Annotated in this window: 50 protein-coding genes (2 of these 50 cut by a window edge); 36 read left to right on the top strand and 14 right to left on the bottom strand. The window is 44.0% G+C overall.

Annotation, left to right across the window (positions count from 1 at the left end; genetic code table 11):
- Positions 1 to 807, bottom strand: the beginning of a protein-coding gene (locus DFP80_RS07865; RefSeq protein ID WP_113916250.1) for an oleate hydratase. 1,191 nt of this gene lie to the left of the window's left edge; 807 of the gene's 1,998 nt are visible here — the first part of the coding sequence; it begins with the start codon at positions 805 to 807; its stop codon lies off the left edge, out of view.
- 275 nt (positions 808 to 1,082) lie between these two features.
- On the opposite strand from DFP80_RS07865, the gene DFP80_RS07860 reads away from it, so the two are divergent.
- Positions 1,083 to 1,535, top strand: coding sequence for a PA2169 family four-helix-bundle protein (locus DFP80_RS07860; RefSeq protein WP_113916249.1), 453 nt, complete (start codon positions 1,083 to 1,085; stop codon positions 1,533 to 1,535).
- A 264-nt stretch (positions 1,536 to 1,799) separates the two neighbouring features.
- A complete protein-coding gene (locus DFP80_RS07855; protein WP_113916248.1) occupies positions 1,800 to 3,788 on the top strand; it encodes a BCCT family transporter in 1,989 nt (662 codons plus the stop codon).
- 623 nt (positions 3,789 to 4,411) lie between these two features.
- Here the strand turns inward: DFP80_RS07855 and DFP80_RS07845 are convergent.
- The 4 genes from DFP80_RS07845 to mtgA all read right to left on the bottom strand — a co-directional run bounded on the left by DFP80_RS07845 (position 4,412) and on the right by mtgA (position 10,032).
- The gene (locus DFP80_RS07845) at positions 4,412 to 4,999 is read right to left on the bottom strand and encodes a cytochrome b (RefSeq protein ID WP_113916246.1); all 588 of its coding nucleotides are present in this window, start codon (positions 4,997 to 4,999) and stop codon (positions 4,412 to 4,414) included.
- A 204-nt stretch (positions 5,000 to 5,203) separates the two neighbouring features.
- The gene (locus DFP80_RS07840; RefSeq protein ID WP_113916341.1) at positions 5,204 to 6,862 is read right to left on the bottom strand and encodes a diacylglycerol kinase family protein; all 1,659 of its coding nucleotides are present in this window, start codon (positions 6,860 to 6,862) and stop codon (positions 5,204 to 5,206) included.
- Between the two features lie 466 nt (positions 6,863 to 7,328).
- Positions 7,329 to 9,257 carry a B12-binding domain-containing radical SAM protein gene (locus tag DFP80_RS07835; protein WP_113916245.1) on the bottom strand — a complete coding sequence of 643 codons (1,929 nt, stop codon included), beginning with the start codon at positions 9,255 to 9,257 and terminating at the stop codon, positions 7,329 to 7,331.
- A gap of 97 nt (positions 9,258 to 9,354) precedes the next feature.
- Entirely contained in the window at positions 9,355 to 10,032 is a 678-nt protein-coding gene (gene mtgA / locus DFP80_RS07830) for a monofunctional biosynthetic peptidoglycan transglycosylase (protein WP_113916244.1), read from the bottom strand.
- 203 nt (positions 10,033 to 10,235) lie between these two features.
- Here mtgA and DFP80_RS07825 point away from each other — a divergent pair, with 203 nt between their 5' ends.
- Positions 10,236 to 10,958: a metal-dependent hydrolase gene (locus tag DFP80_RS07825; RefSeq protein WP_113916243.1), complete on the top strand. Its 723-nt coding sequence runs from the start codon at positions 10,236 to 10,238 to the stop codon at positions 10,956 to 10,958.
- Between the two features lie 32 nt (positions 10,959 to 10,990).
- Here DFP80_RS07825 and DFP80_RS07820 read toward each other — a convergent pair whose 3' ends face one another.
- The 4 genes from DFP80_RS07820 to DFP80_RS07805 all read right to left on the bottom strand — a co-directional run bounded on the left by DFP80_RS07820 (position 10,991) and on the right by DFP80_RS07805 (position 12,314).
- Complete coding sequence (locus tag DFP80_RS07820) at positions 10,991 to 11,374, bottom strand: SpoIIAA family protein (protein WP_113916242.1); 384 nt, start codon at positions 11,372 to 11,374, stop codon at positions 10,991 to 10,993.
- A 200-nt stretch (positions 11,375 to 11,574) separates the two neighbouring features.
- On the bottom strand, positions 11,575 to 11,730 hold the full coding sequence (locus DFP80_RS07815) for a DUF2256 domain-containing protein (RefSeq protein ID WP_113916241.1): 156 nt from the start codon (positions 11,728 to 11,730) through the stop codon (positions 11,575 to 11,577).
- Between the two features lie 180 nt (positions 11,731 to 11,910).
- Positions 11,911 to 12,054 (bottom strand): type B 50S ribosomal protein L36, encoded by a 144-nt coding sequence (ykgO, locus tag DFP80_RS07810; protein ID WP_113916240.1) that lies wholly within the window; start codon positions 12,052 to 12,054, stop codon positions 11,911 to 11,913.
- Complete coding sequence (locus tag DFP80_RS07805; RefSeq protein ID WP_113916239.1) at positions 12,054 to 12,314, bottom strand: type B 50S ribosomal protein L31; 261 nt, start codon at positions 12,312 to 12,314, stop codon at positions 12,054 to 12,056. Before DFP80_RS07805 ends, ykgO begins: the two co-directional genes overlap by 1 nt.
- Before the next feature lie 455 nt (positions 12,315 to 12,769).
- Here DFP80_RS07805 and DFP80_RS07800 point away from each other — a divergent pair, with 455 nt between their 5' ends.
- The 3 genes from DFP80_RS07800 (at position 12,770) to DFP80_RS07790 (ending at position 16,135) form a co-directional block, all read left to right on the top strand.
- Complete coding sequence (locus DFP80_RS07800; protein ID WP_113916238.1) at positions 12,770 to 14,296, top strand: histidine-type phosphatase; 1,527 nt, start codon at positions 12,770 to 12,772, stop codon at positions 14,294 to 14,296.
- A gap of 116 nt (positions 14,297 to 14,412) precedes the next feature.
- A complete protein-coding gene (locus DFP80_RS07795; protein ID WP_158601357.1) occupies positions 14,413 to 15,342 on the top strand; it encodes a porin in 930 nt (309 codons plus the stop codon).
- A gap of 385 nt (positions 15,343 to 15,727) precedes the next feature.
- Positions 15,728 to 16,135 carry a hypothetical protein gene (locus tag DFP80_RS07790; protein ID WP_113916236.1) on the top strand — a complete coding sequence of 136 codons (408 nt, stop codon included), beginning with the start codon at positions 15,728 to 15,730 and terminating at the stop codon, positions 16,133 to 16,135.
- Between the two features lie 57 nt (positions 16,136 to 16,192).
- Here the strand turns inward: DFP80_RS07790 and DFP80_RS07785 are convergent, their stop codons facing one another.
- From DFP80_RS07785 to DFP80_RS07775, 3 genes are all read right to left on the bottom strand, one after another.
- Complete coding sequence (locus DFP80_RS07785) at positions 16,193 to 18,481, bottom strand: glycoside hydrolase family 3 N-terminal domain-containing protein (protein ID WP_113916235.1); 2,289 nt, start codon at positions 18,479 to 18,481, stop codon at positions 16,193 to 16,195.
- Positions 18,482 to 18,569: 88 nt separating this feature from the next.
- Complete coding sequence (gene polA / locus DFP80_RS07780; RefSeq protein WP_113916340.1) at positions 18,570 to 21,305, bottom strand: DNA polymerase I; 2,736 nt, start codon at positions 21,303 to 21,305, stop codon at positions 18,570 to 18,572.
- A 139-nt stretch (positions 21,306 to 21,444) separates the two neighbouring features.
- Complete coding sequence (locus DFP80_RS07775) at positions 21,445 to 22,539, bottom strand: GGDEF domain-containing protein (protein WP_241560235.1); 1,095 nt, start codon at positions 22,537 to 22,539, stop codon at positions 21,445 to 21,447.
- Positions 22,540 to 22,784: 245 nt separating this feature from the next.
- Here DFP80_RS07775 and DFP80_RS07770 point away from each other — a divergent pair, with 245 nt between their 5' ends.
- The 17 genes from DFP80_RS07770 to DFP80_RS07700 all read left to right on the top strand — a co-directional run bounded on the left by DFP80_RS07770 (position 22,785) and on the right by DFP80_RS07700 (position 44,543).
- Positions 22,785 to 23,747, top strand: coding sequence for a homoserine kinase (locus DFP80_RS07770; RefSeq protein WP_113916234.1), 963 nt, complete (start codon positions 22,785 to 22,787; stop codon positions 23,745 to 23,747).
- 74 nt (positions 23,748 to 23,821) lie between these two features.
- Positions 23,822 to 24,385, top strand: coding sequence for a DUF1007 family protein (locus DFP80_RS07765; protein ID WP_113916233.1), 564 nt, complete (start codon positions 23,822 to 23,824; stop codon positions 24,383 to 24,385).
- Between the two features lie 93 nt (positions 24,386 to 24,478).
- The gene (locus tag DFP80_RS07760) at positions 24,479 to 25,114 is read left to right on the top strand and encodes a LysE family translocator (protein ID WP_113916232.1); all 636 of its coding nucleotides are present in this window, start codon (positions 24,479 to 24,481) and stop codon (positions 25,112 to 25,114) included.
- Positions 25,115 to 25,150: 36 nt separating this feature from the next.
- Complete coding sequence (locus tag DFP80_RS07755) at positions 25,151 to 25,762, top strand: MarC family protein (protein ID WP_113916231.1); 612 nt, start codon at positions 25,151 to 25,153, stop codon at positions 25,760 to 25,762.
- A gap of 117 nt (positions 25,763 to 25,879) precedes the next feature.
- Complete coding sequence (locus DFP80_RS07750; protein ID WP_113916230.1) at positions 25,880 to 26,836, top strand: nickel/cobalt transporter; 957 nt, start codon at positions 25,880 to 25,882, stop codon at positions 26,834 to 26,836.
- Complete coding sequence (locus DFP80_RS07745; protein ID WP_113916229.1) at positions 26,836 to 27,333, top strand: Fur family transcriptional regulator; 498 nt, start codon at positions 26,836 to 26,838, stop codon at positions 27,331 to 27,333. Before DFP80_RS07750 ends, DFP80_RS07745 begins: the two co-directional genes overlap by 1 nt.
- Positions 27,330 to 28,109 carry a zinc ABC transporter ATP-binding protein ZnuC gene (gene znuC / locus DFP80_RS07740; protein ID WP_113916228.1) on the top strand — a complete coding sequence of 260 codons (780 nt, stop codon included), beginning with the start codon at positions 27,330 to 27,332 and terminating at the stop codon, positions 28,107 to 28,109. The genes DFP80_RS07745 and znuC overlap by 4 nt, the downstream gene beginning before the upstream one ends.
- A 36-nt stretch (positions 28,110 to 28,145) precedes the next feature.
- On the top strand, positions 28,146 to 28,937 hold the full coding sequence (gene znuB / locus DFP80_RS07735; protein ID WP_113916227.1) for a zinc ABC transporter permease subunit ZnuB: 792 nt from the start codon (positions 28,146 to 28,148) through the stop codon (positions 28,935 to 28,937).
- Positions 28,938 to 29,204: 267 nt separating this feature from the next.
- On the top strand, positions 29,205 to 29,363 hold the full coding sequence (locus DFP80_RS20640) for a hypothetical protein (protein ID WP_158601358.1): 159 nt from the start codon (positions 29,205 to 29,207) through the stop codon (positions 29,361 to 29,363).
- A 14-nt stretch (positions 29,364 to 29,377) separates the two neighbouring features.
- Positions 29,378 to 29,518 carry a hypothetical protein gene (locus DFP80_RS20815; protein ID WP_220150916.1) on the top strand — a complete coding sequence of 47 codons (141 nt, stop codon included), beginning with the start codon at positions 29,378 to 29,380 and terminating at the stop codon, positions 29,516 to 29,518.
- A gap of 275 nt (positions 29,519 to 29,793) precedes the next feature.
- On the top strand, positions 29,794 to 31,683 hold the full coding sequence (locus tag DFP80_RS07730; protein ID WP_113916226.1) for a methyl-accepting chemotaxis protein: 1,890 nt from the start codon (positions 29,794 to 29,796) through the stop codon (positions 31,681 to 31,683).
- A gap of 203 nt (positions 31,684 to 31,886) precedes the next feature.
- The gene (locus DFP80_RS07725; protein WP_113916225.1) at positions 31,887 to 33,470 is read left to right on the top strand and encodes a TadE/TadG family type IV pilus assembly protein; all 1,584 of its coding nucleotides are present in this window, start codon (positions 31,887 to 31,889) and stop codon (positions 33,468 to 33,470) included.
- A 40-nt stretch (positions 33,471 to 33,510) separates the two neighbouring features.
- Positions 33,511 to 38,529, top strand: a complete 5,019-nt coding sequence (locus DFP80_RS07720) for a beta-propeller fold lactonase family protein (RefSeq protein ID WP_113916224.1) — start codon at positions 33,511 to 33,513, stop codon at positions 38,527 to 38,529.
- Positions 38,530 to 38,563: 34 nt separating this feature from the next.
- Positions 38,564 to 40,258, top strand: coding sequence for a TolC family protein (locus DFP80_RS07715; RefSeq protein ID WP_113916223.1), 1,695 nt, complete (start codon positions 38,564 to 38,566; stop codon positions 40,256 to 40,258).
- Complete coding sequence (locus tag DFP80_RS07710) at positions 40,255 to 41,070, top strand: efflux RND transporter periplasmic adaptor subunit (protein ID WP_113916222.1); 816 nt, start codon at positions 40,255 to 40,257, stop codon at positions 41,068 to 41,070. The genes DFP80_RS07715 and DFP80_RS07710 overlap by 4 nt, the downstream gene beginning before the upstream one ends.
- The gene (locus tag DFP80_RS07705) at positions 41,067 to 42,416 is read left to right on the top strand and encodes an efflux RND transporter periplasmic adaptor subunit (protein WP_113916221.1); all 1,350 of its coding nucleotides are present in this window, start codon (positions 41,067 to 41,069) and stop codon (positions 42,414 to 42,416) included. The genes DFP80_RS07710 and DFP80_RS07705 overlap by 4 nt, the downstream gene beginning before the upstream one ends.
- Positions 42,417 to 42,422: 6 nt before the next feature.
- Entirely contained in the window at positions 42,423 to 44,543 is a 2,121-nt protein-coding gene (locus DFP80_RS07700) for an efflux RND transporter periplasmic adaptor subunit (protein WP_113916220.1), read from the top strand.
- Here DFP80_RS07700 and DFP80_RS07695 read toward each other — a convergent pair.
- Both DFP80_RS07695 and DFP80_RS07690 read right to left on the bottom strand, forming a co-directional pair.
- Positions 44,540 to 45,916, bottom strand: a complete 1,377-nt coding sequence (locus DFP80_RS07695; RefSeq protein WP_113916219.1) for a sensor histidine kinase — start codon at positions 45,914 to 45,916, stop codon at positions 44,540 to 44,542. The two genes, DFP80_RS07700 and DFP80_RS07695, sit on opposite strands and share 4 nt — an antisense overlap.
- A gap of 3 nt (positions 45,917 to 45,919) precedes the next feature.
- On the bottom strand, positions 45,920 to 46,585 hold the full coding sequence (locus DFP80_RS07690) for a response regulator transcription factor (protein ID WP_113916218.1): 666 nt from the start codon (positions 46,583 to 46,585) through the stop codon (positions 45,920 to 45,922).
- A 363-nt stretch (positions 46,586 to 46,948) separates the two neighbouring features.
- On the opposite strand from DFP80_RS07690, the gene DFP80_RS07685 reads away from it, so the two are divergent.
- The 13 genes in view from DFP80_RS07685 to DFP80_RS07625 are tightly spaced (at most 47 nt apart) and all read left to right on the top strand, a layout consistent with a single transcriptional unit that may run on beyond the window.
- Positions 46,949 to 47,146, top strand: a complete 198-nt coding sequence (locus DFP80_RS07685) for a Flp family type IVb pilin (protein ID WP_013663210.1) — start codon at positions 46,949 to 46,951, stop codon at positions 47,144 to 47,146.
- A gap of 16 nt (positions 47,147 to 47,162) precedes the next feature.
- Positions 47,163 to 47,711, top strand: a complete 549-nt coding sequence (locus DFP80_RS07680; RefSeq protein WP_113916217.1) for an A24 family peptidase — start codon at positions 47,163 to 47,165, stop codon at positions 47,709 to 47,711.
- A gap of 18 nt (positions 47,712 to 47,729) precedes the next feature.
- Positions 47,730 to 48,677 carry a Flp pilus assembly protein CpaB gene (gene cpaB, locus DFP80_RS07675; RefSeq protein ID WP_113916216.1) on the top strand — a complete coding sequence of 316 codons (948 nt, stop codon included), beginning with the start codon at positions 47,730 to 47,732 and terminating at the stop codon, positions 48,675 to 48,677.
- 47 nt (positions 48,678 to 48,724) lie between these two features.
- A complete protein-coding gene (locus DFP80_RS07670) occupies positions 48,725 to 50,110 on the top strand; it encodes a type II and III secretion system protein family protein (RefSeq protein ID WP_113916215.1) in 1,386 nt (461 codons plus the stop codon).
- Positions 50,111 to 50,126: 16 nt separating this feature from the next.
- A complete protein-coding gene (locus tag DFP80_RS07665; RefSeq protein WP_113916214.1) occupies positions 50,127 to 50,801 on the top strand; it encodes a CpaD family pilus assembly protein in 675 nt (224 codons plus the stop codon).
- A 15-nt stretch (positions 50,802 to 50,816) separates the two neighbouring features.
- Positions 50,817 to 52,061, top strand: a complete 1,245-nt coding sequence (locus DFP80_RS07660; protein ID WP_113916213.1) for a CpaE/TadZ family protein — start codon at positions 50,817 to 50,819, stop codon at positions 52,059 to 52,061.
- Positions 52,058 to 53,425, top strand: a complete 1,368-nt coding sequence (locus DFP80_RS07655) for a TadA family conjugal transfer-associated ATPase (protein WP_113916212.1) — start codon at positions 52,058 to 52,060, stop codon at positions 53,423 to 53,425. The genes DFP80_RS07660 and DFP80_RS07655 overlap by 4 nt, the downstream gene beginning before the upstream one ends.
- Positions 53,426 to 54,409: a type II secretion system F family protein gene (locus tag DFP80_RS07650; protein WP_013663217.1), complete on the top strand. Its 984-nt coding sequence runs from the start codon at positions 53,426 to 53,428 to the stop codon at positions 54,407 to 54,409.
- The gene (locus DFP80_RS07645; RefSeq protein ID WP_113916211.1) at positions 54,406 to 55,356 is read left to right on the top strand and encodes a type II secretion system F family protein; all 951 of its coding nucleotides are present in this window, start codon (positions 54,406 to 54,408) and stop codon (positions 55,354 to 55,356) included. The genes DFP80_RS07650 and DFP80_RS07645 overlap by 4 nt, the downstream gene beginning before the upstream one ends.
- Positions 55,357 to 55,358: 2 nt before the next feature.
- Positions 55,359 to 56,246, top strand: coding sequence for a tetratricopeptide repeat protein (locus tag DFP80_RS07640; protein ID WP_113916210.1), 888 nt, complete (start codon positions 55,359 to 55,361; stop codon positions 56,244 to 56,246).
- Positions 56,246 to 56,731, top strand: coding sequence for a TadE/TadG family type IV pilus assembly protein (locus DFP80_RS07635; RefSeq protein ID WP_013663220.1), 486 nt, complete (start codon positions 56,246 to 56,248; stop codon positions 56,729 to 56,731). The genes DFP80_RS07640 and DFP80_RS07635 overlap by 1 nt, the downstream gene beginning before the upstream one ends.
- Positions 56,731 to 57,294: a TadE/TadG family type IV pilus assembly protein gene (locus DFP80_RS07630; RefSeq protein WP_113916209.1), complete on the top strand. Its 564-nt coding sequence runs from the start codon at positions 56,731 to 56,733 to the stop codon at positions 57,292 to 57,294. Before DFP80_RS07635 ends, DFP80_RS07630 begins: the two co-directional genes overlap by 1 nt.
- A gap of 39 nt (positions 57,295 to 57,333) precedes the next feature.
- A protein-coding gene (locus DFP80_RS07625) for a YbaN family protein (RefSeq protein ID WP_241560237.1) crosses the window boundary here: on the top strand, positions 57,334 to 57,671 show its 5' portion. The gene runs 28 nt beyond the window's last position; 338 of the gene's 366 nt are visible here — the first part of the coding sequence; the start codon lies at positions 57,334 to 57,336; its stop codon lies off the right edge, out of view.

Genomic DNA, 57,671 nt, shown 5'->3' with positions numbered 1-57,671 from the left:
TTTAATAAAAGTATCGTATTGATTGTACTTAGGAAAAACCAACGCCGACATATCGGCAAAGCCATCGATGGAGTCGAGGAAGCGATGCAAATAAAGTTTAGTTTCTAATAGACTATGACAATTTTTGAAGGCAAACATGGAACGGAAAAGAAACCAAAAATTTGTGTTTAAAAAGCCCTCACTAAAATAATCTTCGATACTGATGTCGTCTAATTCTTCCTTACGTTTTAGCATCAAACGGATCAATTCCCATTGCTGAGATTTACTCAAACCAAAATCTTTAGCGTCTAATAATTCGCCACATTTGTGCATTAAGCGTGCTTCGGAATAGTTGGGATCGTTGTCATTAATAATGCGGTATTCATCAAGAATGGAATAGCCTTCTGGTAACTCAGCTGCAGGTACATCCTGAAATAAATCCCACAACGTATCGTAGTTCCAATTCATCTCTCGACCGCCACGGATGATGTAGCCTTCTTCAGGGTTGCCGGCACCATCCATAGAACCGCCTTCAACCGTCATTTCTTCTAAGATGGTGATGTTTTCAGCTGGCATGTGAGCGTCACGAAGCAGGTAAAAAGCCGCTGCAAGGCCGCCGATGCCACTGCCAACAATCCAGGCTTTACGGTTTTGAATGCCGGGTGTTGGCAAGGTCTTATGACGAGCATAAGGTGCAATAAAATCGTGAGGTGGTAGCGTGTTTAACGCTTGGTGATGCCAATAATCGCGAGAGCCATCAGGTTCATGTTCGAATCCTTCTGGGGCCGTGGTCGAAATAGTAAATGTTGAAATGTCTTTATGACTCATTACCGGTCTCCCTTCTCTAAGGTGCATTAGTCGTAATGCTACCTAGTTATAGTGGCACAGAAGAAAGGGATAGAAATTGCGTTAGATCAAGGGTTACTCCTTCATTATTTATGAAAAAAGGCTTTGTCAGCGACCTACTGTTTTTGCAAAAAACATGCAGTCTAAGTGCATTTCTTGAAATGCGGTTGTTTTTGATCCTGCCATCGCTAAGTATGTATGTGGAAACACGAAATAAAAGAAACGCTAATTAGGAGCTATTGAGCTTAGGAGGAAAGATGCAAAATCAAACTGCACATGCCCACCACATTACAGACATTATTAAAGTGATGAACGGCGGTATTGAATTCTACCAAGAAGCGAAAACCAAATTAGATGACAGCACTTATAACGCTTTTTTTGATCGCATGATTGGCGCTAAAACAGAAGCCGTTGCAGAGCTGCAGCCCTTTGCGGTTGAGCAGCAAGGTGAAGTAGAAGAAGACACGAATAACTTGGTGAAAACGCGTCAGGCTTATACCAAATTGATGTCCAAAATTTCCAGCGAATCTACCGCTTTTACTTATGTTGACCAGCTAGAAGAAGTGGAAGACAAGGTACTTGAAGAACTTGACCTCGCGTTAGAAAGAAACCAACCTCAGAACTGTGAAGTTACTTTGCGCCGCGTAAAAGTCAGAATGAAAGAGTGCCATGACGAAATGAAAGCGCTGCAAGTGGCGGCTCAGCACTAATAACTAAGCCGTAATTGAAATAGATTGAATCTTATTGTGCTGATTAGTGACATTTCTTTTTATCGGGATCAGGGTAAAGCTAAGAAAAATAGTTGCTAAATACGATTTTAATACCAAAGCCAGTATTGACAGATTAGGGGTCGGTACTGGCTTTTTTGTGTCTATTTAAAGGGGTCATTCATTGCGATTAATGCTTAGATGTCTAAGTAGTTTATTGCTATTACCGTCATCTTTTGTCAAAGTGTGCATAGAGGAGGAACCTTTATGACCAATTCACAAAAGACGGCCACGGGCGCAATTTTGCTACCAGTATTTATTCCAACCGTTATCGTTACCCTATTTCTTATCGTTGGAACTCTAAGTAATCCAGAGCTTGCAGGGGAGGTGTTTCAAAGTGCATTGGCTTGGGTGACTCAGACTTTTGGCTGGTTTTATATGCTGGCTACCGCTATTTTTCTCGTTTTCTTGGTCTGTATTGGGTTTAGTAGTTGGGGCAATATTCGCTTAGGTCCAGATCATGGAGACCCTGAGTACAGTTTCCCAGCTTGGTTCGCCATGCTTTTTTCCGCTGGTTACGGGATTGCCTTATTGTTCTTCGGTGTAGCGGAGCCTGTCTTACATTTCTCCCAACCGCCTAATGCCAGTGCAGAAACCATCAGCGCTGCTCGTGACGCGATGCAAATTGCCTACTTCCATTGGGGGCTACATATTTGGGGTATTTATGGCCTGATGGGACTGGTGCTCGCCTATTTTGCGTTTCGTCATGGTTTACCTCTGTCGGTGCGTTCGGCGCTTTATCCGCTGATTGGTGATCGTATTTATGGTCCTATTGGTCATATTGTCGATGTGTTTGCCATTCTCGGTACCTTATTTGGTTTGGCAACCACGCTTGGGTTATCGGTTACACAGATTAATGCGGGTTTGCATTATCTTTGGGAAGGCATTCCGATTAACACCACGGTGCAAATCACCGCCATTGGCTTAATCACGTTAGCCGCGATTGCTTCTGTGGTTGCGGGTATGGATAAGGGTGTGAAAAACCTTTCGATTTTGAATATGGGACTGGCTGTATTCATTATGGTGATTGTGTTTTTCGTTGGCCCAAGTATTCACATTCTTGATGCCTTCGTACAAAACACCGGCTCGTATCTGAGTAACATTGTTGAGCGTACCTTCAATCTACAGGCTTATACGCAAAGTGATTGGATTGGTAACTGGACGCTGTTCATCTTCGCGTGGACGATCGCTTGGGCGCCGTTCGTCGGTTTGTTTATTGCCAAGATCAGCCGTGGTCGTACTATCCGTCAGTTTATTTTTGGCGTGCTTGCCGTTCCGACATTATTTACCTTTCTATGGTTTGCCATTTTTGGTGATACCGCTCTGTATTTGATTATGGAGCAGGGCAAGGATGTATTGATTGGCGAAGTGCAAGCCGATCATTCGGTGGCACTATTTCAGTTCTATGATTTATTGCCTTGGTCTACTTTTTTATCAGTGATCACGGTATTTTTGATTATTACTTTCTTTGTTACCTCTTCGGATTCCGGGTCCTTAGTCGTTGATTCATTGGCTTCTGGTGGCGCGCTAGAAACGCCAGTTTGGCAGCGTGTCTTTTGGGCGTCTCTTGAAGGTATCATTGCCGCAACCTTATTGTTGGCTGGTGGCTTAGGCGCACTGCAAACCATGAGTATTTTGGCTGCTTTGCCTTTTGCCATCATTATGTTGTTGGCGGCGATGGGCTTATGGCGAGCCTTGGTGATCGAAGGGCATCGTGGTGCTGCCGTGGAAGCTGCAGCAACACCTGGCCGAGCATTCAGTAATGAAGGCAACTGGCGCAAACGCTTAAGCACCTTGTTTAAGTTTCCTGGCGAAGCCAAGGTGACACACTTTATTAAAGATGTGGTGGAACCGGCGATGGAAGAAGTACAAAAAGAGCTAGCAACTCATGGGTGGAAAGCCAATATCACCCGAGAGGAAAATGGCGTGACGTTCCAGCTAGAGCGTGACGAAAAATTGGACTTCTATTACCAAGTCGTGGCGACAGAGCATGAAATACCAGAAGCGCACAGTGATAGCTCGCAATACGATACCCATTGGCAAGCAGATGTGTATATTCGCAATGGTGCGTTGGGTTATGAACTATATGGCTGTAGTCAAGATGAAGTAATACGAGACTTGATCGATCAGCTAGAGCAGTACTTCAACTTCGTTGATGCCGCACCTGGGCAATTACCTTGGAATACGGTGTCTTAGCTTAATTTCTTAAAACGCTAAGCAAAAAAGCCAGCATTGACTCAAAAAGAGTAAATGCTGGCTTTTTGGTTTATTAGGGCCGATTTTTGCTCTGGATTTGACACATACAAAAGGTGAGGATATATTATTTTTTTATTAATAATGGAAATCATTTGCATTAAAAGGGGTAATAAAATGAGAAATATTGATACTGTTATGCTGCCTGAGATAATTTTCATTCCAGCTGAAAAATCCCATGATTTTTTTGATAGTTAGTTTTTTAAATATATGGATGTATGGAGAAGAGCTAGATGGCTTTTTTAGCAATTAAAATAGTAAAGGTAATTATATTTTATATAGTCGTATTTATACTTGGGTATTATTTTATTTTTGATAAAAATATATCAAAAACGTTACGATATTCTATTTTGACTAGTGTGGCTCTACTTGTTATTGACGTAGTATTCCCTACTTTTCTTTTGTATTTTTATCGTTATTGATTTGTATATTAAAAAGTATGGGTTTAGTTTCTGATCCATACTTTTACCATTACTTAAAATAGTATTATTTTTTAAATGTCAATGAATTGCAAAGCCAGCATTGACTCAAAAAGAGTGAATGCTGGCTTTTTCATTGGCTTCAATTTAGCCTGCCATACGAGCCAAAATGTTATCTTTGAACCAAAAGCGGTGAATCAGTGCCATTGTTATGTGGCCTATCATTAATCCTGCCAGTAGCCATGAAAGAGGGCTGTGTAATAGATCGGCAGGAGCCACCATCCACGCAATGTGACGTTCTGCTTCCGGTAGTATGGTCATGCCATATAAGCGTATTTCATAACCTTCACCATACTGACGAAGTAGTGCAAAGGCGGGTAGAAAAAGCAGTAACATATAAAAGGTAGCATGTACCAAGCTTGCCACACTTCCACCTAACCCTGGTGCTTTTGGTGGGCGTTGTTTTCTGTTTTGCCGTGTCCAGTATAGACGAACAAGTGTGACGACCAGAATCAGCAAACCTAATGACCCATGTGGGCCTATGCTATCTAAGAATAATGTGACAGCGTTTTTTCCTGTTTCCCGCCAAGCTAACACTACGAAGAACTGTAATATGACGAGGGCTGCGGTAAGCCAATGTAACGTACGGCTGACTCTTCCGTAGTAATTTTGACTGTCTCGCCATTTTGTATCACTTTGATTTATGATGCCTGTGCTTTCTATATGTAACGTCATTGAATCTAGAGCTCCCTAATTTTTTAACCTTGTCCTTAAATCAGTATTTGTACTGGCGGTTAAAATGGTTTTGTATGAAAGAGTGAGATTATATCGATAATCGTTACCATTTGAAGGTGTTTGTTATAGATAGGATGATAGTGAAACCAGCACCTAATTTATATTAGTCTCTGGTTTAAACTATATTGTGAAAGGAGAGTAGGACTAGCTAACCACTGACTCAGGCACGATGACGCTTAATGACTTAGGTCTGACGAGCACTTCTAGCTTCTCTGCTTTACGTTCTTCGCCATCCACTACATAGTGACCAACTTGGCTTATATCCACTGTGACACGCTGTGCAGAACGGTGAAAGATCCCATTGTTGCCTTCAGGGCTATTGCTGTCTTCTGGTAAGTCTCTGTCTTCGTTTCTGTCGCCCATGCCTAGCATGGCTAATTCCGCTAAGTTCAATATCTGCATACGTTCAGGGTCTAACCAAGTTAGATCCAATTCACCATCTATAATATTAGGCACACCTTTACCTTGTGCTAATAAAGTGGTGATAGGTGCGGCATTGGCAATGGTTAAGCTCGGCGTCTTAATGGTAAAAGGTTCCTCATCGTTTAGCTGCACAGTAAACTCATGGACATTGTTTTGTCCGATGGCTTCCCATAAACCTTTCAAATAGGCAAGTTGACCACTGGTGTTCTTTTTACTGCGATCGGCTTTTTCAATCATCTGTTGTTCAAAGCCAACGCCAGCCAGCAATAGCATTAATTCGCCATTGCAGGTTGCTGTGTCAATGCGTTGCTCGCAGCCATCGATCAGGTTTAAGCAGATGGTTTCCAGTGGGGCGATTTTAGACATGGTGCCGCACAACACATGGCTTAACGCATTGGCAGTTCCAAATGGAATAATGCCTAATCTTATATTTGTCCCAATCATTGCCGCGGCGACCTCAGTGACAGTGCCATCGCCACCACAAGCAATGATCATATCTGGCGACGCTTTGACTGCTTCTTTGGCGAGATCTGTACCGTTTATTTCTGGTGTTGTGGTTTTTACCGTGATATCAAAATAGGCAGATAAATAACGTAAGATCAGGTCTTGTTGTTCTTCCCATTGGCGAGTACCAGACACTGGGTTAGCGATCAACCAAGCGGAGTTTTGCACCACTAAAAGCTTATTATCCAAGGCGCGTTTTAAATACTTAAACTGGCGCTTATTTAAACGAGCTGTTTGGCGAATTCCACGAATTTTATCCATTATGTCACTGGGTGATGACTTTGGGTTCTGGCTGAGCAAATACGCCGCCATCATAAATACCGAGCGGCCACGCCCCAAAGCACAATGTACAACAACGGAACGTCCCGTTTTACGATGTGTGTGTATCCAGTTTAGTGCCCGATGTATTTGGGTGTCGGAAGGAACAGAGTGATCAAGAATAGGAACGTTCAAATAATCCACATCAGCTTGGTATGACATCCAATTCAAAGAACTGAACTCTGCCGTCACGTCCAATACGGCACTGATATTCTCACTTTTGATTTGATGGATATCAGAGGGAAACAAACGTCTCGCAAGGTATAAACCTTTGTCTATTTTTTGTAACGCGGGAACAGAGTCCGTGCTTCTCGCCCAACTGTTATAAAGTTGTGTACTCCACAAAAATGGCATAAAGACCCAACGAACATACACGGGGACAGTGCCATCGGAACGTTTACGAAAAATAGTCGGTTTATTAAGTAGGTAGGCAAGACTGACAGTAAAAAAAGACAGGGCAAACCATGCCCAAGCGAGCTGAAAATAGATATTGCTGGTCATAATCACCAACAACACGAAGATAGCAGTGACTAATAAATAATAGTTTGGTTTAAACAAGGCCGCTCTCCTAGCATCCATCTATAAGTTAAAAGAGTACCACACCGCCTTCCAAAATAAAGGCAAGAACAAGTGATGATGCTGTAAAAGATGAAAGCAAACTACCAGAGTTTATTTAAAGTCAGGCTTGATATTGAGCGTTTAAATTCATTTTGATTCACCTGAAATGCATCGTGATAAGGGTAGGTTGATTCCCATCAACTTAATTTTGCATGACCAGCGTATCGCACTCTTTAACTGTTTAATTTAATCGTCTTTGATGCATACGTTGTTTCAATATGGAGGTGGATATTTCCTGAGTTTTAGGGGCGTAGAGGACGCTGATTTGCATCGTCCATGCGAGCGAAACCCCATCACGACTCAAATTATACGGTTAGCACACAGTATAATAAATCTACTGATTGTATGACGAGTTTAGCAAAGAACAAACACTAAAAATGCCTAGAGCAGTGGTCTCTTGAACAATTTAACTACTAATAATAAAGTCGTTTAAGGCTTTAGAAATCAGATCTTTTTTCACCAAAGTACGCTTCACCGATTTATCAAACCAAAAGTCCATTGGCTGATCAAAGCCGATACCGTGCATGTAGTTGTAGAGCGCTTTACGCAGCCCGTCGCCTAGCATGTCATGATCTGTCCCTGTTGGATCGGTGAAATCCACGTCGTTTTCTGCGAACAAAATATCGGGGCGTTCCGCGAGAGTGATGCCGTATTCTTCCGGATTAATACCAATCGGGCTGTGTGCAGTAGCTGCGAATCTGTGCCAGAAGGCCGATTGGAAACATTCTTGAGCCATCATCTGACGCACCATTTCTAGGGCATCAATGGTTTCTTGCTCGGTTTGTGTCGGGAAACCGTACATCAGGTAGGAATGAACCAGAATATCCGCATCGCTGAAGGCTTTGGTTACACGTGCCACTTGCTCGACGCTGACGCCTTTTTTCATCAGTTTAAGTAATCGGTCAGATGCTACTTCAAGGCCACCACTGACGGCGATACAGCCAGAATCCGCTAAAAGCTGGCAACGCTCGGGCGTAAACGTCTTTTCAAAACGAATATTGCCCCACCAACTGATCACTACGCCGCGTTCGATTAAACGTTTTGCTAAAGCAAACAAGGCTTTTGGCGGTGCCGCTTCATCAACAAAGTGGAAACCGGTCTGTCCGGTTTCTTCGATTAGCTCTTCTATACGATCCACCAAAATGTCCGCACCAGCGGCATCGTAGCGATCAATGTAATCCAGTGTCACATCGCAAAAGCTGCATTTTCGCCAGTAACAACCGTGGGCAATGGTTAGCTTGTTCCAGCGTCCGTCGCTCCAGATGCGGTGCATGGGGTTAAGCATCTCGCACAAAGATAAGTATTCGGTTAATGGTAAGCCGTCGTAAATCGGTGTGCCGACATCGGTTTGGGGAATATCATGCAGCTCGGCGTTTTCATTGTAGTGAACGTATGATTCGCCATTGTCGTCTTCAACAAGAAAGTAAGTGCGCACTAACTCATCGATTTCACGCTGGCCGTCAAAGAATTCTAGCAAGGTCATAAACGGGCGCTCGCCATCATCAAGACAGATAAAATCGACAAATTCAAACACGCGAGGGTCTTTCAACGCACGCAGCTCAGTATTGATAAAACCACCGCCCAACACGACAGGTAAGTCAGGGTTTATAGCTTTACAAGTTTGTGCGATACGCAGGGCGCCTAGCATATTGCCAGGGAAAGGCACGGTTAACGCCACGACGCTAGGTTGCGTTTCTTCCAAATATTGCTCGACCAATTGTTCTAGAATTTCAGAGCTGAAGCTCGGTTCACCCATTAACGTATTGTAGAGATCGTCAAAACTGGGATTGGCTGCTGCTAGGCGTTCGCCGTAACGACTGACCTCAAAATATGGATCGACACCTTGAGTAATGACGGCCGACAAATCATTGATAAATAGAGTCGCTAGGTACTTGGCTTTGTCTTGCACGCCAAGCTGACCAAAGGCCGTTTTTAGAATATCACCTGACACAGCTTCCATTTGTTCGATGGCATCAAACGCAGGGCCTTCTGGCAGAAAACGACGGGAAGTAATACGCAGGGCAAGGCTGGAATCTTTGCCTTGTAAAAAACGAATAACAGGTTCAACACAAAGGCGATAACGATCAAATTCGGCTAAAAAGGTAAAGATAGCATCGGGCAATTCATCGTCTTCAAAAGATTCGAAATTGTCCTCTACATGTTGACGAATAATATCCAGCGCAGGGGCTGTCATCATCTCAAGGAAAAGCTCAATAGCAGGGTCTCGTTGCATCGCTTCATATCCCCGAGAGCGCAAAAATCCGGTCAAATACGCCGTTGCTGGATACGGCGTATTCAGTTGCGTCATGGGAGGGGTCATCAGAAGAACGGTCATAGCTTGCCTTGAAAGTAATACCTAATCGGAACAAGGTGCGATTCTAGCACTTAAAGAAGAGTAGAACCCTTAAAAAATGATGTGTTATTGGCGCTTTCTACTCAAGAATCGGCTTGAGATAGTCAGGACCAAGCTGCTGCATTTGCACTTCAACCCAGTCGACACGCTGACGAAGATAATAGCTTAAATCATTCGGATTTCGAGTACGTGGGCTTGGTAATAATACGGCCAGTCGCGCTGCTTGGTTCATAGTGAGTTTGCTGGCAGAGCGGCTAAAATAATGCTGACTGGCGGCTTCTACGCCGTAAATACCTTTGCCAAATTCGGCGATGTTTAAATACACTTCTAGAATGCGTTTCTTGCCCCAAAATGCTTCAAGGCTCACCGCAAAGCCAGCTTCCAGGCCTTTGCGAATAAAGCTACGACCAGACCAAAGAAAGAGGTTCTTCGCTGTTTGCTGTGTAATAGTACTCGCACCACGAAGACCGTCGCCATCATCGTATTGGCTTAAGGCTTTACTGATGGCTGTGAAATCGACACCGAAGTGATCTGGAAAACGTTGGTCTTCAGAAGCCACTACCGCCAGCGGCATGTAAGACGGCAACTCATCAATGTCGATCCAAGTTTGCTTGACGGGATAATCGCTCTGCAGCATAAACGCTGTTGTAGGTGGCGGTATAAAGCGAAACACCAATAAAACAAGAATCATCAATAGCAAAGCGCGCCAAAGAATCGTCCAAGCTTTTTTGAAAATACCGCGTTTACGCTTTGCCATTTACTCTCTCTTAATTATTCGAACGAGGCTTTCTAGCCCGCGACAACCAAGAGTATAAACAATAACAGTGGTAAATCTTTAATGAATCTTTAGTTTTTGCTGCGCAGACTCTATACATTGATTCCTGTAGCATTCGGCCACCAAAATTCTATCGTCCGCAACATCGGATTTCATGTTACATCATAGCAATAGGGCATTGCCAAATGGCCAACTTTAAAACTCATGTTACTGTCGCTGCCGTACTCAGTGCTCCATTGGCAGCAAGTACGTTTATTATGGGCTTTGCCAATATGAATGAAGCCATTCTGTATGCTTTGGCTGGCACCCTTGGTGGATTACTGCCTGATATAGACGCCGACGACTCCGCCGCGATTCGATTGGTGTTTCGCTTGTTTGGGGCATTGGTCGCGGGTCTCGCTATCGCCTTTGGAGTGGACAAACTTATTCATTGGCAGGTACTAGCCCTGGCAATAGTGAGTTATCTTGTTGTGCGTTTTCCGCTACAAAAAGTATTTGAAACATTCACCATACATAGAGGAACGTTACACAGTCTGCTTGCCAACCTCATGTTTAGCGCCCTTGCCGTGCCTATCGCTTACCACCTGTTTGCCTTGGAGGCGAAAACCGCTTGGGGTATTGGTGCTTTTATCTTTCTTGGCGCGACGATTCACCTCATATTAGACGAGTTATATAGCATCGAGCTGTCTGGCATGCGCATCAAACGCTCGTTTGGTTCCGCGATGAAACTCACCGACTGGGGCGAGCCACTGGCTTCAGCCCTGTTAGTCGTTGGTTGTGTTGTGGGGTACTGGCTCAGCCCAAGCGCAGAAGCTTGGCTTGATGCTTTTGCTTGGTGGCCGGCGAATGTACAGTTATCAGATTGGTTTGTACAAGAGCTAAACGAATTACGTCAGCTTTGGGGCTAGGGGGGAAATTGGTTCAGCGGATCAAGACTGGCTTATGAAGCCATAACCCAGTCTGTCGCTTCTTTCTTACGTTTGAATACCTTAATGTCTGCTGAGATAAACCAGCTAATCACCCGAATTAATCTATTCTGCCAACGGCTTTTTCCATAGATGGCGATGCGATTAAACTCACCGCCAAGTCGTTGGCTTAGTAAGAATTTCGACCAAGCGCTTTTTATACTCCAACCTTCAAATTCACTAATGTCGACTAGCAATACTGCGTATGGAGAATGGATAGAATAAAGCGCAGCTTCTAGCTTGGGCGTGATGTTTTCAAAATCCATATCACTTGGATGGCCCGATGTTTTAATGTTAAGTAACAGTTTGTCGTTATAGCGCTTTGCATTTAGTGATACATCGTTCTCGTAGACAGACATAACTTGCTCGCTCCTGAGGCGTTTTAATTGATACTCATACTGTAAAACAAAGTAGGCTATTTAAAAGTTGATTAACTCAGCATAGATAGTCAGCAAGCCGGGTGGAATTTACGCTTTTTGTCATGAGTGTCAGCAAAGACAATAGAAAAAGGGGGAATAATAAATCGTAGGAGGTTAAGCAAGCCTTGCTTCATGTGGCATCACGCCAAGACAAGCGACTTTTTGCCTTGGCGTTTGCAGCGTTCAGAGCAGTATTTTACCTGCTGCCAATCGCGTTCCCATTTCTTACGCCATGTAAATGAACGCTGGCAGATCAGGCAAGTTTTTTCGGGTAAATGCGGTTTTTTATGAGTCATAGGCACATTTACGTAAAGGACACTAGATTGGGATCAGTGGAAACCTCAATCAAGTTAAGCCGCTTGTTGAACAGAGCGCTAAAAGGCGAAGCCAAATCTGAGCTTAATCTCCATTTGGCTCAAATTATGCGCATATGCAGAGCCGTTGTTAGTATCAGCAAGCTCTTCCTTCAAGTTCGCTTATTTCTTCTTACCACCTTTTCCTTGTACGGCTTTAAATCTTGGGTTGGATTTGCAGATTACATAAATACGTCCTCGGCGTTTGACGACCTTACAATCCTTATGGCGCTTTTTCGCACTCTTCAACGAAGACAATACCTGCATTATTTGCCTCCTTTGTAACTACCGCCATAACGGCGTTTGAAGTTCTGAACTCGCCCTTCAAGCTGTGTCGAACGTTGTTGACCTGTATAAAAAGGATGCGATGCAGAGGACACATCAATGGCGTGATAAGGGTAGGTTTTGCCATCCTTCCATTCTATTGTCTGGTCGGTCTGAAATGTCGAACCGATTAAAAAGTAGGTGTCTACGCTAGTGTCGTGAAAGACTACCGTTCGGTAGTCGGGGTGAATGTTATTTCTCATTATTCTATTCCTTTGACTAATTTAGATATGTTATATCATAACAAAACAATAATGAGAATCAATACCATTCTTTTTTTGAAAATATAAGAAAACGGCGATGGCATAAGAAAACACTGAAAGCACTTAAAGGTAATCAATCCGATATGACATTGGGGAATGAAAGGTTTAAAGAAGAGCTTAATTTTATCTGCCTCTAATGGCTAATTGTTTCCTCTGAGATCCCATCATAGCTCTGACATTAGAGGCACTTGGTACGTCTCGTTTTTGTTGGCTTTAAGTCCCAATTTTAGCCCAGGCAATCATCTCAAATGGAATAAATGGACGTTAGAGTAATATTGCACCTATGTGCAATATTCATTTTTATGCAATCAGGTTGTCACATTTACTGGTTACTGTTCCGCTTGTTTTTTGGAAATCGCATCATACCTGTTTCACTGTCACTTTTAGGAAAACTCATGAATCGTTATTCTCTCATCACTTCAGCAACGATCGCCTTGTTGAGTGCGTCTAGTAGCTTTGCTCAGTCTGTTGAATATCAATACAGCAGCAAGGCAATTTACGTACCTAAACAAGATTTAAACAGCTACGAAGCCGCACCTGATGGCTATAACATTGCTTATACGCAATTGGTTGAACGTCACGGAGCACGTGCATTATCAAGTCCTAAATACGATATCTTGACTAAGCAAGTATGGACGTTGGCGAAACAACGCGGTCAATTAACAGAGCTAGGTGAAAAACTTGGACCGATCACAGATCAAGTAACCGCCGCAAACAAAACGTTAGGCTACGGCTTACTTACAAAAATTGGTGAAGAAGAGCCTTCAGGTATTGCTACACGCATGGCTGAGCGTTTGTCACCGCTCATGCGGAATACATCCCAACAGCCAGTCTGCATCCAAGTGCAAACATCAGGTAAAGCGCGGGCCAATCAAACGGCCCATTTCTTCATGCAGTCGCTTGCAAAAGACGTTAATTATGTAAGTGATGATGCGGCGCAGTGTTATCAAGCCCAAACACAAGCCAATAAAATTGATAAGAAGATGGTCAATAAATACGAGCTTTACTCCCACAAAACCAATCCAGCGAAAAACGCCAATTATCAAGAGTACAAAGGCAATTATGAAGCGTATAAAGCGTTTAAAAAATCAGACAAGCTAGAGGCGGTCTTTGATGAACTCGCAAGGCTGCCGCAAACCACATTATTGGCTCGTGAGATGCTAGAGCGCATTTATACCAAAGAGTTTGTCGATTTCCTTGAGTATCAAATTTCTGATGACAAAAACTGCGATGTGTCGGCTGCAAATTGCTTTAAAACCAATACTCGAAAACCAGATGAAACAGAAGACGATTGGAAGTACGTGCAAAACGAAGTTGATGCGGCATCCAAACTTTATAATATGTTTATTATCGCGCCTGGGATGTTGCGCGAGGCCCAAGCACAAGGTGGTGAATGGGATCTGAAACAGTTTATTACGCCAGAAGAGTCCGCTTGGTTCGCTTACCAGTCTGATGCGGAAGATTTCTATGAAAAAGGGCCAAGCTTTGCGGATGGCCATGGTGTGACTTACAACATTGCGAAGCCCCTGCTAAAAGACATGTTCCATGAAATGGACGCCGTTGCGAACGACCGCCAAGCGGTTAAGCATGTCGCCAAACTTCGTTTTGCCCACGCGGAGCAAATTATGCCCTTGGCGGCGCTTCTGCATGTCGAAGGCAGCCAGAAATCCGCGGCCCCTGATGAACTTTATAGCCAAGCAAATAATGCATGGCGTGGCGGTTGGGTAACGCCTTACTCTGCGAACATTCAATGGGATCTGTTTAAAAGCAAAAAACCGAATAGTGCCACTTTGGTGAAGATGCTCTACAACGAAAAAGAAATTGGCTTTAAAGACGATTGTAACGTCTTTCCAGGCACTCAGTATTTCTACAGTTTAAATGAACTAGAACGTTGTTACCGCGATGAATTAAGCCTTCACTAGCGGTACATCACCACTTTCAGTACTAAATGAACTCTTTAATAAATTATAAACACTTTTCAATAAGGTGGGGTTGCTGTTGTCTAGCGACACGGACAAACCTCACCGAGGAACTTAAAATGAAACAGACAATTCTAGCAACCGCGATGCTTTCTTCTCTCACGACCACTTCCGTTATGGCGGCCACCATGGTTGATCAAGACGGCTTTAAATATCAATTGAATGGAGACATCCAAATTCAATTGCAAAAAGACAATGGTGCAAATAAAAACCTTTACGTGAACTTTGATTCTTTGAAATTTGATAACAAAGTCTCTTATCAACTAAGCAAGGATCTGAGTGCGTTTGGTCGAATCAAATTCGACTTTGACGACGCGGCTAACGATGATGAAGATCAAAATAGCGCGGCACTCAAAGACGCTTATGTCGGTTTTGCTTACCGTGATACTGCGCTGTCGGTTGGTAAGCAAGATTATGCCACGGATGAGTTTGGTGTGGCGGAGGACTATGAGATGGACTCGGACGATGTGGCTTTTGATGAAACGGATGGCGACGACGTGATCTTAGTAAACTTCGACCTAGACAAAGTTAACCTTATGCTTTCGACGGAGTTAAGAGCAGAAGGTGAAGACAGTGAAGACGAGCAATCATTTGATGCGTTTGCATCGTTTAATGTTTCAGACTTGGAATTCGCCGTCGCCTACCAAAATCGTGAAGTGGCAATTCATGGCGAAAAGATGGACTCGTATGGTGTGAGTGCCAAATACGATGCCGGCTTTGCGACCTTCGCAGCAGACTACTCGGAAGCGGAAGACACGTTAAAAGTCTATAACCTAGTGACCATGTTTGACGTAACCGACTCGACTACCATGGTGCTTGGTTATGTGAATAATAAACCTGAATCGGATGAAGAAGTTCATGAGTGGTATACCAACGTGACGTACGCGTTTCCTGAGTTTAAAGACGTAAAAGTCTTTGCAGAGCTTTCTAACACCAACAAAGAAGGCGCAGAAATGGCCTACGTTGCAGGAACAGAAATCGAATTTTAAACTCGGACACATGCCCTACTTTTCGGTAGGGCATGTCTTTTTCTAAAAAACAACTAAAACACGGTTAAACCAAATTTAGATAATAAATGCGACAACCTGGTTTTGTGGATTAACTACCGTAAAATGTGGTGTAGCTAGAGAGTTTAATTTTCATATGACCCCAATTGCTTGTAGAAACGCTTACTTACACATAGTCTGTAATCTTTTTCTTGAAAAAATGGAGATTTGTAAAAAAAATCTTAACTCTGTAAACATTTTCTTAGACTAAATTGCAGTTATGCGTATCCAACACCAAGTAACAATGCTTAAAATGTAACTATTATCTTAGCGAACGAAGCAGATTTAACTAAAATCTTAGCTTTGTAAAAATTTTTTGGTACTGAATATGACAAATACATCCGTAGGCTACGCTCACTTACTAGAGCGCGCAGATATCAAAGCGCTGCCGTATATCGAACTGAATCCCGTTAGAGCTAATATGGTCGCTCATCCAGCTGACTACAAATGGTCGAGCTATCGCTTTCATGCCCAGGAGTCACTGGATCTACAAAGTGAGCTTTGGCAACCGCATGAACTTTATCTCAAGCTTAGCCGTCAGCAGGAAACGCGAGCGAAGCGTTATCAAGCTTTATTCAAATGCCACATCCCAGAAGAAGAACTCGGACGGATTCGATCCGCTACGCATTCAGATATGGCACTGGGAAACGAACGTTTTAAAGAGGAGATCGAGAAGCTAACGGGTAGGCGAGTGACGCCAAAAAAGCGCGGTAGGAAACCGAGTCAGATGGATTAAATTTTCATCTGACTCCAATTGTTCATGCCCTCAATTTTTATTGATTTTATCAATTCTTTATTGAGTAGTATTGGATCTAGATAAAAAGTAATTCATTGTTTCTGTAACAAGAAGACCACCAATAAAAGTTATCAAACCAGTAAACATAACCGTATCAGGATCTTGATTGAAAAAAACTATTCCAGCAGTCATAGCAAGCAAACAAAACTTAAGTAATTTTGGTATCGAGAATATTAATCTTCTCTTTGAGTAGAACTCCCATTTGTGTGTTCTACTAGTGGCTTTAAAGTATATAAAAATTAAAAGTATCGATGATATTGTTAAGGATGAATAAAGTAGACCCTTTATGTAGGACTCTTTTTTAGTTTCTTTTTCATTTTTTTGTTTTTTTATGATTTTTAATTTCTCTATCTCCTTGTTTTTTATATCTACTTTTTTCTCAAGTTTTATTTTTTCTTCATAAAAGAGCTTTTCTAGTTCTGTGCTAAAGTAGATGATTTCTTTTGGAGAGATACCTTCGTACTTTGGGGGGCTAACATTCAAAGCGTTATGTACTGCTCCGTCTGAGATAGAAATTGGAGTTTCGGTTCTGTTTTTAGCATTAATTTTTCCGTCAATATACTCATGGTCTATATAAAAAGAAAGAGGGTCGTGTGAAAAGTTACCGATTATATTTATTCTATCTATAAAGAAAGGTTTTAATATAGATGGGCTGGCGTGCAAAAATACTACTATATTCTTGAAATCTATAGGAGATTTCAGACGAATATGATCCAGTATGTTTATGTGGTCGGGAGAACTTGCTGAAAAGAAAACTTTTTCATGTTCTTTAATTAACTTTAAGATTTTTGTCTTTTCTTTTTCGAATTTTGAACCGGAATAAGATTTTTCTAATTCGTGATTAGTGAAATTTTTTCTAAGACTATATTTTATGGGGGCTAGGAACTCCTTTTGACCTATGAAAAGAATTGAATTGCCACTTTTTGTTATTTTTAGATCATCTTCAGACCCTTTACTAACTTCAATTAAAGCATTTCTATACACTTCAAGCAGGAATTCTTCTTCATTATTGATATTTTCTAATCCAGATAGTGCTTCTGAAGTGTAATATTTATAAGAGCTAGAAGATGAGTTACTTAAATTGTTTATTTTTATTTTCAAAGTTAATATTTTTTCTAAAGACCGCTTGAACCTTTGAAGCTGGCTTTGGCTCTTTGATATTTCGCTCTCAAGTTCAGTAATTGCATCACTGATATCGACCGATTTAAAGCTAGTTCTTTTGGCGTGCTGTTTTCCTGAAACACTTGTTAGGTGTGAGAAAAGAAGCAGATCATTACCAGCATTAAAAGCTTCTTTTGAAATTACTGCAGGGTTAACTTGGTAAAAGTTCGATTCAAAATATTCTAGAGATGATTTCATGTCAGACAAATCATCAGTAATTAATATTTTTTCTTTAAAATTAGACATGTAGTCTTTGAAAAAGTTATGGCTTAAAGATGCGGGAGTATCTGAGTTATGTTCTTGAATAGTTAAGTGTGATGTCATTACACCGTCGAAATATGCATCTAACGATTTAAGATATTCGATCTCTTTTATAAGTGAATCATGTGAACCTATGTAATTTGACGGCTCTTCATGAGTATCTGAAAATGTTGAGCTATAGGATGGAAAGTGTTTAGAGAAAGAAATTATTTTGCTATTTTTCAACCCTTCTAGAAACTCTTTTATATGAGGTAGAGCTATATGTGCTTCACTTGAAAATGAGCGCATATATGTCATCTGATCTATTTTGTCTTGTTTGCTTCCATCAAGATCAAAAACTGGGCCTAATAATATATTCACGCCAAGTGACTTTAACTGAGCTGCGGCTAACCTCGCCGCATATCTTGACCATTTTGTATCCCCTGTCGATGATAAGACTAACGGATTTGGTGGTGGAAAAAGAGGGTATTTTACTGAAGTAAACCGATAACTTTCAAAGTCACTCATGACCATCAAAGGCGACTCTTTAAACTCCGTAGAAGATTTTAGCCTTTGAACAAAGTTGGCAGCATCCATTACAGCCGTATTTCTTTTTTCATTTTCAAGCTCACTGCTTGGCAAGTTGTAAGTATTGAGTATTATTCCTCCAATGTTTAAATCTTCAATAAGCTTTTTATAGTCACTACTCCCTGCGGTGTTTTTATAGTCAGTGGGTATGCCAACAACAAAAATCTGTCCAACTGATTTTTTTAAACCATGTTCTGATATATATTTATCTGCTAATGGAGTTGTAGTTGCGAAAGAAAAAGTAGAAATTATTAACTGTAAAATACAGAAAGTTATTGTTCTTAGAAAGTCATCCATGATGAATACTTATTATTGAATATTAATTTTATCCTGCCTTAATGGAATAACAAATCAGGCAGTGCTATTTTTATTAAATAGAGACGCTCTAATGCGCCTCGTCCCAGTTATCCCCAACTCCCGCTTCTACCAATAAAGGCACATCAATCTGACTACTATTCTGCATGATGTCGACAATCTTTGCCTGCGCAGCCTCTAAATCTTTCTCAGCCACTTCGAAGATGAGTTCATCGTGTACTTGCATGATCATTTTCACGTCTAGGTCGGTGTCGGCGAGCCAGTTATGCATGTTGATCATGGCGCGTTTGATGATGTCGGCGGCGGAGCCTTGCATGGGCGCGTTGATGGCGGTGCGTTCGGCGGCTTGGCGCATCATGGCGTTTTTCGCTTTGATGTCTGGCAGGTACAAGCGGCGGCCGTAGATGGTTTCTACGTAGCCTTTTTCTTTCGCGCTTTCGCGGGTGTTTTCCATGTATTGCTGTACGCCTGGGTAGCGTTCGAAGTAGCGTTTGATGTATTTGCCCGCTTCTGGGCGACCAATACCAAGCTGTTTCGCTAGGCCAAAGGCGGACATGCCGTAGATCAAGCCGAAGTTGATGGCTTTGGCGCGGCGGCGTTGTTCTGTGGTGACTTCGTCTAAGCTAACTTCGAAGACTTCCGCTGCGGTGGCTTTGTGCACGTCGGCGTCTTTGGTGAAGGCGTCTAATAGGCCCGGATCTTGCGACAAGTGCGCCATGATGCGCAGTTCCACTTGCGAGTAATCGGCCGCGACTAGCTTGTAGCCTTTAGGCGCGACGAACGCTTGGCGAATACGGCGACCTTCGGTTGAACGAATCGGGATGTTCTGCAAGTTCGGATCGGTGGATGACAAACGCCCCGTCGCGGTAATGGCTTGGTGGTAAGACGTATGAATGCGGCCGGTTTTCTGGATCATTTCTGGCAGTTTGTCTGTGTAAGTGGATTTCAACTTAGACAGAGTGCGGTGTTCCATGATCAAACGTGGCAGTTCGTGGTCTTGCGCCAGTTCTTGCAAGATTGGCTCGGCGGTCGATGGCTGGCCTTTTGGGGTTTTCTTGATCACTGGCAAGCCTTGTTTTTCGAACAAGATGACTTGCAGTTGTTTCGGCGAGCTTAGGTTGAAGCTTTCGCCTGCTTCTTCATGGGCTTTGATTTCCAGCTCTTGCAGCTTGCCAGCGATTTCTGCGCTTTGGGCGTGAAGCAGTTCTGGGTCGATCAAGGCGCCGGTTTGTTCCATTTTTGCCAAGACGGGAATCAGTGGGCATTCGATGTCTTTGAAAATGCTGACCAGTTCTGGCGTGGTGTCGATTTTCGGCCAAATGGCTTCATGCAAGCGTAAGGTGATGTCGGCGTCTTCTGCGGCGTAAAAAGCAGCCACTTCTAAGTCGATTTGGTTAAAGGTTTTTTGCTTGGCGCCTTTGCCGGCGATGTCTTCAAAGCTCACATTGGTGTGGCCGAGGAATTTACTGGCCAATGTGTCCATGTCGTGACGAGAGCTAACCGAGTTGTACACGTAAGATTCCAACATGGTGTCGTAAGCGATGCCGCGCAAGGTGATGCCATAGTTGTTCAATACGTTGGCGTCGTATTTTAGGTGTTGGCCGACTTTCGCTTGGCTGCCGTCTTCTAGCCAAGGTTTCAGCTGCTCTAACACCCAATCGCGGTCCAGCTGCTCTGGCGCGCCTTCGTAGTCATGGGCAACAGGTACATAGGCCGCTTCGCCTGCTTTGATGGAGAAGGACAAGCCAACCAGTTCCGCTGCCATGTAGTTCAGCGAGGTGGTTTCTGTGTCGAAGGCGACAAGGTCAGCGGCTTGGATTTTTTCTAGCCATAGGTTGAAGCTGGCTTTGTCTAAGACGGTGTCGTAGTTGGCTTCTAGGGTGGATTTAACTGGCGTTTCTACTTGACCGTCGTTGCCCACTGTGTCGCTGGCGGTTTCCACGCTTGGTGCTTTGTCTAGGTCGGTTAGCCAGGTTTTAAACTCCAGCTTGGTGAACCATTCACGTAGGGTTCCTTTGTCGGCTTCACCGTTTTTCAGTTCTTGAGGTTCGAAGGGCAGTTCTACGTCGCATTTGATGGTCGCCAAGGTGTAAGACAGCTCGGCCATCTCTTTGTTGTCTTCCATTTTTTGCTTCAAGGTTTTTGAACCACGAAAGCCCAATGCGGCGATCTCGTCTAAGCGTGTGTATATCTCTTTGATGCTGCCTAAACCTTGCAGCAAGGCGAGGGCGGTTTTTTCGCCTACGCCTGGTACGCCAGGAATGTTATCGACTTTGTCGCCCATCAGAGCGAGGTAATCGATAATGAGTTCCGGCGGAATGCCGAATTTGTCTTTCACGCCTTGGATGTCCATGACGGTGTTGTTCATGGTGTTCACAAGAGTGACTTTGTCGGTAACCAGTTGTGCCATGTCTTTATCGCCCGTGGAAACGATAACTTCGCGGCCGGCTTCGCCCACTTGTTTGGCGATGGTGCCGATGACGTCGTCGGCTTCTACGTTGTCGATGATAACCAGTGGCAAGCCCATGGCTTCGACCATGCGATGAATCGGTTCGATTTGTGGGCGTAGATCGTCAGGCATCGGCGGACGGTGCGCTTTGTATTCGCTGTAAATGTCGTCGCGGAAAGTTTTGCCTTTGGCATCGAAGATGATGACCATGGGGGAATCTGGGTAGGTTTTGATTAGGCTGCGGATCATGCTGATCACACCGCGCGTGGCGTTGGTCGGGTGGCCGCTGCTGGTGCTCATCGGTGGAATCGCGTGGAATGCTCGGTAAAGGTAAGACGAACCGTCTACCAAGATCATCGGTGTTTGTGTCGTAGAATCCGTAGCCAAAATAGAACCTCTTTGTGAATCGGCAAATATGCTGTCTATTCTATGTGTTTGAGCGTGTTTTTACAGTCTAAATGGCAGATAAGTTTTGAAAGCAGGTTTTGCGGCCGGACTAACTCGCTTTTGGGTAGGGTTGTGTTAGCTTGTCGCTGTACATAATGGATTGGTTGCGACCATTATTTTTTGCTGTATAGAGTGCTTTATCAGCTTGTTCGATGAGTTTTAAGAAATCATCGTGATGTTCAATGGTTGAGATGCCAACACTGGCGGTGACTTTTCCTACGGATTTATAGGGTAAGGTGCCTAATGTATGTTGAAACATAGAACCAATAAAAGGCAGTGTGTTGGCTTTGGGGTTGAGCAATATTACAGCAAACTCTTCTCCGCCCCAACGCGCTATAGTGTGCTTTTCAAAGTAAATAGTGCGAAGGCGCGACGCAATTTCAACCAACACGCGATCACCAATTGAGTGACCATAGCGATCATTTATTTGTTTGAAATGGTCTACATCAATCAGCAGTACGCCAATTTTATCATCCTGTTTTAGTTGCTCTAACCAAAAACTTAAACCTCTACGGTTGTATATATCGGTTAAATAATCTCGACCTGCTTCTTGTTCGTAACGGCGTAAATCACCAGTGACTTTGTTGATGTGCCGACGAATGCTTTTTTGATAGGGAAAAACAAGGTAGAGCAATAAACTCGCAGGGCCAAAAGTACCTATGAGTTCATAGCCACGAGGTGTTTGTAGTTCTTCAGGATGACTGAGCAGGTAGCAAATAATAGGTATAGCAATGGATGCCCACATGAGCATGATGTAGCGCTTATATTGCTTTGGCAACATGATAATGCCCAGTATAATAACCGCCATTATTAATCCGCTAATCGGTGGGTACACATCTATAAAGCGCCATTCACTTCGCCATGACATCACCACGTAATAAATAGTGGAAGGCGAAAAGGTCAAAATGAAAAAAACCACATAAAAAATAATGATTTTGTTGATGTCTGTATGTGGGTTGTAGCGATAATAGATCAAGACGATAAACAGCATAAGCGCATCAAGACTTGGAATGATTGAGTCTATGATGTGCGCGGACGGGTAGACATTAAAAAAAATGGCGAAGGCGGCGCTAGTGAAAAAAGAAGCGATAAGCAGCCGATAAACGGCTGAAACAGTGATCTTTGTTTCATCGTCATGTTTCATTATAAAAGTCTTTTGTTTGAGTCTGTTTTCTAATAATAGATGGCTTCTGCAGAATTTGCTGTGGCTCCTTGGTGACGACATGTCTCTTTAATTAACGTGCTGGTAACAGAAAAGTGGATTGCTCGATAAAATGTGCACATAAAAAGGCCAATTTACGTTAGTTAGAATTGACCTTTCGGAGTTAATTGTAGAGCATAGACAATTATTTTTTATTCCATCTCTTTTCGACAACAATAGGTAAAATCTTGGCTGTTTACACTTCCCTTTCGGACTCTGACATGCGTGCCTTAGTGGCCGATTATTATTTAGGTGAACTGGTTTCGTTCCAAGGCATTTCCGGAGGGGTAGAAAACACCAACTACTTTCTGACGACAACTACTGGAAAGTATGTGGTGACCTTGTTTGAAGAGTTTGATTTAGACGAAGTACCGTACTTTTTAGACGTTGTAGCCCATTTAAAACACAAAGGTTTTAATGTTCCAGCTGCTTTGATTGACATTCATGGTGAGCGACTACGTGAAGTCAATGGTCGTCCGACTATTATAGTTGACTGTTTTCCCGGTGGAGAGCTAAAAGGTACGGATGAAAACTCCTGCCGATTAATGGGTGAAGCCTTGGCGAAATTGCATATTGCTGGCGAAGATTTCCCCGTGCATCGTGATAGTCACCGTGGCGTGGCTTGGTGGCACAAAACCAGCAAAGCCATTGCTGACCAGTTAGAACCAGAACAAGCGCAATTATTGTTGTCTCAAATCGCTGAATTTGACGATTTTATTGCGCAACATCCTGACTTACCAAAAACCACCATCCATGGGGATTTGTTCTATAACAACACCCTGTTCGAAGACAATAAATTGTCTGCCATTATTGATTTCTACAATGCTTGCCATTCTTGGGTGATGTACGATTTGGCTATTGTAGTCAATGATTGGTGTTCTGATATGGCGACGGGCGAATTGGATAAAGCCAAATATAAGGCGTTAATAAAGGCCTATTTGCACGAGCGTGAAGCCAGCCCAGAAGAAGTGTTGGCTTGGCCTTATATGTTGAAAATAGCCGCGCTGCGTTTTTGGTTGTCTCGCTTAGAAGCATGGCATGGCGCGAAGCACGACCCTGAACGTTTGGCTCAACAACATGACCCGCTTGAGTTTCAACGTATTTTAGAAGCACGAGTGCGTTATGCTCCGAGCTTAGTTGAGTTCCAATAAAGCTCTGTTTTTTTAGAGCGCTGTTTTTTTAGAGCGCTGTTTTTTAGAGAGCCATTTTCAAAAAGGTGATAGCGATGCGTTTTTTATTGTGTTTGTGCGTTACCGTTTTGTTTGCTGGATCAGCCATGGCGCATCCTCATGTTTGGGTGGATTCGCAGTACCGAGTCAAGGTAGATCAAGAGAGTATTAATACGCTTGAGGCAACATGGAGTTTAGACCTTTTTACGTCCACAAGCTTGATTGCCGAATACGATGTCGACAGTGATGGAGAACTGAAAGGCCAAGAAAAGCTGGATATGATCGAAGTGCTGAAGAGTTTTGATAAATACGGTTATTTTATCAAAATGAAGCAAGATGGCGTTGATTTGGTACAAAAAAGCGTGCGTATTATCGACGTCCGTATCCGCGATCAAATATTGTGGATTCGTTTAGGGATTGATTTGCCAGCCCCTGTGAATCTTGAAACATCGACTTTAAGTCTGGCCTTTGGCGACGATGAATTGTATTTTGCTATGGAGCCTTTGGAAGAAGGCCTAGTGCGTTTGTCTGGCGCCTTATCTGAGATTTGTACACCGATTGAACGTGAAGCAACAGAAACGTCGGTAGCTGTGTGGGTCGATTTGACCTGTGAACCTTAATTGAGTCTTTTCACGTCTATATACTGATGGCAATCTTGTTAAAAATAGACTAAAAAGTGCTCATATATCACTTATAAATAAAGGCTGAAATACATGTTAGAGCATTTTCAATGGTTGCCTTTCTTAGCGGCTATCGCGGTACTGACGATGAGTCCGGGCGTGGATACTATTTTGGTCATGCGTAATGCTGCGTCAGGTGGTTGGCGCTTGGGCTTTTTGACCAGTTTAGGAATATGCATGGGATTATTCGCCCATGCAACAGTATCAGCATTAGGTTTGTCTGTGATTTTGCTTGGTTCTGCTGGTTTGTTCACTGCATTTAAGTTGGTGGGTGCGGCCTATCTTGTGTACTTGGGCGTGCAAGCCATTCGCAGTGCAATGAAGCCTGTTGGTATGACGTTTAAAGACGCAAAAAATCCTAAATTACTGACGGCGTGGGGCAGTTTTCGTCAAGGTGTTTTATCTAACGTTCTTAATCCAAAGCCGATTATTTTCTACATGGCATTTTTGCCGCAATTTATTGATCCGAGTCATTCTGCGTTGGTTCAATCTCTTTTTATGGCCTCACTTCACTTTATCATAGCGATGTTGTGGCAAACGTTTCTTGCGCTTATGGTACATAAAGCGCGAGTTTGGCTGGCGCGACCAAAAGTGGCGTTTGTCTTAGATGGCTTAACCGGCGTATTGCTGTTGGGCTTTGGTGTAAAACTCGCACTGAGTCAACGCTGATCGCGTAACTGTGTGCTTTTCTGGTGATTCCCTTAAATGAGTTTATTGATCTCGACTTGGATTAAGTTTTTCTTTCTCTTTGCGCCGTTTTTTGTGTTGTCTATGTTTCTTGCGTTAACGCGCGGGGAATCGTCAGCTTCTCGTCGGCAGGTGGCAAATAAAGCCATTATTGCCTCAGTGGCGATTTCTATTGTGCTGCTATTTTTTGGTGGCAGTTTGTTCGCTGTGTTAGGCATCACGTTAGACTCTTTCCGGATTGGTTCTGGTATTTTGCTGTTTATGTCTGCTTTGAGTTTGGTGCGTGACGGTACTCGCAACCATGCGGTTGGCATGCCAAGCGAAGAGCGTGACGATATATCTGTTGTGCCATTGGCCGTACCAACGATTATCGGGCCTGCGACCATAGGTACGATTCTGGTTTATGGTGCTGAGCTACAAGGCTGGGATTTGTTTATTGGCTTGTGCGGCTTGTTGTTGGCATTAGGTACTTTAGTGCTTATTTTGTATTCTGGTTCTTTGATTGAGAAGATACTGGGTCGGACAGGCTTGAACGTATTGTCAAAAATTACTGGGTTGATTTTGGCGGCCATGGCAGCACAAATCTTTATGAGCGGCGTGATGGGCTTTTTACATCCTGTCGTTAATTAATATGTAATGATGAATTAAACATTGTACAAAATGCGGCGTTTCTAGGCTTTGGCTTCTCCTTGGGTTTTAGTTGTTATATCATAACAAAATTATATCCAATTTCGGTGAGAGCCAATTATGGCAAAGAACGTCGCTTTTTTATTGTTATCTTTTTTATGTCTCAACTCGCCTCTTTATGCCTCTATGGATTTTGCGGTGTACCAAGATTTTATCCAATGGGTTATTTCTCAACAGGCTACTTTTCATCGTGAATTGGTGTCTTTAGTTCGTTCTATCAGTAAAGGCGGCAGTCCGGTTTTGTTGTGGGGATTAATCTCGACGAGCTTCTTTTATGGCGTGTTTCATGCGGCAGGGCCGGGGCACGGTAAGGCGGTAATTTCGGCGTATATGCTGGCGAGTAAAGCGCCTTTACGTCGTGGTATTAGCTTGGCATTTGTATGCGCTGGCGTTCAGGCTTTAATGGCGGTGTTGGTGATTGTCGTGCTGAGCCAAGTGTTTTCCTTGGCCGGAAAAGCCATGCAAATCAGTCGCTTTTTTGAAGTGGCGAGTTTTGCTGCAGTTGGCTTGATTGGTGTGTGGATTCTTGTACGTTTATTACGTGGCCAGTCAGGTTGTGGTCATGATCACTCAGAAGAAAGCCATTCACAAGATCACCTTGAAGAGCATCACGACCATTCTCATGATCACCACCACGGCCATTCTCATGCATGTTGTACGCATCATACAGACGAAGCGAAGACTGCTCGTCGTAGTATTTGGGCGATGGTAGCGGCAGTGGGTATTCGCCCTTGTACAGGGGCTATTTTGGTTTTGTTATTTTCTCTAAGTACGGGCATTTTTGTCTGGGGCCTGGTGGCTACTTTTGCCATGGCGCTAGGAACGGCTATTACGGTTTCTGCATTGGCAGGCGTTAGCGTTTTTGTTCGAGATACCGGTTTTGCGTTAAGTAGTGAGCATCGCGTTTGGCGACAACGAGTGTCGCGTGCTTTTGGTTTTATTGCTGCTTTCGCTTTGATCATCATCAGTACTTCAATGATTTGGAGTTACTTAAGTAATGTAGGAAGGGCTTTCTAATGAAGCATGAAGACTCACCACATACGCATCATAATCATAACGACTGTATTGATACGGCGTTAGATACGGCGGAAATTTTGTGTGCCCAGCAAGGCCAGCGTTTGACGAAAGTACGTCGACGCGCTTTGGAATTGATCTGGGAAAGCCATCGCCCACTTGGCGCTTATCAGCTATTGGCGAAGCTAGCAGAAGAGGGCTTTAACTCTGCGCCACCAACTGTGTATCGCGCGTTGGATTTTTTATTGGGTGCTGGTTTGATTCACAAAGTGGAATCGATGAACGCTTACTTGGGCTGTGCTCATGCAGACAAAGCCCACAAAGGGTATTTCTTAATTTGTGACGAATGCCACAATGTTATGGAATTTGATTACCAAGATATTCACGCCGCATTGATTGAAAAAGCGACTCATCAAGGGTTTGAGCTACGCGCAGAAACCATTGAATTAACAGGCTTATGCGCAAAATGTAAGGCGAAACCTGCAGGAGCAAGCGCGTGAATAAACGATTGGTCGCTTTTGATAAAATTGGTATCTCGTTTGATGGTCGGGTACTACTCGAAAACATTGAAATGACGATTAGCGAAGGTGAGATTGTTACCCTGATCGGCCCCAATGGTAGCGGAAAAAGTACATTGATTCGCACCTTGCTAGGTCTACAAGAGGCCACATCAGGTGAAATAGTAAGGCACAAGACGTTGCGTATCGGCTATATGCCACAAAAGCTGCATATCGATCCGACTTTGCCGTTAACGGTAAAGCATTTTTTGGCCTTAGTTCGTGGCGTTGATAAACAGCAAATTCTGCCTACGTTAGAGAAACTTGGCATTGGTCATTTGCTGAGATCACAAGTGCATGTGTTGTCTGGTGGTGAAACTCAGCGCGTTTTGTTGGCACGAGCTTTGTTGAATAGACCTAATTTGTTGGTGCTAGACGAGCCAGTGCAAGGTGTGGATGTAAATGGTCAGGTGGAGCTTTATAACCTGATTGAAAATATTCGTAATGAGCTCAATTGTGGCGTGTTAATGGTGTCTCATGATCTGCATCTGGTAATGGCGAAAACAGATACTGTGGTGTGTGTCAATCAACATGTTTGCTGTTCAGGTAGCCCACAACATGTCACCGGTCATCCAGCTTACCAAGCTTTGTTTGGTGTGCCTGGTGCAGATGAATCCATCGCAATTTATGCCCATCAGCATGATCATGTGCACGATGATCATGGTGGTATTTTGTCTGGCAAGGATGATGATGCGCACGCCAATTGTAAACATCATTAATACCCCCAGTTAGTAGATTTTGGAGTTCGTAATCGTATGTTAGATCTTTTGCTCAGAGCCTTGTTAGGCGGATTGGGTGTGGCGTCTGTCGCTGGCCCGTTAGGGGCGTTTGTTGTGTGGCGACGCATGGCATATTTTGGGGATACCTTGGCACATTCGGCTTTGTTGGGCGTCGCGTTAGGTTTTTTATTAGACATCAATTTGAATCTTGCCATTATTGTTTTGTGTGTGGGTTTGGCATTGGTGCTGGTTACTTTACAGAAGAAACACATTATTGCGACGGATACTCTTCTGGGGATTCTGGCCCATTCTGCTTTGTCTCTTGGCTTGGTCGCGGTCAGCTTTCTCGATAACATTCGTATTGATTTGATGGCGTATTTGTTCGGGGATCTATTGGCCATTAGCCAAGTTGATGTGTATTGGATTTATGGTGGTGGTTTGGCGGTTATTGCGCTGTTGGTGACTTTTTGGAAGCCGTTATTGGCGGTGACGGTGAACGAAGAGCTGGCTAAAGTGGAAGGCTATCCGGTTGAAGCGATTCGATTATTGCTTATGTTGCTGGTGGCTTTAGTGATTGCTGTGGCGATGAAGATAGTCGGTGTTTTGCTGATAACGTCTTTGATGATTATTCCAGCTGCGACGGCGCGTAAGCTATCAAGTACTCCGGTACAAATGGCGTCGTTTGCTAGCTTGATTGGTTGTTTGTCTGTATGTGGTGGCTTGTGGGCATCTTATCGTTGGGATACACCAACAGGCCCAAGCGTTGTGGTATGTGCGGCCTTGTTGTTCTTGATTGCTTATACCTTGCCGTTTAAAAGACTGCGTTAGCATGATTCAAAGACGTGTGTTATTCAAAGCCAACATGTTTATGTTGGCTTTTTTGTAAGAAATTTTCGATCTATCTAATCTTAAAAGTGACCGGCTGTGGTTTTGTTATTGGTTGTTGTTCGCTCTGTTCTTGTCCGTAAGGTTTTTTACGTTTTGCCCAGCAATAATATTAGTCGCGTAGTGGATTAGTATGTCGCGTTAGTAGAATTAAGCGGTGAATTGAAATTGGATACAGAGGCTAGATAAGTCGAAGAAACCGCTCGCTCTGTGGCAAAGTTGAATGAAATGGCGGCCTCAATGGACACCATGATTATTAAAATCAGGCAATTATCGACACAAATTTTGTCTGAGATGCCTCATGGACAGGAGAAAATGCATCAAGGTGTGACTCAGATTGAAGGTGACGTCACCCACTTAGCCAGTTAGAAACCGATGCGCAGGTGGCCAAACAGAGATTACAAGGCTTAGCTGACTTGGTTGATAAACAAGTACAAGAAGCTTCTAGGATTGCGGAGCACATTGCTCAAATTGTTAAGGTATCGATTAATAATGATACGACTTCGACCAAGCTGGACATTTAATTGGCGACTTATCCAGTGCAGCTGAGCCAACTTATGAAGAGGCTTCCCGTTTTGTTTTGAAGAAATAACGATCAATTGTTTGACTTGAGTGCCTTCAATTTACGTAGTCTTACCAATTATAAAGCAAACTTACAGGAAATAAGTAGGTTGTCATTAGTTTTTTGGTCAAAATTAGATCAGTTTTTGTGACTCTTTCTTCAAAGGGGGCAAATACTCTATTAGTGAAACACATTAGCGCTATAGAGTTGGGTTAGATTTTAGAGGAATGAGTGTGAATGAATAAATTTCAAATACAAATTTTTGGTACCTTGAGCGCAATCATAATCGCAATCGTTAGTTTGTTTACGATTATTAATTATGAATCGTTCAAGGTTGAATCGGTAGCTTTGAATAAATCAATATTACAGGCAAGAAATGAAACGATTGCGGCAGAGTTGACAACGAGAATCAATGGCTATCAAAAAATGCTTACTTCGATTGATTTGACTTATGATGACATTCAAACGGGTAAGTTATCTCCCGCTGCACAGATCCAGTTGAGAGCATTAACTCGCTCACAGAAAGGTATTACGGACTCCATTGCCATTCTTAATAAAGAAGGTGAGCTATATGGTGGGGCAGAAGGCAACAAGTTCAATTTCAACGCCAAGGAAATGAACAGACCTTTTTATAATGCAATGTTTAGAGAAGGAAAAGGCGAATTTGTTTCAAAGCCGTTTAAATCTGCCTTAACAGGAAATGAAATTATCGCCATGGCGCAAAAGGTAAATGATGACTTTGCGGTAGTGTCGACTGTTCTGTTGAGTGCTGTTCTAGAGCAGTATGCTGAAACAGAAGGCATGTTTTTATACACCGCTGATGGCACTGTTTTAGTGTCACATAATCCAAAAGATATTGGTAAAAATATTTTTGAAATGCTGCCCGCTTATAAAGCATTGAATGAGAAAAATCGGGAAATTTCTTACTCTCCATTTATTGAGAGCTTTGATGAAAATATTGATTTAACTGGTTTTTGGGGCAAATTAGACGTAACTGGCTGGCAGTTTGTTGTATTGTCTAAAGATGAAGATATTTATGCCGCGGCAAATAAACAGCTGATTTTTGCCTTGATGTTAGGTTTGCTTAGTATCGTGATTGCCATAGGGATTTTGTATGTGGTGATCAATAAATTAGTACTGAAACCTGTTGGTGGAACACCTGAAGACATTGCTGAATTAATTGAAGGAATGGCCAAAGGTGATTTGACGAAGAGCTTCCAAAAGACAGGCCAAGAAACAGGAATTTATCAGTCCTTCGTTGATTTGTCCGGCCAGTTATCATTTTTGATCAAGACATCTCATGGTATCTCAGAAAATGTTGCGGCGGCGTCATTAGAGTTGAACTCTGTGATGGAAGGAACACAATCGAATGCACAACAAGAGCTTTCTCAAATTGAGCAGATTACTTCGTCATTAAAAGAGCTGAACTCAGCCTCTCAAGAAGTGAGCGAGAAAGCGGTGGTCGCCGAAAGCGAGGCAAAACGCGCACAAGAAAATGCCGCGAGTGGTCAGTTAACCTTAGATCGAAACATTCAATTAACCGATCAAATTAATACGTCTTTTGCGGAAACGGCTCAAATTGTCGATGAACTGCGTCAGTTTGCGTTGGAAATTGGTACGGTGACAGAAGTGATTAGTGGCATTTCAGAGCAAACCAATCTTCTGGCGCTAAATGCCGCGATTGAAGCCGCGCGAGCCGGTGAACAAGGTCGTGGCTTTGCTGTTGTGGCAGATGAGGTTCGTAATCTGGCGTCAAAAACTCAAGAATCCACGGTCAATATCCAAGGTATCATTGAAAAGCTGCAGTCTCAATCTGAACGCGCTAATAATAATATGGGCAGCAACGTGACCTTGATTCAGGAATCCGTGTCATTAGCAACGCAAGTACAGGCGTCATTTGAAGACATATCCAAAGCCGTGCAATCGATTTCAGACGTGAATACGTTAGTGGCAGCGGCCTCGCATGAGCAGCTAAGCGTGACAGAGGACATTGCGCGAATCACAGATCAGACATATCAGTCAGTTAGCCAAAACATGACGTCCATTAATGAGACTCTGCAGGCATCTCATGAGTTATCCGAACTTGCGGAATCCCAAAAACGTTCATTGTCCTATTTTAAAGTGTAGTCAATGATATAAGCTCGATTAACGCGGGCACCTTGTTTCGATAAAGCCTCTCTAATTATTTGATTAGAGAGGCTTTTTTTTTGCTTAAAATGAATATTAATGATTATTAATAAAGCCAAATCGTTATTTTATTGCGAATAGTTATCATCTGCACTAACCTCTCCCGACATTATATTGAATCACTCTTGAGAGTTTCGTTGTTGATGAAAACCTTTTGCTGGCATACCTATGCCTCGACTATACGACATGCATTAAGCACTTTTTTAAAAGGCGATTCTGGCGCAGCCTTACCTTTTATTGTGCTGATATTAGTAGGTGCGCTTGTGGGGTTTTCATTTGCGCTCGATACGACTCGAATGGTGAATACTGCCGGACAGCTAAAACGTGCCACTGACGCTGCCGCTCTTGCGATTGGTCAGATACAACTGCGAAATAACAACGATGATGAAACCGATCTAGATTCCATTGCCCAAGGCTATGTGCTGAATAACCTTGGTATGGATTCAGGCCTTATAGATCAAATTGATACAACTTCCATTTCTGTCACGCAGGGTACGAACGATGGCCACCCTACTTTTACCGTTACCGTCACGCTCAATACTCAATCTGATTTATTGAATGCACAGACGGAAGATCAGGTTATTTCTTCAACGGTTGAAGTGGTGTCTACTCCCACAGAAGTCGCCTTGTTATTGCCAAATACCCTAACAGAGGATGAACCTGAGCTGGTCGCTTTGCGAAAACTGGGGAAAAACTTTGCTCGAAACCTTCTTGGGGAAGATACGGATGCGTCTAAGACCACACAAAAAGTCTGGCTGTCTTTAGTGCCATTTAGTCAGACCGTGAATGTCTATGATGCTGATGATCCGGAACGAATCTCCAGATGGGCGGCCGCCGGAGCCTTGAACCCACCTGAACTACGTAGCTTATTTAAGACCGGAAAAGTCCGCAGTTTAGCGGACCCTCGTTTTCCAGACCGCATAGCGAAGTTGCTCTGTATGTATCGTGGGTTGGGTGCAGGAGAGAATTTTTATTGGGATCAACAGCCTGACAGTCAATTCGAGGTGTATTACCGTCATGATCTCCCTCAAAACGGCAGTCCCGGCGCGACACCCATTTCGTGGGTAGGCCCTAACCCAAGCTTATGGCCAAGTTCGGTGGCTGAAGATGTTCGCTGGATTGTTGCGGATAAAGGCTGCCCTAATGCCCCACTCTTACCCTTAACAAATGACTTAGATGCGATTGATGCCCGCCTTGATGAAATGTCGACACGATTCAACGTGAATTATGCCATTGCAATGGGGTGGGCCGGCCATGCTCTCTCACCAAACATGCGAGGAAGCTCTGGCTGGGGGGACAGCGAATTACCGCTCGATTTCAGTAACAGTAAGAGCAATGTAAAGGTGATGGTGATGTTGGCAAATACGACCGGAGATTGGTTCGACACGGATGCTTATAACTTCAACTCTGATCAAGTTTTAGGTTCGGGTACAAACTCAGCTAAAACCTTTTCAGCCCAGCGCTTCCATGATGTGTGCCGGAGTTTTAGAGATAAGAATATTAAGTTTTTCTTCATCGGTGTTCGCCCGGGCGACCCAGCAGATTTTGGTAGGACTTTATTTGCTGACATTGCAGGCCCTGGATTACGAGAATGTGCGGGTGGCGGTGGCGGCTTGTATTTTGCTGATTCTTCTAGTTTTGCCGAAGGGAGAAGCCAAGTTGACAGCTTACTTGAAGAGATCGCAGAAGAGATTCGACAGAATTATTACGTACGCTTAATAAAGTAAAAAACGTCAGGAAAAAGATTCACTGAGCAGGAGTATTGCTATGTTGTTTGCCAAACCATCGCGTTCATTAGGGGTCTTTGCCCTTGAGCAGAGAATGATGTTCGATGCTGCTGGTGCCGCCACTTTGGAAGTGGAGTCAACCAACATTGATTATGTCGACGAGACGAACGATTACGATTCAAGCACGTATTCTAATGTATTGGCTGCGGCCGAAGACGTGTCTGTCTCTGAAGATGGAAATTTTGTCTATGCCGTGAGCAGTAACTCAAGTTCATGGAGCACTGATTCCTCCGTTTTAAGTGTGTTTAGCGTGGCGGAAGACGGTTCATTAACCTTAGTGCAAAGCTATTACAACTACACGTCCGTGTTCAATTTAGAGACTTATACTAACGACCAAGTGGTACAAAACGAAGGCTTGGCGGGCGCCAGTTTGATCAGTATGTCGTCAGATCAAAACTACCTCTATGTGTTTGGTGAAGACGACAACAGCTTAGTTGTGTTTAGTCGAGATACGCAGACGGGCGAGTTAACACGCCTGAGCAGTACTGAAATAACCGACTTTGGTATTGATGGCGTATCCAGTTTTGTCTTCGATATAGAAACCTCCGGTGATTATTTGTACGTCACGGGAGGCGATCAAGTCCTTGTTTTATCATCAGATGATGATGGGGCGCTGTCTCTTGTTGCGCAATACAGTAATGATACGGAAGGCGTTTCTGGGCTAACAGGCGCAAACAGTATTGCGATTAGTGCAGACGGTACTCGTTTGGTGGTAGGAGCCAGTGGTGGTTCGAATGCGGTGACACTCTTTGATGTAAACGACGACGGCACACTTACCTACGTCAGCTCCGTAACGGGAGAAGACGACCAGTATTTTATCAATTCGGTAAAAATTTCTGCTGACGGTCAAACCGTCTATGCGCTGAATGATAACGACGGCTCTAGTTTATTGGTCATGACGTACGACGATGCCGGTGAATTGACCTTGGCAGATACTTATTCTGTGTCCGATGAAGCCAGAACCATTTTAGTGTCGGAAGACGGTACGGGGGTTTTTGTTATGGGCGCATACATAGATGTCTTCTTGCAAGATGACAATGCTGACCTAACGGCAGTTCAAACTATTGATGGCTCTGACAACGATCTCGGTGCGAACTTTTCTAGCATCACTCAAGCCTATTTAAGCGCAGATCATTCAAAACTGTTTGTGGTGATCAGTGATGGCATTTTATCGTTTAGTTTTGATGTCCCTGCGGCGTCTTACACCGAAAGTGAACAAGGTACGCTATTGCTGCCCACTGGCATCATCAGCGATTCGGAGCTGGACGCACTGGATGACTATCAAGGTGCCAGCTACACCATCACCCGCGAATCTGGCGCGTTAGAAGAAGATGAATTCGGTTTTCAAGAGGCGAATAGCCTAACACTTGAAGACGGAAAGATTCTCAAGGATGGAAATGAAATCGCGACATTCACGGTGGTAGACAATGTGTTAACCGTGTCTTTTACGGCTTCAACGTCTCAAGCCACGGCACAACAAGTGTTGCGTCAAATCACCTATTCCAACTCAAGTAATGATCCGGTAGCGAATGGCGCCAGTCCCAGTTTTTCAATCACGGTCAATGACGGGGACGGCAATGAAACCTCGATGAATGTTCAAGTGAATTTGATCGGGGTGAATAATCCGGCGGAGGTCTCCACGACCACAAGTGAGATAACCTACCAGACCGGCGATGATTACACTCTCTTGTTTAGCGATACCAGCATCGAAACCATAGAAGCAGACCAGACCATTTGGAAAGTTCAGATCGCCATTACAGGAGCCACCGCCGATGACCTACTAAAAGTAGGCAACGGTAAGATCACCTTAGAAGCTTTTTCAGGAACATCCCAAACGGTCGACAATACATCGTACTCCGTCACAGAAGAAGATGGTGTCATGACGGTGACGCTTTATATCATGGACTCTTCGGAAAATGCGGCGTCAGTTATTGATGGTATTGCTTATAAATATACGGGAGATGACACGAGTGGAGAGCGAACCGTAAGCCTCAGTATTATCGAGTACACAAGCCAGTCGGATATCGGTGAAACGACCACTTTGTACGATGGTACGACCACAATCACCTTAGCCGCCGCAGATGAAGATAATGTTGCTCCAACCATAGCCAGCACAACCAATCAGATCGCTTACACAGAAAATGGTGCCGCCACGTCAGTGTTCCCCGATGCTGTTCTAACAGATTCGCAAATGGACGCCTACAACGACGGGGAGGGTAATTATCACGGTGCTGAATTAATTGTGTCTATAGCTGACGTAACGTCGAGCGATCAGCTGGTATTTGAGGAGGCAAATGGGCTGGCTTTAACAGGAAGTTCTTTGACAAAAGACGGTGTGGTGATTGCCACTGTTTCAAATGAGGATGGGGTTTTAACCATTACTTTTACGGAAGATAACGGCACTGTCCCTACCACAGAAGACGTGCAAAATGTTCTCAACCAAATTCAATACCAAAACAGCAGCGAAACGCCTGAGTCGACCGTCAATGTGTCCGTGACTTTGTCGGATCAATTTGGCCTAACGTCAAATATCCTGATGGCTCAAATTAACATTACAGCGCTCAACGATACGCCTGAGGTGACCCAAGACGCTTCCATTGCGGCGGGTGAAATGTCTTTAACTGAGACGTTAAGTGTGGCCGAAGGTCTTACGGATGTTAGCGCCTCCAGTGTGTCGAGTGACGGCGGTGTGCTTTATGTGGCGGACAGCAGTGGCAACATTGCGGTCTTTACCCTCAACGATGAAAGCAGCGAATGGGAATATCAAAGCACCCTAACCTCCGTTGATGGTGTTGATTCCGTGGATAAATTAATTACCACGGCCGATGGTCAAAACCTTTATCTGCTTGGCAATGAGGGCGATGTCATCGCCGTGTATTCGTTATCAGAAGATCTTGTGTTGTCGAATACTCAAGTGATTGTTGCTGACTATGAAACCAACGAAATCACTGTGAGTGGCGTTCAAGACATTGTCTTATCAGAAGATGGACTGCACTTTTATTACATCAACAGTACAGCGTTAAGTGAAATGACTCGTGACGCCGAAACTGGTGAATTAAGCTTTGTGCAAAAGATAGCGGGGGCCTGGAATGAGCCTTATTTGTGGCAGCCTAGTAGTATTACTGTCTCAGGCAACTATGTATTTGTAACGACGAACTTTAGTTCCTCTACGTTAATTGTGTTTGAACAAGAGGAATCCGGCCTTGAATGGAAAGCTTACATTCGTGATGGCAGTGAAGACTCGGCTGGCAATAGTGCCATATTGAGTTCAACCACACATGTGGCAGCAACAGACGACGGTGAATACATCTATGTGGTGAACGATACGAGTATTTATACCTATTCGTATGATGCTGAAAGCGAATCCTTTCTACTGGTTACTGACGAGGCGATTCTTGTCGAAAACCTATCGGATTTAGTCGTGTCTGCGGATAACGAGAAGTTGTTCGTATTGACCTCTGACAGCAGCTTATACCGCTATATTATCGGTGAAGACGGATCCTTAACGCAGGCGGGCATCATGCAAGGAGCGTCGTCTGAGGGAGCGTATCTTTCTATTTCGGATGCGGGTCATGTGTTCCTTCAAGGCACTGATATCGTTGCGATTTATGATGCGACGGGGCGTGAAGAGTCCTTATATGAAATCGGTTTTGATGCAGTTGTATTGGCTCCTGAACTGACTATTTTTGATGAAGAAATGTCAGCCTCTGACAATTACTCAGGCCTAACTATTACGCTTTCAGGTTCGACCATCAATGCTTCCGATACCTTCGGTTTGGCAAGCGACAGTGAGTTTACACTGGACGGTGAAAATTTATTGTATCAAGGCGAGGTGGTTGGGCGCTTTGTAAATGATGACGGCACTCTCTCAGTCACGATCTCATCCGCGCTAACGCAAGATCAAGTAAACGCCCTAGCAAGAAGCCTAACCTTTGAAAATACCTCTCTCACGCAAGCGGCTACTTTGTCTTTTACCGTCTCAATTAATGACGGCGACGCATCGAGTAATTCTGTCGAAATAGCGCTAAATGTCGCACAAAATCTACCGCCACAGATTGAAGGAAGCTTTCAATTTCCTACTATCACGGAAACAGAATCGGTAAGTATTCAGCTACTGAATACATTGTTCTCCGATGATTCGGATGATGCGTTAACGTGGCAAGTCACTGGGTTACCAAACGGTTTAAGTTTTAATTCAGACACCTTGGTCATTTCTGGCAATGCGGTCGAGTCAGGTGAATTTTTAGTGGTCATACAAACCACCGATACGAAAGGTCAGAGCACTCAAATTGAAGTGACGCTCACGGTGGAATCTATGGTGGTTCCCTCATCGCCCAGTTCGTCTCAAATAGACACGAGCGAAACGACCGCTAATCCAAGTAGCGCGACAGTGAGTCCAAGCGAAGCGGCAATGCAGTACTTTACTCAGTTCGATTCACAAAATATTTCTTCACTAGACAACCAAATAAGCGGTATGGATGTTTCTGCAAATACCGCCCTTATCACATCAACACTTGGTTCCGATTCATTTAGCACGTCACTTTCGTCTACTGAAAATACTCAATTAGACAGCGCACAAACCGAGTCTACAACGTCATTGCAGTCCTATAGATCAACGTCCATAGAATGGTCGCAAGGCATAAGTAACGCTCAACTTTCATTACTAGACAGTGTGATGTCAGAAGAGGAAAAAGCCATTCTAGCGGTGATGTCGGCAGATGGGATTGGGTTGCCTGAAGGCGTTGAATATGACCTTGAGACGGGTCGGCTGAATCTAGACAAAGACGTACTTGGAGACACTCAACAGATAGAGCTGCATGTGCTCGTAGTTGATGAAAATGGTGAGACATCAGTGATACCCGTAGAAGTGAAATTGGAATCCGACAGCCATGCTCAGGTAAACACAGCACCTTTCTCTAAACAGGTAAACGACGCCAGTTCGCTGAGTGTTTTTAACATTAACAAGCTGTTATTGAATGATCTGACGGCGGCATCTTAAGAATTGTAAATGATGGAATTAAAAGGTTTATAACGTGACTATAAAAAGCAAAGTATTAGAGTATAAAACGTTACATCGTACGGCGGTTGCAGGTGCCATTTTATTCAGTCTGACGGCCTGCTCTGTCACACCAACGCCCATTACGTTTGAGCAAAAATTAGCATTGGTGGACGCAGACCGAAAAGCCATGTTTCAGGATCAAGAGCCAATTACACAGCCAATCAGCCTTGAAGAAGCTATGGCGAGAGCCGTTAAATACAACCTTAAAGAACGTCTCGCCTTGATGGAAAAATTGGCGCAAGACAATATTTTGGGGCTGCAAAGCTTTGATATGTTGCCAAAAGTGGCCGCCAGTGCAGGGTGGACAGCACGAAATAACGAAGCCGCATCATCGAGCAAGTCGATTGCTACAGGCACCGAGTCCTTGGTGTCTTCTACTAGCCAAGATAAGCAATCGTCATCGGCGGATTTAAGCGTTTCTTGGAATGTTTTGGACTTTGGGATTGGGTATTTTGGCTCGAAAGCGCAGGCGAATAATGTCCTAGCCGCAGAAGAAAGACGTCGCAGTGTGGTCGCCGATATTATTCAAAATGTCCGAGGTGCGTATTGGGAGGCGGTGAAAGCTCAAGAGCTTCAGCCGCTGGTAAAACGTACGTTAAAAGACGCCTACAGTGCGTTAGAAACCTCCAAGCAAACCGCCGCTGAGCGTTTGATTTCGCCATTAGAATCCTTGAAATATCAGAAAAGCTTGCTCGAAATGATCAGTCGTTTGGAAACGCTGGAAGGCGATCTAGCGGCGTCCAAATCTCGTTTAGCAGGTTTAATGAACCTTCCACCCGCAACGCAATATGAGCTAGCCTCTCAAAGTACTCAGCCTTTAGCGCTGCCTTATCAGCTGGAAGAGCTTGAGACACTTTCCATGGTCAATCGACCAGAAATCAATGAAGAGGCTTATCGAGCAAGAAACACGGTCTTAGAGACGCGCTCTTCACTAATGCGTTTGTTGCCCGGCGCATCTTTGTTTGTCGGTGCTCACTACAATAGTAACAGTTACTCCTTGAACAATGATTGGGCCGATGCAGGTGTCCAAGTTAGTTGGAATCTACTCAGTGCGTTTTCCTATAGCGATGTAAAAAGCGTTGGTGAAGCAAAAGAAAAAATTGCAGATTTACGTCGTCAAGCATTGAGAATGGCGGTTCTAACTCAGGTTAACCTCGCATGGCAACAGTACAAACAGGCCGATAATCAATTTCAACGCACGGCTGAGCTGTCGAGGATTCAAGACGCCATTTTTGTGCAAAGTACGGGAGCGTATCAAAATAACACCCAATCTTTGGTTGAACGTGTCCGCATCGCGACAGAAAGCGTGTTGGCGAAACGTAACCGAGATCAAAGCTTCGCTATGATGCAAAGTGCATATGGCGCGATTTACAAAGCCGCTGGGCTTGATCCATTACCAAAATCCATTGCAGACACCAGTGTTGAAACCTTATCAGCGTCAATTGCACATCAAGATGCATTACTTCAGCAAGGCCGCATTTCAGACGAAACGCTTGTGTCACGTGTTGCTCTGAACAGCGCGTTAGGCAGCATGTCAGATCAATATGAAAAGGCCGACACTGAACCGAAAAAAGAAGAGGCATCGAAGCCACAACTGGTGATGCTGTCCACTGGCGATTCTTTACAAGAAACGGCCATTATTGATTATACGAATTACGTCCAGCCATGAGTGTTTATTGTCGAACAAGGTCACGTGTTACGCTTGTCCTTGGCATGATGTTAAGCGGTGTCTTAAATGCAAACACCTTGTTAAAAGACAATGAACCGCGTGGCGCGAAGTGGGTATCTCAGCCGACTATTCGAGTGCAGTTGAACGCCAAAGACAGAGCGGTGCTATCCAGCCAGCTCTCTGGTCGGATTAAAACACTGACCTTAAAAGAAGGCCAAAGTTTTAAAAAGGGGCAAACGCTTGTTGAGTTTGATTGTGACATTTATAAAGCCAAGCTGGATTATGCCAAAGCGGCGGCGCAAGCCGCCGAACAAAAGCGAGCCGTTGCTAAGCGCTTAGACAATTTGCAGTCAATCAGTGTGATGGAAGTCAATCAAGCTGAATCCGATGCCTTGATGGCGCAAGCCGAGCGTCGTATTGGTGAAATAATGGTCAGCCGATGCGGCGTTTACGCCCCTTTTCATGGTCGTGTGGTTAAACGTTTAGTACAGCAAGGCGAGTTTGTATCGGAAGGCGAATCGATTCTTGAAGTCTACAACAGCAAAGTCTTTGAGGTCGCTTTAATAGTCCCATCTCGTTGGATTAGCGATATAAAAATTGGGCACGCCTTCCAAGTTAAATTGGACGAAACGCAACAAATGTATAACGCCAAGGTAACGCGTTTAGGCGCAGTCATAGACCCGCTTAGTCAGTCTTTTACGGTGTTTGGGGAGATCCTAAAGACGCCAAATGTGCGCCTCATTCCCGGAATGAGTGGCAACGCTTATTTCGATCCGTCTCAATGGACATCAACAACTGAGAGCGTGAGATGACGATCAGCCTAAAGGATCAAAAGGCCGTTACGGTAGAGGAAACGCTGCTCACGTTAGTGCAGTTAGAGCAAAAAATACGGGGCGCGAAAAATTTACAAGAATGGCAATTTATCTGCCTTAATGACACGCAGTTATTAGTGCCTTTTCAGCAAAGTGTGTTGTGGATGTTTGGCTCTAAAAAAGTAGAAGGCGCATCAGGCTTAGTTGATGTCGATTCCAATGCCCCGTTTTGCAGCTGGTTAAATCGTGTGTTATCTGGGATCGCGAAAACAGAGAAAGCCGATAGAATCCATGCTATTGAAGTGGCAGATTTAAGTCCTGAAGATGCAAAACAAGGTTCGGAATACTTTTCTACACGATTCATTTGGCTCCCGATTAAATCTGCCAAGGGGGATTTAATCGGGGCTTTATTATTATCGAGATCAACCCCGCTAAACCTACGAGATAAAAAGCTATTAGGCTTTCTTCTAGAAGCCTACGGCCACGCTTGGATTGGGTTAACTGGCGCTAAAAAGCCCAAAGGGCAGCGGAAAAAATCCGCACTGTGGTGGTTGCTGGGCCTGCTTGCGACGATTGGGGTTTTATCACTCCCTGTTCAACAATCTGTTATCGCTCCGGCGGATATCGTACCGCAGCAGCCAAGTGTGTTAAGAGCCCCCATTGAAGGCGTAATCAGCGAGCTATTGGTTAAACCCAATGAACAGGTTAAGCAAGGTCAACTGGTCGCTAAGCTGGATGCTCAAGCATTAACACAAGAATTAGAAAGCGCACATCAGACTTATGTGGTAACCGGTGCTGAGTTGAGAATGGCCCAACAGCAGTCGTTCATTGATGAGCAGAGGAAGGCGACTCTGGCCATTCTAGAAGGCAAACTTCTGCAAGCCAAATCGGATATGAACTACTTGCAGGATCAGCTACGCCGCACAGAATTTAGAGCACCTCACAGTGGCGTCGCTATTTTTGATGATGCGGGCGACTGGCTGGGCAAGCCCATGACACTTGGTGAACCTCTCATGACCATCGCCAATCCGGATGAGATCGAGCTTGAGGTGCGCTTACCCCTGGAAGATGTGATTGGAATCACAGCAGGCTCTAGTGTGAAATATTTTCTCGATAGCAACCCTAGTGCGCCAATTAAAGCGCAGGTTCGGAGCATTGATTACCAAGCCCGGCCTACTCAAGATGGGCAATATGCTTTACACCTTACAGCAGTATTTGTGAATGATAATGCGACGCTCAGGTTAGGAAAAAAGGGCTTAGCAAAGTTATATGGGGAGCAAACGTCTCTGTTTTACTATGTGTTTAGAAAGCCGCTCACCAAGCTGCGTATTTGGTTAAGTTGGTAGTCAATCATGCTTGATGCAACGGCGACAGAATGGGCTCCGTTAAGAGAAGATCTGAAACTCTTCGAAGCGCCAGAAGATGCATTCGGTGCGCCGACTTGGACACTAGAAGATCCAATCAGTGGGCAATTTTATCGTCTCGGTTGGCATGAAATGGAGATGCTAGCACGCTGGTCGCTGAACAGTGCTCAAGCGATTGCTGAGGATATTTGCCAGCACTTGACTTTGCTTGTCTCAGTAGAGGATGTGAAGGCCTTTTATAATTTTTTGCAGGGTCGCCATTTATTGATAAATACGCGTCTCGCCAAGCCTGAGAACGAAGCGAAATGGGATTCAATAAACCCTATTCGATGGCTATTACGCCATTATTTATTCATGCGCGTTCCCCTATGTCGCCCTGATGCTTTTTTAGCGCTTACTTTGCCTTTAGCGCGGTTCTTTTTCAGTCGGTTATTTATATTTCTCTCTGTACTTGCGGCTGTTCTAGGGCTCTTTTTAGTGAGCCGCCAATGGCAAGCGTTTACGCACACTTATATGCACTTTTTTTCTTTTGAAGGCATGTTAGCCCTTGTGTTGGCGCTTTTTTTCACTAAGTCGTTGCATGAGTTAGGGCATGCCTATACTTGCAAACATTACGGTGGAAAGGTTGCAACAATGGGGGTTGCTTTGCTCGTACTGTGGCCTGTTTTATACACAGACACATCGAGTGCTTGGCGATTAAAAAGTAAAGGGCAAAGGATGCTGATTGGTGCGGCTGGCGTCATCGTTGAATTGTTAGTGGGTGCTTGGGCACTGTTGTTCTGGAGTTTTATGCCAGAAGGAACGGGCAAGAGCCTTGCCTTTATGTTGGCTACGACGACTTGGATCTTATCCTTACTGATTAATTTAAGCCCCTTTATGCGTTTTGATGGGTATTTTTTGTTATCCGATTTTCTTGGAATAGCAAACTTACAACCCAGAGCTTTTGCTTTCACTCGGTGGAAGATTAGAGAATGGATTTTTGCGTTTAATCAATCGCCACCCGAGATTTTCTCTGTACAAATGCAGAGAGTATTGTTGAGTTATACGCTTGTCACCTGGTTGTATCGATTGTTTTTATACGTCGGCATCGCCCTTATGGTCTACCACTTTGCGTTTAAGTTATTGGGTATTGCTTTATTTATCGTGGAATTGTGGGTGTTTATTGTATTGCCTGTATTCAAAGAATTGAAAGTTTGGCAGCAGAAGAGAAGTATTATGAGTTGGAATAAAAACACCGTATGCAGTCTGACACTGTTGGCCTTACTGTTATTTGTATTGTGTTACCCATGGCAAAGCCAAGTCGGTGCGCCTGCTGTGATGCGATCTTCTCAACAGTTTAACCTATACGTTCCTGCAAACGCGCAGCTGCATCGTTCATTTGTTAAGTCTCATCAGACCGTAAAGAAAGGGCAAAAGCTATTTGAATTTGTTTCGCCGGAGCTGAATCAAGCAGCGGATAGGTTGACGTTGCGTATTACTCGATTGCAAAAACAAGCCGATGTTAATCCATTCAGTCCGAACGCTTCCGCCAGTGTGAAGGTGCTTAACGAGGAGCTTGTGACAGCCAACCAGCGTTTAACGCTAATCAACCAACAATTGGCACAGTTAACCCTAACCGCGCCCTTTGAGGGCGTCGTGATGAGGCAATCCAATCTGCATCAGGAAGGCGATTGGCTGGCCGCAGGGGAAGGGTTAGGCATGCTTGTTAATACCCGATCAAATACCGTCGAAGCTTATATAAAGGAAAGCGATCTCAATCGAATTAAGGTCGATTCTGCCGCGTATTTTATCCCCGAAAGCCTTTCTTATCCGAAGATGTCTCTATTCTTAGAAGGTGTTGAAAATATTGCTTCGACTAAATTAACTTCTGCACCGGAATTAGCTTCGGTTTATGGCGGAAGAGTGGCGGCTAGCAACGCTAAAAATGACCCAATTCCTATCGCTGAGGAAGCGGTCTATCGGGCTTTTCTAACACCAACAGAACCTAATGCGGTTTCGCCAAATTGGGTAATACGGGGTGAAGTCTATATTAATGCCAAGGCAGAAAGTCTATTGAGTCAGCTTGTGAAAAGAGTGGTCTCAGTCCTTGTTAGGGAATCTTCGTTCTAGTTTATTTCATTAGAGTGAAGTGCGATGCAGACGGTTAATCCCGGATGATTATTGATTAGCGTTAACTCGCCATTATGCAAAGTGGTGATAGCTTGAACTAGAGTGAGTCCCAAACCATGACCAAAAACATCTTGTTTACTGGTGAGCCGTTTGAAGCGCTTGGTGACAACAGATTGATCTTCTTCGGCGATCCCTTTTCCTTGATCAGACACCTTGATAAGGGTGTTACCTAATGAAGATTCTATGCTAAGAGTGATGATTTTACTGTTAGGCGCATACTTGAGAGCATTATCTAATAGGTTGGCAATGGCCTGAAAAATTAAGATCTTATCCGCATAAAAATGGTATTTTTTATTGGCCACTATGTTTAATTGAATATCGAGGTTTTCTGCCAGAGGTAGATAGTACTCATACGCTTCATGGAGTATGTCGTATGCATTTATTTTATTTTTTTGATGACTGACTTGTCCTGTTTCAACCTCAGACAAACGCATAATTGAACGAAATAACCTCTGGATTTGTTCTGTTTCTTTAATCGCCTCTTCCAGCTCCTGAAGCTCGTGCTCATCGGTTTTTTCAGACAAGTTGATGAGTTTATGTTGTAAGCGGGTTAATGGCGTTCTCAGTTCATGGGCAACATGGCTAGTAATGGTACGTACCTCGCCCATTAATGTTTCGGTGCGACTGAGAACCAAATTAATTTCTTTACCCAATTGGCCAAACTCATCACCGTTGTTCTTATAGTTGACTCTAACGTCGTGCTTGCCTTGTGCATACTGCTCTAAGACTTCGATGATGTGGTTTACGCGAAAGAGATTGTGCAGACTGAAAGGCAGACTAATCAGTAAGATCGACAATTGGATGGCCAGCAAGCCTGCACCTGTCATCAAAGGAATAATGCGCGTTTGTTGCAGCATGGGTTGAATGTTATAGGCATTAAAGTAAAGGCCGCCGTCAGCCAGAGGAGTCAACAACCCGAATAATTCACTGTGCTGGCTTTTTAACGATAAAATTTTGGGGGCATTCGACCGGTTGTCGCTCAAAATCAGAATTTGAGCTTGCGTAAGTATCGCCTGTTGGCCATATATCAGCTGATCTTGGCTATCCAGAATGAATGAAAAATGGTCTTTACGAGTGTCTAGTTGGTAATCGGTGGAGAGCTGATTAGCGAGCCATCTACTGTTGTTAAAAAGTCCTTTAAGTTTTTTATTTTCAAGGTTTTCAAAAATCATCCCGCGAACATGGCTTTTCATAATATTGCTGAGAACATGATCGCAAATGGGTATGGCGGCAGAGGAAATAAGTAAACAAATAAACGCAATGGTCGCAGCTTGCCGAAAACTGCTGCTATGAAGTAATGGCTTTATAAACACAGTTTACCCTAATACATACCCGACGGATCGAATGGTTCGGATGATGGGATTTTTTGAGCCGCCATCTAATTTGTTTCTAAGTTTTGACAAGTGAACATCCAGCACATTGGTCTGTGGATCAAAGTGGTAGCCCCATGCTTTTTCAAGCAACATACTGCGTGTCACTGTCTGACCTGGATGCTCAGCCAATACATAAAGCAGTTTGAATTCCTTGTTGGTGAGGTCTACTCGATGGCCGTCGCGAGTCACTTCATGAAGCTCTAGATTAATGATCATGTCTTTGATTTTTATAAAGTTACTAGATGCAACTTGTTTTGTACGGCAGTAAAGTCTTTCCAAACGAAGAAGTAATTCAGCAAAATCAAATGGCTTACCTAGGTAGTCATCCGCTCCGGCTCTCAGACCTTCAATACGATCTGAGGTCTGATCATTCGCGGATAAGATTAAAACCGGTGGATGAGACTCCTTTGCCAACAAGCCCAGCAGTTGAATGCCATCGATTTTTGGGATGATACGATCAAGCAAGATGACATCAAACACTTCTTCTTTAATGAGCTTAAGGGCATCTTCTCCATTATCGACTAATTTACATGTGTGCCCTGAAGCATGCAGTTTGCTGCTAATCCAATGACTGACAGAGACATCATCTTCAACAATCAGAATACGCATAGTATTTATCTCAGTAGGGTTTGAGTTTATAGAATTAGAAAACAATTCAGAAGATTTTAAAGTATAATGATAACTATTATCAATAAATATTTTAACGTAACTTTACAAGCCGTTTTGTCTAATACTGCAAATACTTATTTCAACTCTTTGTAATCGATAGATATTGATTAATTTAAGTGCTTAATTTCATTTCGGCTTCAGTCATATTAATTGATGCTCACATCCTACCAATGGCAACCTAAAGAGAACCAGCTTCTATTCATTAAGCATTCTTAATGCTTTGCCTATTGTATCGCCAATGAGAATCAATCTTAATATGTCTCGATTCAGGAACAACCACTATTGTGATATTGAGAGGAAGAGATGAAATCAAGCATAAAACGTTTTTTGTCTGACGAGCGCGGCGTAACAGCGATTGAGTACGGCATTCTTGCTGCGGCGATGGCGGCTGCCATCGGTGTCATATTTGGTTCAGACGGCGTATTTGTAACGGCACTAAAAGATCGTTTTTCTTCGATCGCCGATCAGATTACAAACACCAACAACCCTGGCACAGAATAGGCAATTGACACCCTTCATGTTTGATTTCGCCATGCCAGTCATCCTGACGTTTGCCTCTTTGTGGGTCATTGTGACGGATCTATTTTACCGACGTATACACAATCGTTTGGTGTTGATGCTGTTGGTGCTTTGGCTGGTTTCTGCCGCCCTATCTTTGATCATATCAGACGAAAATAGATCTGCGCTATTAGTGGATTTTGGTTATACGAGTTTGGGGGCTGTCGGCGTTTTACTGGTGGGGTTCTGCTTATTCTTGGTCGGTCAAATGGGTGCAGGAGACGTTAAGTTGATGTCAATTTTATGCTTATGGGTAGGCGTTGAGCAGCAGCTGATGTTTTTAGTAGTGACGGCGTTAGCGGGCGGCGTGCTGGCCTTGTTTTTGCCGTTTATTTCGCTCATCGAGCTTGCTGGCGCGAAAGCCATATTGCAGCTTTCAGAACGATATCCAGGTTTAAGAATTCCGGCTCCTATTGCGTTCTCCCGTGAAGGGGTGAAAGGACTGCCCTATGGACTGGCCATATCGGTTGGCTATTTTTATGTGCTCATAAGCCCTTTATTTCGTTAACACAAGAGTGAATGTTAAATGAAAGCTTCATCTGTTTTTTTTGTGTCTGGTGCACTGATTTTCGCATTGGGCGGAGCGCTTCTTAGTAGCGCTCTTCTAACTTCAGAGCCGTCACCAAAAAAGGTGGCTAAAGTTGTGCCGAAAAAGCCCAATTATCGAGCGGTTTTGGTGGCGTCAAATACGTTAAGGCCGGGGGACTTTATGAACGCAACGTCCATCGAGTGGCGAGCTGCAGACAAGCAGTATCCAGAAGATGCTTTTTTCCTAAAAGGATTGGATGAAAAAAGCCAATTGTACGGCGCGACCGTAACGCAACCGATTCCAGCCGGAACAGAATTAGAAAGCGACTTGCTGGTATCTCCGGGTGAGCCTGGATTCATTGCATCAGTATTAAAGCCGGGAATGAGAGCGGTGGCGATACCAGCTGATGTAGTAACGAGTAATGCAGGGTTAATCTCAGGTGGCGATCGTGTCGATGTGATTTTGAGTTTAAAAAGAGATTATGAGCAAGGGGCTGATAACAATCCACTCGCGACTATTAAGCTTCCTAAATTGGCCTCGCAAACCTTGTTGCGAAATGTCCGTGTCTTATCGCTGAACGGCACACTGGACGCCTTTCGAGAAAAAGTACAGAAAGTCGAATCAAAGAAAGAGAAGAAAACCGATTCAAACAAGCGTAAATCCTACGAAACCGTCACGTTAGAAGTGCTTCCCAAAGACGTTGAGCGGCTCACCGTTGCGCGCGAAGTCGGGATATTGCAATTAGCGCTAAGAAGCGTTCAAGGTCAAGGCCTTGCCTTGTCTACCTCCCCTGAAAAAGATTCAAAAGAATCTCAAAGTGAAGTCACCACGTTAGGGCAAGTGACTGACATTTATGACAGCTTCAAACCAATGGAAGACGACGATATGACCTCTGTGTTGATGTTCCGAGGAGAAGAGCAAGATACCGCAGAGTTCATGAATTAAGTGCGGCTCATGAACCGCTTAGTTAATTTTACAATGGAATTTTTTTGATGTTTTCCAAATACTATTTTTTAACATTGTTTGCCGTTTGCAGCGTTCAGTCAACGCTCGCTTTTGCCACCTATGATGTGGATCAACCCGCTGATAACAATAGTCGTATCGCCGAGTCTCGATTCGAAGAAGTTGCTGTCAGTGGTCAAGTTAAGCTGCACGTAAACCAAGGCACATTGCTTAATTTGCCAAAAGCCGCGTCAAAGGTATTGATCGCCAATCCACAAGTGGCCAGCTTCCAAATGCCTTCACCGGATAATGTTTTCGTGTTTGCCAAAGCACCGGGGGACACAACCTTATATGCATTAGATGAAAGCAACGATGTGATTATTGCGGTGACGTTAACATCAGGTTATGACCTAGAGGGATTAACCCGTCAGGTAGCAAAAGAGGTTCCCGGAACAGAAGTTCAGGTCGGTCCAGCAACAGATAAAGGATTAATTGTTCGAGGAACCGTTCAAACTCCGCAGCAAGCCAAACAAGTCATTAGCAGTGTGGAGTCGTATCTAGGAGCCAGCTCATCAGCAAACGGTCGGGGCGGTCAGAGTAACCAAAGTCTACGAATTGTTAATCAGCTTAAAGTTGCCTTGTCCTCGCAAGTGAACATCAGCGTTCGAATCGTTGAAGTGTCTCGTAGCCTAAGTCACAGCTTAGGGTTTAGTTGGGATACATTGTTTGACAACAACACAGGTTTTATCCGTAACGGCAGTAGCTTATTCGATGCCTCAACGGGTGTCTTCGATGGAAGTGGTATCACCAATGGGGTATTGGGCGGCACCATAGGCGACGTGGGTGGCGTACTTTCAGCGCTGTCTAGTGATGGTATGGCGAGTATTTTAGCAGAGCCTAACTTGACCGCCATGTCGGGTGAAACAGCGGGATTTGCGGTGGGCGGAGAAGTGCCTATCGTGATTCAGACAAACAACAGCGTAACCATTGAATATAAACAATATGGGGTCATTATGCGCATGACGCCAACACTCCTATCGCCCAATCGAATCAGTTTGCACATTGCCCCTGAAGTCAGTGACCTATCGGATGATGGATCCGTTGTGCTTAATGACACAACAATTCCAGCCTTTAAAGTTCGACGGGCGAATACCACCGTTGAGCTTGCCAGTGGTCAAAGTTTTGCGCTGGCCGGGATGCTTCGAAGCAGTGTCAGTCAAACGGTAAGCGGCGTCCCTGGCTTACGCAGTATTCCCGTACTAGGACGCATGTTTGAAACGGAAATAAATCAAAAGGAAGAAACGGAGCTGGTCATTATTGCAACGGCGTATATTGTCGAACCTACGTCAGCCAACAATCTTCAATCCCCGGCACAAGGCATCAGCACGATTGACGCGCATTTACCGCCTTTAGCATCGGCCGGTTATTTATATTGATCAAGAGGGTTCTAGTATGCGTATTTTTTCCATAAGTATTGTGTTTTTACTTTTTTTAAGTGGCTGTGATCACACCGTTCATCGTCTACGAAATGGTTCTTCTGAAGCGGAAAAAGGCACTCCAGCGTTTGTCGTAAAGCCAACGGTTTCGTCTATTTCATTGCAGTTACAAGAAAACGGGAGTTTAAAAAAGTCTGCTCTTGATGGTGTGAATGCTTTGTTACGAAACCAAGGGCGTTTATCCAGCCAAGTCATTAGGCTCCAGCCTTATACGGACAAAGGCAATGTATTCGCTTCGCATTTAAAAGATTCGTTGTTGTCGCTGGGTGTTCAGGAAAGCAAGCTCAAGATTTTGCCCATTCAATACCAAGCCACGACCACCGAGCCTGATTTAGAAAACGATAAACAAGACAAGTGGGATCTGTCGCTCACCTCTGAAGCCATGGTGGTAGTGACAAAGGATTGCAGCATTGAGGATTCACAAGCTTGGTCAGTACATTCATATGAGTCAATTGGAACACTGGGGTGTGCCAATCGTGCCAATATTGCGCAGATGGTTTCCGACCCTCGTGATCTCATTCGTGGCAGGATACTGGATGATGCTGATGGTGTTCATGCTGTTGAAGCGATGACACGTTATCACGAATCTGACGTGACACCGCTTTTAGATATCGATTTCAACGAAGACTAAGCTTGGAGATGCAAGATGAGTGATATAAACATGCAAACTGAGAAAGCGGCTTCAATCGTCTATTTTACTGCGCAAAAAGAAGAAAAAGCGGCCGTCTGTGATCGTTTGGTGAGGCTGGGGTACGCCAGTGATGTGGTGCATTCTGGCGGTATTTCAGCGGCTAATGAGTGGTGTAAGCACAACGCCATTCCTCATCTTATTTTTGCGGATATCGATAAAGTGAACACGCCTTTGCTCGCCGTGGCCGAACTGATCGAGCGAACAAGTCCCACCAGCAAACTGATTGTCGTGGGGTCAGATCAGAGCATTGATCAATATCGCGCATTGCTCTCCATTGGGGTGTTTGATTACTTGGTGAAACCCGCTCCTTTAGACATGATGGCCAAAATGATCCAGAAGGCACGCAGAGGCGACGAAAGTGAATCGTTCGGCACAGGTCGCACTATTTCTGTCACAGGGTCTTCAGGTGGAATCGGCACATCACTCGTTGCCTACGCATTGGGAAGATTGCTTTCAAATCAACACTACTTTAAATCAGCTTTAGTCGATTTTGACCGTAAAAATGGCTGTCTTGATCTGATGCTAGGGGCGCAAGGCGAGTCTGGCTTAGACAGCGTATTACAGACCGACAGGATCGATTCGCGTTTGCTAGAACGCTCTATGACAGAAATTGACGGTCGCTTGAGCCTACTGGCACAACAACCAAACTATCAAGCAAAAGACATCGACGATACCGATCAGCTGTTGCTGTTAGGGGCGGGGCTGTGCCGTATATTTAATCAAGTGATTTGGGATTTACCTTCTTCTCAACCCTATGGATCATTAGAAGTCTTAAAGCACAGCCAAGCCCGCATTATCTTGGTTGATCTGACCGTGGCCGATGCGAGAAATACCCTGAGATTACTCAACGAAATCGGAGATGAGTCAAACGGTCAGCGCATTTTATTAGTGCGCAATACCTGTCGCCAACAGAATGTCGATGTGATTACTCAAACCGCTTTTGAAGAATTTGTGGGACGAAAAATCGACATGCAACTGCCCTTTGTGGGGGGCGGCTTAAGTAAAAGTCTACTGCAAGGTAAATTGTCATTTGACGCGTTCCCTGAATTAACACGACATTTGCTGCACCTTACGGATCTGGCATGTGGGAAAGAACCTCAAGAACTCTCCTCTTCGCTTCCTTTTATGGCGTCTTTTTTGAGTAAACTTCGACCAAATAACACAAGCAAGAAGCTGCGCCTGAAAGGAGCACGATTGTGATCATTAAGTCGGCTTTAAAAGAAAAGCAAACGGTAAAGAAAGCGCCCGAACACTCTCCATCGGGGAGCACAGACAAGCCGCATGATCAGCCAATTTCACGGTCTAAAATGGCAGATGAGTCCAGCGACTTAAACTATAAGAATAAACGTTTGATTCGCCAGAAACTCTACGAGCAAATTGACCCCATTAAAGCGGCCACTCTAAGCCACGAGCAACTGAATCAACAAATTGAATCGATCATTCGAGGCATCTGTGACCACAACAGATTGCAGTTATCACTCGATGATGAGCAAACCATTTGCCGTGAAATGTTTCATGAAATGATTGGAATAGGTCCAATTGAACCTTTATTGTCCGATGATTCCGTGAACGATATTTTGGTAAACGGTGCTGGGCAAGTGTTTATTGAACGCTACGGAAAGCTTGAGTTATCGACCATCCGATTTATTGACGAAGAGCATGTATTGAACATTGCGCAACGGATTGCCGCAGCCGTTGGCCGCCGTATCGATGAAACTCAACCCATGGTGGATGCGCGTCTGGCGGACGGCAGTCGAGTCAATATAATCACGCACCCTCTTGCGATTGATGGCACATCAATTTCGATACGGAAATTCATGCGCCGCAACATGTCATTAGAAGTGTTAGAAAGCGGAAACGCCCTATCTACTGGTATGGTGACAGTGCTGCGCAGAGCGATGCAGGGTAAATTAAACATCATTGTTTCTGGCGGAACGGGCGCAGGTAAAACAACGCTTCTTAACGCCTTATCTCAAGAGATCAGCGGTGATGATCGAATCATCACGATTGAAGATGCTGCCGAACTTCAATTGCAACAAATTCACGTGGTGCGCTTAGAAACTCGCCCTGTCAGCGCGGAAGGAACCGGGAAAGTTGATCAACGCGATTTAGTGCGAAATGCGTTACGGATGCGACCAGATCGTATTATTTTGGGTGAGGTTCGAGGTGGCGAAAGTTTTGACATGCTACAAGCCATGAACACTGGACATGACGGCTCGCTTTGTACGGTACATGCAAACACCCCACGAGACGCCATTATGCGGCTTGAAAATATGGTGATGATGGCGGGAATGCAGTTGCCGCAAGAGGCCATACGACGACAAATCGCGAGTGCGGTCGATTTGGTCGTACAAGTTGAAAGAATGCGAGATGGCTCTCGTCGAATTGTTTCTGTGACAGAAGTGTGTGGTATGGAAGACGATGTCATTCAAACTCAAGAAATATTCGGCTTTCGAACTGACAGCGTTGATTCGTTGGGTAAAATTGTCGGGGAATTTGTATCCTCAGGTCAACGGCCCGCGTTCTATGCCACTCATTCTCATTATTTTCAGGACGTTGAGTAAATGAGCGCATTTAACCTGCTTCCCGTTGTAATTTTCAGCTTAATTCTCGGTGCATTTTTACTGGTCTATTTAGGCGTTCAAAGTCGCAAGAAAGCGAAACAAAGCGAAGCCTTTCTGACTTCATTGAAGCAGCAATTAACCATGAACCAACGTGCTGCCGTTGAAGAGTCGATGAACATTAAGCGAAACAATGCAGAATCGTTTTGGTTTGATTTGCCTATTATCGGTGGCTGGATCAACCGTATTTGGCTTGATTTTTCCTTGCTCGGTTGGCAAGAAAAATGGCGCTCTAGAGCCACACTATTAGCCACGCCTTGTTTGCTGCTGGGTTTTACCTTGGGCAAAAGCAGTCAATTCCCCATTGGAGCCAGTGTGTTGTTGTCCTTAGGGTTCTTTTTCGCCCTTATTGTTTTGTTGTACCGCAATGCGATGGGGAAGCATTTAAAAGAATTTAAGCAAAACTTACCGCAGGCCATTGATTCCATTGTACGTGTCGTAAAAGCGGGCGTACCTGCAACCAACGCATTTGGACTCATTGCAAACAACTTACCGGGTCCCTTGGCAAAAGAACTTGCCCTCATTGATAAATGGTTGTCGCTAGGGTTGTCATTGCGTCAAGCAATGCAAGATTCCGCCATCCGCGTGCCTCTTAATGAATATCGATTTTTTGCGGTCATTTTGGTGATTAACCAAGAAGCCGGGGGACGACTGAGTGATACGTTAGAGCGTCTTTCTGAAACATTACGCGAACGTCAGGAATTGGCTCTGAAGATCCGCGCCAAAACGTCAGAAGTGAGAGCCTCCGCGGTGATTGTGGCGATGTTAGCGCCTTTATCCTTAGCCTATATGTATTTCAATTCTCCCAAAGATTTTCAGTTTTTGCTAAGCGACCCCACGGGAAACAGTGTCTTGATCTATGCGTTTGGCAGCGTTCTGACTGGATTGGCAATTACGCACTTTATGATCAAACGGGTGATTCGATGAACGAACAGATGATACTCCCAGCACTCATAGGTTTTTTTCTGTGCGCTGCGGGCATGGTTTTACTGGCTCTGTATGTGCGAACCAAACCTAAGACGTTGGCCGAGCGGTTGGCGTCACAGCAAGATCCTGTCTTGGTTACAGCACTTGAAACTTCTCTTTTGATTGAAGCCGATATGGCCACCTCATGGTGGCGTAAATGCTTGGCTCCTATCGATCGTATCGGCCAAGAATTGGTCGGAACCGAAAGCGATCGTTTTGCAACGAGAAAGTTATTGTTGATGGCGGGGTTAAGACATTCTCAATCCTTAGGACTTTATACCTTCGGCAAGCTGGCAGTGGGTCTTTTCTTATCGGTAATGTTTGTCTTTTTTGTATTAGAAAAAGGCGACCGACTCAGCTTAAGCGCTTTAGCAGGCAGTTTGATCATTCTCTTTTTATCGTCATTCAGTGCAGAAATCTGGTTAAAGATGCGCGCAGCCAGCCGTGGAGGAAAATTGTCATCCAGTTTACCGGATGCATTGGATTTGATGGTCATTTGCGCGGAAGCAGGTTTGCCCCTAGGGCGTATTTTTAAAACCGTTTCTAAAGAACTGGCTTTTTCCTCACCGGAATTGGCCAAAGAGATCGGTTATACGCATGCTGAATTACAAATCCTCAGTGATCGATCAAAAGCGTTAATGAATTTGGCCGACCGCTGTGGTGTCGATAACGTCGCAGCCATGGTATCGACCTTGATACAAGCAGAACGTTACGGCACTCCCCTGTCTCAGGCTCTACGTACCATTTCGGTAGAAAGTAGAAAAAACATGGTTTTAGAGTTGGAAGAGAAAGCGGGAAAGTTACCGGCTCAATTAAGTGTCCCGCTGATGGTTTTCATTTTACCTCCCGTAATCGCCATGATGGGAACGCCCGCCATGATTCGCATTATCCGTATGCTAGGAAGTTAACAATGTCACTGATAAAAAACACTCACAATTCATTCCGTTTTGGCGCTCTAACCGCAACCGCACTCTTGTTAGTAATGCTAGCTGGGTGCTCCAGCCAAGTGATAAAAGACGGCGAACCAGTGATTGAGAACGCGCCCTACGAAGCAGAAAGTGCAGAGGAAGCGTTAAAATTGGCGCATTTATTAAGAGACAATGGCCGCTATAAAGCCGCTTATGAAGTCTACGAAAATATGGATGAAAAAGGCCAATTAGAAGGCGCTTTTGTATTGGAATATGCCAGCATATCTGCGTCTTTTTTGCCTCCACTGGAGGCCATTGCCTTGTTTAAGCGCGCCGAATTGGCGTTAGATGGCAACATAACTTCGGAACAAACGCAGGCAATTTGCGTCGGCATGGGCCGTGCTCATCTGGCGCTATCACAGTTCGAACAGGCTTCCTCTAATTTTCAATGCGCTCTTCAGGCCAACCCAAACAGTGTTGTCGCATTGAATGGTATGGGCGTTGTTTTAAATAAGCAGGGAAACTTTCCTGAAGCCTTAAAACATCTACAAAAAGCCATCGACTTATCCCCATCAAGTAAATTGGTGGTAAATAACTTATCTCTAACGTGGCTCGCTCTGGGAAAACATCAAAAAGCCATTAGTTTATTAAGGACAAAACACAATAACATGGCCATTTCGACTCGTCTTAATTTGGCCTTGGTGTATGTTTTTAACCATAGAGAAGACATGGCAAGGAAGGTGTTACTAGAAGCACTGCCTCAACAAAACACGGAACAAATACTCGATCAATATTCCTCTTCTCTTCATCGTGTGGAAAATGGCGTTGCCATCGAGACTGAACTTTTTGCGCTAAGCAACACGCCTATTCAATTAAAGGATCTGGACTAATGGGCTCTATTGCGCATTTTTTAAGGAATAAAGATGCCGTTGTTTCAATCGAAGTGGCTCTTATATTCCCCGTGATTTTATTTATATTGATGATGTTTTTTGAGCTGGCAAGAATCGCACTTGTTATTACCTTAGTTGACGTTTCTATTGAGCAAAGTGTGCAGAGTTTTAGAGAAGATGCTCTGTTTAATACCTTAACTGAAGAAGAGATAAAAACCACGACAAGTGAAAATATCATTGCGCACTCATTTAATATGATTCATGAAGACAGTATTCAAATTGAATTACAGCGATTCTCAAACCTAAATGAATTTGCAGATGTCAAAGAGTCTGAAAATACGTACTACTCTTTGCCAATTCTTAACTTTAGTGTGTATCTAAATGAGAATTTTATAACGCCATTGCCTCAGTTTTTTGGCCTCGGTGATTCATTCCAGCATGAATACCGACACGTTTTAGGCGATCTGTTAGGAGACGAAGCCTAATGCGCCGACGCTTTTTAGCCAACGAAAGCGGGGCAACCGTTATTGAATTTGCTTTGTCGCTCCCCATAATGTTTGGAATATTGTTAGTAAGCACCGACTTATACAACATCAATCGTATGAGGGGCGATATGGAGCAGGCATCTCATAATCTTGCTTCTATTTTGGCCAATCAGCAGGAGTGGAATGCCGACAGTTTTGACTATTTAATTGAACACATCATTGATAACTCAGTGGGTGAAGAGTATGAATTGATTGTATCCAAGGTCAATATAGATAGATCAATGGATTGGTCGCCCATTAGGCGGGGAGAGATAAGCGATGTCTGTGCTGAAAAGAGCTCTGGGAAGTACTATTCAGATCAAATGCCAGAAGAAGACCCCGATAGCAATACGGCCTCCTTTTTAGTTATTCAGTTATGCCGTTACAATGATGATTTGATAATAAACAGTGGTTTGTTGGGCAGTAAAAAAATGGAATCGACGTCCATAAATCGCCTGCTTTATCATTCTGTTGTGTTGGATAAGAGACTTTCTGGGGAAGTCGGTGTGGAATATGAAGAATAAGGGCGAAGAAACAAGGTGCTGACAAAAAGTAAACAATTTATGTATCAAGTAATCGCCGTAATTAGTTTAGGGCTGGCGATATTTGGTGTCATTACCCCAGGTTTTCCGGCAACCGAGTTTGTTTTGTTATGTGCTTGGTCTTCTGCAAAAGGATCGCCTAAAATTCATACTTTCTTACACACCAACCGTTTAACGGGGCCTGTTTTATACAACTGGAAGCACGGTAAAGTGATTTCATTTAATAATAAAATCATTTCATCGATCAGTATGTTGTTATGCGTTGTTTTTTTATTGTACAGCGAGCTTAATGAACTTTTGGTTGTTTTTGCTTTGTTTGGTATCTGTATTAGTTTTATTTTAGTTTGGTCTCGGCCAAG

Origin of the sequence: Marinomonas rhizomae, from assembly GCF_003315485.1 — a bacterium.
In the GTDB taxonomy this organism is placed as follows: Bacteria; Pseudomonadota; Gammaproteobacteria; order Pseudomonadales; family Marinomonadaceae; genus Marinomonas; species Marinomonas rhizomae.
The sequence above is the reverse complement of the archived record's forward strand: the minus strand, read 5'-3'. Positions and strand labels throughout refer to the sequence as shown.

Excerpts from the sequence above, each read along its gene's own strand:
- ykgO (WP_113916240.1), bottom strand. The coding sequence starts at position 12,054 with ATGCAGGTATTGTCTTCGTTGAAGAGTGCGAAAAAGCGCCATAAGGAT.
- DFP80_RS07855 (WP_113916248.1), top strand. The coding sequence starts at position 1,800 with ATGACCAATTCACAAAAGACGGCCACGGGCGCAATTTTGCTACCAGTA.
- DFP80_RS07720 (WP_113916224.1), top strand. The coding sequence starts at position 33,511 with ATGTTGTTTGCCAAACCATCGCGTTCATTAGGGGTCTTTGCCCTTGAG.
- DFP80_RS07635 (WP_013663220.1), top strand. The coding sequence starts at position 56,246 with ATGGGCTCTATTGCGCATTTTTTAAGGAATAAAGATGCCGTTGTTTCA.
- DFP80_RS07680 (WP_113916217.1), top strand. The coding sequence starts at position 47,163 with ATGTTTGATTTCGCCATGCCAGTCATCCTGACGTTTGCCTCTTTGTGG.
- DFP80_RS07790 (WP_113916236.1), top strand. The coding sequence starts at position 15,728 with ATGACAAATACATCCGTAGGCTACGCTCACTTACTAGAGCGCGCAGAT.
- polA (WP_113916340.1), bottom strand. The coding sequence starts at position 21,305 with ATGATCTTGGTAGACGGTTCGTCTTACCTTTACCGAGCATTCCACGCG.
- DFP80_RS07760 (WP_113916232.1), top strand. The coding sequence starts at position 24,479 with ATGTTAGAGCATTTTCAATGGTTGCCTTTCTTAGCGGCTATCGCGGTA.
- DFP80_RS07745 (WP_113916229.1), top strand. The coding sequence starts at position 26,836 with ATGAAGCATGAAGACTCACCACATACGCATCATAATCATAACGACTGT.
- DFP80_RS07730 (WP_113916226.1), top strand. The coding sequence starts at position 29,794 with ATGAATAAATTTCAAATACAAATTTTTGGTACCTTGAGCGCAATCATA.
- DFP80_RS07700 (WP_113916220.1), top strand. The coding sequence starts at position 42,423 with ATGCTTGATGCAACGGCGACAGAATGGGCTCCGTTAAGAGAAGATCTG.
- DFP80_RS07660 (WP_113916213.1), top strand. The coding sequence starts at position 50,817 with ATGAGTGATATAAACATGCAAACTGAGAAAGCGGCTTCAATCGTCTAT.
- cpaB (WP_113916216.1), top strand. The coding sequence starts at position 47,730 with ATGAAAGCTTCATCTGTTTTTTTTGTGTCTGGTGCACTGATTTTCGCA.
- DFP80_RS07630 (WP_113916209.1), top strand. The coding sequence starts at position 56,731 with ATGCGCCGACGCTTTTTAGCCAACGAAAGCGGGGCAACCGTTATTGAA.
- DFP80_RS07775 (WP_241560235.1), bottom strand. The coding sequence starts at position 22,539 with ATGAAACATGACGATGAAACAAAGATCACTGTTTCAGCCGTTTATCGG.
- DFP80_RS07640 (WP_113916210.1), top strand. The coding sequence starts at position 55,359 with ATGTCACTGATAAAAAACACTCACAATTCATTCCGTTTTGGCGCTCTA.
- znuB (WP_113916227.1), top strand. The coding sequence starts at position 28,146 with ATGTTAGATCTTTTGCTCAGAGCCTTGTTAGGCGGATTGGGTGTGGCG.
- DFP80_RS07835 (WP_113916245.1), bottom strand. The coding sequence starts at position 9,257 with ATGACCGTTCTTCTGATGACCCCTCCCATGACGCAACTGAATACGCCG.
- DFP80_RS07815 (WP_113916241.1), bottom strand. The coding sequence starts at position 11,730 with ATGACTCATAAAAAACCGCATTTACCCGAAAAAACTTGCCTGATCTGC.
- DFP80_RS07800 (WP_113916238.1), top strand. The coding sequence starts at position 12,770 with ATGAATCGTTATTCTCTCATCACTTCAGCAACGATCGCCTTGTTGAGT.
- DFP80_RS07725 (WP_113916225.1), top strand. The coding sequence starts at position 31,887 with ATGAAAACCTTTTGCTGGCATACCTATGCCTCGACTATACGACATGCA.
- DFP80_RS07825 (WP_113916243.1), top strand. The coding sequence starts at position 10,236 with ATGGCCAACTTTAAAACTCATGTTACTGTCGCTGCCGTACTCAGTGCT.
- DFP80_RS07765 (WP_113916233.1), top strand. The coding sequence starts at position 23,822 with ATGCGTTTTTTATTGTGTTTGTGCGTTACCGTTTTGTTTGCTGGATCA.
- DFP80_RS07710 (WP_113916222.1), top strand. The coding sequence starts at position 40,255 with ATGAGTGTTTATTGTCGAACAAGGTCACGTGTTACGCTTGTCCTTGGC.
- DFP80_RS07805 (WP_113916239.1), bottom strand. The coding sequence starts at position 12,314 with ATGAGAAATAACATTCACCCCGACTACCGAACGGTAGTCTTTCACGAC.
- DFP80_RS07705 (WP_113916221.1), top strand. The coding sequence starts at position 41,067 with ATGACGATCAGCCTAAAGGATCAAAAGGCCGTTACGGTAGAGGAAACG.
- DFP80_RS07750 (WP_113916230.1), top strand. The coding sequence starts at position 25,880 with ATGGCAAAGAACGTCGCTTTTTTATTGTTATCTTTTTTATGTCTCAAC.
- DFP80_RS07795 (WP_158601357.1), top strand. The coding sequence starts at position 14,413 with ATGAAACAGACAATTCTAGCAACCGCGATGCTTTCTTCTCTCACGACC.
- DFP80_RS07845 (WP_113916246.1), bottom strand. The coding sequence starts at position 4,999 with ATGACGTTACATATAGAAAGCACAGGCATCATAAATCAAAGTGATACA.
- DFP80_RS07820 (WP_113916242.1), bottom strand. The coding sequence starts at position 11,374 with ATGTCTGTCTACGAGAACGATGTATCACTAAATGCAAAGCGCTATAAC.
- DFP80_RS07665 (WP_113916214.1), top strand. The coding sequence starts at position 50,127 with ATGCGTATTTTTTCCATAAGTATTGTGTTTTTACTTTTTTTAAGTGGC.
- DFP80_RS07785 (WP_113916235.1), bottom strand. The coding sequence starts at position 18,481 with ATGGATGACTTTCTAAGAACAATAACTTTCTGTATTTTACAGTTAATA.
- DFP80_RS07670 (WP_113916215.1), top strand. The coding sequence starts at position 48,725 with ATGTTTTCCAAATACTATTTTTTAACATTGTTTGCCGTTTGCAGCGTT.
- DFP80_RS07755 (WP_113916231.1), top strand. The coding sequence starts at position 25,151 with ATGAGTTTATTGATCTCGACTTGGATTAAGTTTTTCTTTCTCTTTGCG.
- DFP80_RS07685 (WP_013663210.1), top strand. The coding sequence starts at position 46,949 with ATGAAATCAAGCATAAAACGTTTTTTGTCTGACGAGCGCGGCGTAACA.
- mtgA (WP_113916244.1), bottom strand. The coding sequence starts at position 10,032 with ATGGCAAAGCGTAAACGCGGTATTTTCAAAAAAGCTTGGACGATTCTT.
- DFP80_RS07860 (WP_113916249.1), top strand. The coding sequence starts at position 1,083 with ATGCAAAATCAAACTGCACATGCCCACCACATTACAGACATTATTAAA.
- DFP80_RS07650 (WP_013663217.1), top strand. The coding sequence starts at position 53,426 with ATGAGCGCATTTAACCTGCTTCCCGTTGTAATTTTCAGCTTAATTCTC.
- DFP80_RS07645 (WP_113916211.1), top strand. The coding sequence starts at position 54,406 with ATGAACGAACAGATGATACTCCCAGCACTCATAGGTTTTTTTCTGTGC.
- DFP80_RS07690 (WP_113916218.1), bottom strand. The coding sequence starts at position 46,585 with ATGCGTATTCTGATTGTTGAAGATGATGTCTCTGTCAGTCATTGGATT.